General features: G+C 46.0%; 30 protein-coding genes and 1 pseudogene. 10 read left to right on the top strand and 21 right to left on the bottom strand.

Annotated features, from left to right (window positions below; all coding sequences use genetic code 11):
* Positions 1–155 precede the first annotated feature (155 nt).
* Both A3739_RS24675 and A3739_RS24670 read left to right on the top strand, forming a co-directional pair.
* Positions 156–497 (top strand): DUF2834 domain-containing protein, encoded by a 342-nt coding sequence (locus A3739_RS24675; protein ID WP_068476146.1) that lies wholly within the window; start codon positions 156–158, stop codon positions 495–497.
* 10 nt (positions 498–507) lie between these two features.
* Positions 508–816, top strand: coding sequence for a DUF2007 domain-containing protein (locus A3739_RS24670; RefSeq protein ID WP_068476180.1), 309 nt, complete (start codon positions 508–510; stop codon positions 814–816).
* Between the two features lie 30 nt (positions 817–846).
* On the opposite strand, the gene A3739_RS24665 is transcribed toward A3739_RS24670, so the two are convergent.
* The 8 genes from A3739_RS24665 to A3739_RS24630 all read right to left on the bottom strand — a co-directional run bounded on the left by A3739_RS24665 (position 847) and on the right by A3739_RS24630 (position 20,281).
* Positions 847–1,914 (bottom strand): glycine betaine ABC transporter substrate-binding protein, encoded by a 1,068-nt coding sequence (locus tag A3739_RS24665; protein WP_068476147.1) that lies wholly within the window; start codon positions 1,912–1,914, stop codon positions 847–849.
* Positions 1,915–1,916: 2 nt separating this feature from the next.
* The gene (locus tag A3739_RS24660; protein WP_068476148.1) at positions 1,917–2,675 is read right to left on the bottom strand and encodes an OmpA family protein; all 759 of its coding nucleotides are present in this window, start codon (positions 2,673–2,675) and stop codon (positions 1,917–1,919) included.
* Positions 2,672–3,988, bottom strand: a complete 1,317-nt coding sequence (locus A3739_RS24655; RefSeq protein ID WP_068476149.1) for a TolC family outer membrane protein — start codon at positions 3,986–3,988, stop codon at positions 2,672–2,674. Before A3739_RS24655 ends, A3739_RS24660 begins: the two co-directional genes overlap by 4 nt.
* The gene (locus A3739_RS24650; protein ID WP_068476150.1) at positions 3,985–5,325 is read right to left on the bottom strand and encodes an HlyD family type I secretion periplasmic adaptor subunit; all 1,341 of its coding nucleotides are present in this window, start codon (positions 5,323–5,325) and stop codon (positions 3,985–3,987) included. Before A3739_RS24650 ends, A3739_RS24655 begins: the two co-directional genes overlap by 4 nt.
* Positions 5,318–7,483 carry a type I secretion system permease/ATPase gene (locus tag A3739_RS24645; protein ID WP_068476151.1) on the bottom strand — a complete coding sequence of 722 codons (2,166 nt, stop codon included), beginning with the start codon at positions 7,481–7,483 and terminating at the stop codon, positions 5,318–5,320. The genes A3739_RS24650 and A3739_RS24645 overlap by 8 nt, the downstream gene beginning before the upstream one ends.
* Positions 7,484–7,494: 11 nt before the next feature.
* Positions 7,495–9,015, bottom strand: a complete 1,521-nt coding sequence (locus A3739_RS24640) for a hypothetical protein (protein WP_156502813.1) — start codon at positions 9,013–9,015, stop codon at positions 7,495–7,497.
* Between the two features lie 159 nt (positions 9,016–9,174).
* Positions 9,175–19,509, bottom strand: a complete 10,335-nt coding sequence (locus tag A3739_RS28980) for a VCBS domain-containing protein (RefSeq protein WP_068476153.1) — start codon at positions 19,507–19,509, stop codon at positions 9,175–9,177.
* 118 nt (positions 19,510–19,627) lie between these two features.
* Positions 19,628–20,281, bottom strand: a complete 654-nt coding sequence (locus A3739_RS24630; RefSeq protein WP_068476154.1) for a hypothetical protein — start codon at positions 20,279–20,281, stop codon at positions 19,628–19,630.
* 124 nt (positions 20,282–20,405) lie between these two features.
* Here A3739_RS24630 and A3739_RS24625 point away from each other — a divergent pair, with 124 nt between their 5' ends.
* A complete protein-coding gene (locus tag A3739_RS24625; protein ID WP_068476155.1) occupies positions 20,406–20,651 on the top strand; it encodes a DUF6868 family protein in 246 nt (81 codons plus the stop codon).
* A 23-nt stretch (positions 20,652–20,674) separates the two neighbouring features.
* Here the strand turns inward: A3739_RS24625 and cobB are convergent, their stop codons facing one another.
* Genes cobB through A3739_RS24595 form a run of 6 tightly spaced genes read right to left on the bottom strand, consistent with a single transcriptional unit; the run spans position 20,675 to position 24,579 of the window.
* The gene (cobB, locus tag A3739_RS24620; RefSeq protein WP_068476156.1) at positions 20,675–21,388 is read right to left on the bottom strand and encodes a Sir2 family NAD+-dependent deacetylase; all 714 of its coding nucleotides are present in this window, start codon (positions 21,386–21,388) and stop codon (positions 20,675–20,677) included.
* 56 nt (positions 21,389–21,444) lie between these two features.
* Complete coding sequence (locus tag A3739_RS24615; protein WP_068476157.1) at positions 21,445–21,960, bottom strand: DNA-deoxyinosine glycosylase; 516 nt, start codon at positions 21,958–21,960, stop codon at positions 21,445–21,447.
* Positions 21,961–21,975: 15 nt separating this feature from the next.
* A complete protein-coding gene (purT, locus tag A3739_RS24610; RefSeq protein WP_068476158.1) occupies positions 21,976–23,172 on the bottom strand; it encodes a formate-dependent phosphoribosylglycinamide formyltransferase in 1,197 nt (398 codons plus the stop codon).
* A gap of 28 nt (positions 23,173–23,200) precedes the next feature.
* Positions 23,201–23,386, bottom strand: coding sequence for a DUF1289 domain-containing protein (locus A3739_RS24605; protein ID WP_068476159.1), 186 nt, complete (start codon positions 23,384–23,386; stop codon positions 23,201–23,203).
* A gap of 55 nt (positions 23,387–23,441) precedes the next feature.
* On the bottom strand, positions 23,442–23,972 hold the full coding sequence (locus tag A3739_RS24600) for a gamma carbonic anhydrase family protein (RefSeq protein ID WP_068476160.1): 531 nt from the start codon (positions 23,970–23,972) through the stop codon (positions 23,442–23,444).
* Positions 23,950–24,579, bottom strand: coding sequence for a CoA pyrophosphatase (locus tag A3739_RS24595; protein ID WP_068476161.1), 630 nt, complete (start codon positions 24,577–24,579; stop codon positions 23,950–23,952). The genes A3739_RS24600 and A3739_RS24595 overlap by 23 nt, the downstream gene beginning before the upstream one ends.
* 119 nt (positions 24,580–24,698) lie before the next feature.
* Between A3739_RS24595 and A3739_RS24590 the strand changes: the two genes are divergently transcribed.
* Positions 24,699–25,280, top strand: coding sequence for an NUDIX hydrolase (locus tag A3739_RS24590; protein ID WP_068475428.1), 582 nt, complete (start codon positions 24,699–24,701; stop codon positions 25,278–25,280).
* On the opposite strand, the gene A3739_RS24585 is transcribed toward A3739_RS24590, so the two are convergent.
* Both A3739_RS24585 and purL read right to left on the bottom strand, forming a co-directional pair.
* Entirely contained in the window at positions 25,277–25,606 is a 330-nt protein-coding gene (locus tag A3739_RS24585) for an NGG1p interacting factor NIF3 (protein WP_068475423.1), read from the bottom strand. The genes A3739_RS24590 and A3739_RS24585 overlap by 4 nt on opposite strands.
* A gap of 479 nt (positions 25,607–26,085) precedes the next feature.
* Positions 26,086–29,988: a phosphoribosylformylglycinamidine synthase gene (gene purL, locus A3739_RS24580; protein WP_068476162.1), complete on the bottom strand. Its 3,903-nt coding sequence runs from the start codon at positions 29,986–29,988 to the stop codon at positions 26,086–26,088.
* Positions 29,989–30,156: 168 nt separating this feature from the next.
* Between purL and mltF the strand changes: the two genes are divergently transcribed.
* The gene (gene mltF, locus A3739_RS24575) at positions 30,157–31,578 is read left to right on the top strand and encodes a membrane-bound lytic murein transglycosylase MltF (RefSeq protein ID WP_068476163.1); all 1,422 of its coding nucleotides are present in this window, start codon (positions 30,157–30,159) and stop codon (positions 31,576–31,578) included.
* Positions 31,579–31,643: 65 nt separating this feature from the next.
* Here the strand turns inward: mltF and A3739_RS24570 are convergent, their stop codons facing one another.
* Entirely contained in the window at positions 31,644–34,799 is a 3,156-nt protein-coding gene (locus A3739_RS24570) for an efflux RND transporter permease subunit (protein WP_068476164.1), read from the bottom strand.
* Complete coding sequence (locus A3739_RS24565) at positions 34,799–35,977, bottom strand: efflux RND transporter periplasmic adaptor subunit (RefSeq protein ID WP_068475051.1); 1,179 nt, start codon at positions 35,975–35,977, stop codon at positions 34,799–34,801. Before A3739_RS24565 ends, A3739_RS24570 begins: the two co-directional genes overlap by 1 nt.
* Before the next feature lie 123 nt (positions 35,978–36,100).
* On the opposite strand from A3739_RS24565, the gene A3739_RS24560 reads away from it, so the two are divergent.
* Complete coding sequence (locus A3739_RS24560; protein WP_068476165.1) at positions 36,101–36,715, top strand: TetR/AcrR family transcriptional regulator; 615 nt, start codon at positions 36,101–36,103, stop codon at positions 36,713–36,715.
* A 24-nt stretch (positions 36,716–36,739) separates the two neighbouring features.
* Here A3739_RS24560 and A3739_RS24555 read toward each other — a convergent pair whose 3' ends face one another.
* The gene (locus A3739_RS24555; protein ID WP_068476166.1) at positions 36,740–37,339 is read right to left on the bottom strand and encodes a phosphoribosyltransferase; all 600 of its coding nucleotides are present in this window, start codon (positions 37,337–37,339) and stop codon (positions 36,740–36,742) included.
* A gap of 39 nt (positions 37,340–37,378) precedes the next feature.
* On the opposite strand from A3739_RS24555, the gene A3739_RS24550 reads away from it, so the two are divergent.
* The gene (locus A3739_RS24550; RefSeq protein ID WP_369819785.1) at positions 37,379–38,014 is read left to right on the top strand and encodes a phosphoribosyltransferase; all 636 of its coding nucleotides are present in this window, start codon (positions 37,379–37,381) and stop codon (positions 38,012–38,014) included.
* A gap of 1 nt (position 38,015) precedes the next feature.
* Here A3739_RS24550 and A3739_RS24545 read toward each other — a convergent pair whose 3' ends face one another.
* Positions 38,016–38,483, bottom strand: a complete 468-nt coding sequence (locus tag A3739_RS24545) for a regulatory protein RecX (RefSeq protein ID WP_068476167.1) — start codon at positions 38,481–38,483, stop codon at positions 38,016–38,018.
* A 179-nt stretch (positions 38,484–38,662) separates the two neighbouring features.
* On the opposite strand from A3739_RS24545, the gene A3739_RS24540 reads away from it, so the two are divergent.
* Entirely contained in the window at positions 38,663–41,530 is a 2,868-nt protein-coding gene (locus A3739_RS24540) for a DUF349 domain-containing protein (RefSeq protein ID WP_068476168.1), read from the top strand.
* Between the two features lie 10 nt (positions 41,531–41,540).
* Here the strand turns inward: A3739_RS24540 and A3739_RS24535 are convergent, their stop codons facing one another.
* A complete protein-coding gene (locus tag A3739_RS24535; protein ID WP_068476169.1) occupies positions 41,541–41,804 on the bottom strand; it encodes a late competence development ComFB family protein in 264 nt (87 codons plus the stop codon).
* A gap of 196 nt (positions 41,805–42,000) precedes the next feature.
* Here A3739_RS24535 and A3739_RS24530 point away from each other — a divergent pair, with 196 nt between their 5' ends.
* Complete coding sequence (locus tag A3739_RS24530; RefSeq protein WP_068476170.1) at positions 42,001–44,112, top strand: carboxy terminal-processing peptidase; 2,112 nt, start codon at positions 42,001–42,003, stop codon at positions 44,110–44,112.
* A 9-nt stretch (positions 44,113–44,121) separates the two neighbouring features.
* Positions 44,122–44,464: pseudogene (locus A3739_RS24525) on the top strand (hypothetical protein); the annotation flags it as partial.

The following is a 44,464-nucleotide window of genomic DNA, read 5'->3' as shown; positions in this document are numbered from 1 at the left end:
CCAAGGCGACAAACTGGTACTAAAAGGCTTTGATGTCGTCGAAATAGACAATAACGATCAAGTCGCTAGCGTAATAGGTTTCTTTGGCGACATCCCAAATTTATAAGCGCACATCAAATAAGAAATAGAAAGTAACAACACGGACTTCATTTCCCATGAACGAAAACACTTTCAAACTCAGTATCGGTATTTCAGCAGCAATCTTCCTCGCCGTGTTCGCACTTTATACCGCACCTGCCGCTTTGGTTGATGGCGATATAATCGGTGCTTTTACAGCAGGCTTCGTTAACCCTTTCGCGGCTGGTTATTCAACTGACGTGATTATGTGCTGGTTCATTATGAGCGCCTGGATCCTTTACGAACGCAAGCAATTCGGGTACAAATATGGCCCGCTATGTATGGCCTTAGGATTAGTACCGGGCGTGGCAGTCGGCTTCGCTTTGTATTTATATTTGAGAACCAAACAAGAAACATATCGTCTAAGTTCAGATGTCTGACGAGAAAACTATGATTCGAATATTTAGCCACGACAACTCTATGGTCGTGCATAACATCAAAAACATCCTTGAGAATAACGGTATCGGCTGTGAACTAAAAAATGTTTTTGGCGGCAGTGCTGCCGGCGAAGTACCGCCTATCGAGGTGTGGCCCGAGATATGGGTTGATGAACTCCAAACAGATAAAGCCGCTGAATTAATTGAAGAAGCGATGCACGGCGCCAACGATAAAACTCACTGGCGATGTCCTAATTGTACAGAAGAAAACCCGCCTGCTTTTGAAATTTGTTGGAGCTGTGAAGCAGAAAAACCAAACTAACCTAAAGCTTGGTTTTGCCCAAAAACACGCTTATGACTCATGGCAAATCGAGGTACCGCCTTGGTGGGCCAAGCTACTATCCTCATCTTCGCTATGATGACGATCATCAACACAAAGCAAAAACTCTTCACTGATGACTTCTAGCTCAACACCGTCTATTTCATAACGCTGCAAAAGGTAGCGCATCAATTCATTGCTCAAACTTCCTGATATGGCATTCAATGAACTAACTAGTGCCGGTTCTGCTTCCAGCAAATCTGTTCTAAGTACGGGCACCATGTTGTAAGGGGAGAAAAATAACTTGTCGTCCTCAAGCAAGCGCAAGTAGCCTAAATCCAGCTCTTGGTCGGTCTTATACACCAATCCCACGTCGACCATACCAAGCCTCAAGGCACGGTATAAATCTTCACGCTCGTAGATCTGCTTAATCTCGATGTTGGCGAGATTAAATCCATAAAACTTGGCGAGTGCTTCCCATCCGTCATGATCCCGATACTCGAGATAATCTGGTTCAATGCCAAACACCCACTTTCGGTTTGAGCTCGCGACCTCAGATAAGTCACGCACAGCGACAAAATCTTGAATATCTCTGCGCACAACAAAGGCATAATCATTATGCAAAGGAGAGTAATCTAGAAGAGAAAACTGGCTTTCGTTTTCTGCTAGAACAGATTTCACTCTCTCATAGACGAGTTTAGCGTCGTACGGTGGTGAGGTTTTGATATTGTAAGCACTCAAAAATGACGCTGTGTAACCCCAGTAAAGATCAATTTTGTCGTCACGCATCGCATTTACCGCGCCTGTGAAGTTCTCGAAATTCACGGCCTTTAAACGAATATGCTGAGTCTTTGTGTTTTTCGCCAACCATGCTTTGGTTAGTTCATAGATTAGATCTTGCTCGGCAAAATTAGATATTCCAATTCTGAGCTCTCGTTCCTGAGGCGCACTGACCAACTCTGTGTTCACAGAATCATCAGCAGATTGTTCCGATGCCTGCTCTTCATGCTGCGGTTCGTTGTTCACGTCATTACTAGCGCAAGCTGCTAGCAAACTTAAAAGCAATACAACGCCAATGCATCTCTTAATTGAAAAAGCCATAGTTATAGCGCCTCTTCGATATCAACAGTTTGAAAACGACGTTTATCTTCACTGTCGTTTTGATTCGAGCGTAATTCAACCGTCCATATGTTCCATTGCGTTTTCTGGAATCGGTCATGCTTTGCGAAATAAGTGATCATGCGGCGATTTTTTGCGCGACCGCGCTTGGTTGAATTATCAGCAATTGGATAATCGAACCCCTGCCCTGAAATCAGAATGTGTTCTTTGTTCACCGAAAACTTTTCAATCAACACCGTCGCGACCGCTCGAGCACGACGCAAAGATAGAGCATTGTTATATGCACGTGATCCGACGTTGTCGGTGTGTCCTTCAACGAGAATAAAGGGAGGATCATCGGTCGCTTGAACAAGGTCATGGTATTCATAAGCAACAGTGCCAATATTTTCGATATATTCCGGCTTCACTTTCGCCGAGTCAGTATCAAAATTGATTTGCAGAAAGCTTTGCTGAATATCGCTTAGCAACTGCGCACAACCTTTGTTGTCGACCACTCCGCCTCGCAATGTATCTGGACAATCATCTCGCTCATGGATGACACCATCGCGATCATGATCAATCAAATTTCCGGCTTTGATGTTTAAACGATCATACTCGTAACCGCGCCAATCACTCGTTTCAGCAGAGGCCAAACCAGAACCAAAAAGATCTTCTTTTGACTCTTCAGTAGGAGTACTTGAGCACCCCAAAATAAACAAGATCGCGGCAAACGCCATACAGGTTCTCACGACTAAACATTTCATCGCTCAACCTCCTCTTTGATCGTTTTCTCAATATTGATGCGCATACTCTCTAACAAAAATCCTTGAATATGCATCAGTCTGTACTGGTCTGTTAAAAGGCTATATTCAGTATCTAAGTAAGACTTACGCGCTTCAAACAATTCGTTGGAGCTATCAAGCAAATCAAGCAATGAGCGACGGTTGACCTGAAACTGGGAGTTATAAAGTGTTTCTGCCTGTTTGGCTGACACAACATACTCTCGGAGTACTTCGATATTGCGCTGATCGCGCAAATAGCCACCCCAGATCAAGTCGATACGCTCCATCACTTGGCGGCGCGCATTGTTCGAGATCATCTGCGCTTCTTCCACTTTGTAGTAGTAAGCTTTAGCTTCATTTACATCGCGCGTCCCGTTGAATAAATTCCAATTCAACTCGACAACGGCACTCGCATCCTCTTCTTCGCCATTAAACCCAGACACATTCTTTTTCTGTCCACCATCGATGACCAAATCGACTTGCGGGTAATAACCCGACTTGCGCGATTTGTACTGCGCTTGAGCTGCTTTCACATCGAAGGTTGATAACAAAATGGTCGGATTATTTGCCAATGCCACGCTCTGCGCTTGTGAGCGTGAGTCAGGAATATAAGACTTGTCAGCTTGAGGCTTGTTCATAGAGATGGACAAGCTCCCGACCAAAGAAATATATCGGCTGCGGGTGTCCATCAATTCATTTCGGGCATTGTTTAAGTTCGCTTCCGCACGACTAATACGCCCATTAATTTGTGCAATATCTGCTTTGTCACCGACACCTTGTTCGTGCCTGTCATCGACCTTTTGTTTGATGTTGTAATGCATATCGAGATTTTCCTGTGCGAGTAATACCAGCTCTTTGGCTTTAAGCACATTCAAATAGTTTTCAACGATCTCTAAACCGAAGTTTTCAGAGGCTTCTTTCACTCGATAGCTAGCCGACATAAAGGTCGCTCGAGTACGAGAGGATTCCGCCGCAGATTGTCCTCCTCGGTATAGAGGTTGGCGCAACTGCAAACGTGCCTGACGACGCGTCATATCAGTACTGCTGCGTTGGTCATTGTCTGTATATTCTCGGCCGTAATCGCCGCTTAAACGTAAGGTTGGCAAAAACCCTGCAATCGAGCTTTTATCTTGATAATACGCCGATTTTAGGGCGCTAAAGCTAAAGCGAACTTGAGGGTTCGTCGACAAACTTTCTTGCACAACAGCTTCTAAACTTCCTGTGATGCCTTTACTCGTATATAGGCACACGAAGATCATAAGTAAAGTGCGCCACAGAATTGAAAAATGACTCATGACTTAACCATCCGAAGAACGGGTTTAAAGAAATATTCCAACACCGACTTTTGCCCAACTTGAATATCAACCGCTGCCTGCATCCCGGGAATAATAGGCAACTCATTTCCAGCTACGTCGGTCAGCATATTGGCGACAGTAAGTTTCACCAGATAGTAGTTCGTGCCTGTCTTTTCATCCAATAAAGTATCTGCACTCACATTCGATACCACGCCTTCCAGCCCACCATAGGTTGCAAACTCATAGGCACTGACCTTAATTTTTCCAGGCAAACCTACTTTCACAAAGCCAATGTCTTTGGGCCTCACTTTGGTCTCAAAGATAATTTCATCATCGGCAGGGACAATTTCGATCATCGTCATCCCTGGCTGTACGACCTCACCCACCGTCGACACATGTACTTTTTTGATTACCCCAGTAATAGGCGCTGTCACTTGTGTTCGTCTTTGCTGGTCGGCGCGTCTGCTAATATCTGCATTGGCAATCTCAATGTTGGCGCGCACATCCGCTAACTCTTTTTGTGCTTCGCCACGAAACTCTTCGACAACCGCTCTTTTCTTCTGCTCAAGTCGCATCAGTTTGCTTTTGATCTGAGGGATGTCCGATTTGCTTCTACCTACTTCAAGATTTAGTTCAGAAATACGCTGATCGATATTCAACAACTCAATTGCCGGCACAGCTCCTTGTTTAACGAGCGGTGCATTAATTCGACGTTGCTCTTTGGATAAACGTAGTTGTTGTTGATAGCTGCGTAAGGCTTGATTAGCACTCGCGAGCTCTTGTTGCGCTTCTTCCATTTCCAGTTCAATAATGCGCAAATTACTGTTGTGCTCATTGAGTTGAATTTCGAGCAACTGGTTTTCAGCATCAATAAACTGCGGCGCTTTGTTATAGAGAGAATTGTGATAGACGGGGTCGGTAATATTCACGACAGCTTCGATTCGAGCCGCTTTGGCTAAGGCTGCTAGGTATTCCGTTTCAGATTGAATAAGATTCGCCGATGCCTGTGTATCATCTAAGACAAGCAATACCGCACCTTTTTCCACAAGTTGGCCATCGCGTACCATCACTTCTTCAAGAATGCCGCCCTCAAGGTTCTGAATCTTTTGAATGCTTGCCGATGGAATCGCCTTCGCTTCACCACGAATAATTTCATCCATATTGGTTAATGCAGCCCACACTAGTGCAATCACAAAAAATGCACTTAAGGCATACAGAATCCATGCACTGACTTTAGGTCGTTGGTGCAAACTCGCAAGAATAGCATCTGTGACATAGCCTCCGTCTTGCTTCTCGAGTGACTCAGCTTGATTGAGCTTATGATCGATATCAGACATGCTCACCTCCCGCATCCGATTGAGTGTTTGGCTGTTCGCCTAAACCTTTCAGTCGCGCCAATACCTCCTCTTTATCGCCCATCATTGCGACTCGCCCGCCATCAAGTACGAGCACTTTGTTTGCAAGCTTGAGCATTTCAAGATTGTGGGTCAGAAAAATCATAGTCTTCCCTTCCCCTACGACGGCTAATTGATCGATCAGTTTTTTCTCAGACGACTTGTCTAGGTTTGAACTCGGCTCATCAAAAATGAGGATGGGCGGATCAGGCAGCAAAGCACGCGCGATGGCAAGGGTTTGACGTTGTCCGAGCGAGAGAAATCGTCCTTGCTCACCAATATCTCTATCAAGCCCTTCGGGATCTTGATTCACAAAGTGACCAACGCCTGATCGCTCAACAGCCTTTAAGATATCTTCGTCAGTAGCGCTAGGAAGCGCCGCAACAATGCTATCGCGAATAGTGCCTGATAGGAGCTGCGGGATTTGCGTGACTACACCAATGTTTCTGCGCAAGTCAGCAGGGTCGATTTGTCTTAGATCAATCCCATCGATCAATACGCTGCCTGCTGAGGGTTCATAAAGACCAGTCAAAAGATTCATTAATGTTGTCTTGCCAGAACCAATACGACCAATCACCGCGAGTTTATCACCTGCTTCTATTTCAATAGATAAATCGTTAATAAATGCATGCTCTTTCTCAGGAAAAGCAAAACTCAGATTCTCGCAACGGAAAGCACCGGTAAAGGACTCTCGTGCCAAGTAATACTTTCCTGACGGACGTTCAACCGGCATTTGCATGATGTTATCGAGGCCTTCGTAAGCCACCTTCGCATTATGAAAACGCAAAATAAGACTAGATAGCTGCGCCATAGGTGCCATTGCTCGACCTGAAAGAATGACGGTCGCAATCAGACCACCCATGCTCAGAGCATTGTCGTAGATTAAGAACACCCCAAAAAACACTACGATAATGGTATTCAATTGCGTGGCATAACTAACGAAATAACCCGTTGCTTGCGTTAGGTAGCGTGACTTTTCTGACCATGTCGCAATATCCGCGGTAGCCTGTTCCCAGCGGCGTTGCTGCTTACCCTCTTGGCGGAATAGCTTGATCGATTCAATCGCGTTGAGGGCCTCAATTAATAAGCCATTTTTTTGCGCGCTTGCGGCATAGCTTCGCGTAATGGCCGCTTTGATTTTGATGCTCATCAGAAGGCTTACAAGCAAGATGACAAGCATGATAATCAGTGGAGATAAGAACAAAGGCCCTGCAATGACTGCAATCGTTAAAAGGAAAACGAGAAGAAAAGGTAAATCAATTAAGCTACTGATCGACGCCGAGGTGACGAACTCTCGCACTGATTCAAAGTCTGCTAAGTTCTTAGCGAACGATCCTGTTGATCTCGGCTTATGGCTTTCTTTGATTTTTAGTACTTGCTCGAAAATCGTGGACGACAAAATGACATCCGCTTTTTTACCCGCGATGTCTAAAAAGTAACTGCGCAATAACTTAAAAATAAAATCAAAACTGAAAACAATAAACGCCGCAATTACGAGCGTCCAAAGTGTATCTATCGCATTATTCGGTACAACGCGATCATAAACATTCATAACGAATAAGGGGCTCATTAGCGCGAAGAGATTGATCATGACTGTTGCTATCAGCACATCGCGATAAATCGATTTCGACACCCACAAGCTGCGCCAAAACCAATGCTGACGCTTGTGTTGATAATCTGTCTCAGCACGATCTATCTCGTATATCGTTTTCACAAGAAAACACTGGCCCGAATAGGCAGCGCTCAACTCATCAAGACTGATTTCTAGCTTACCCTTGTCAGGCACAAACACTGAAGCCATGCCGTTTTGTATGGCTAAGAGTACCGCCCCATGCTCGTCAGGCTGCTCGCCCAACACAACAATACATGGCAGTGTCGCAGGATCGAGCGCCGAAATATCGCGCTCTGTAAGATCTATCTCTAGGCCTGCGTTCTGTGCAGCGCGTGGTAGTAATGATGACGAGAGGCGTTCTTCACTTATCGGAACACCAGAAAGCAACGATGCAGCGCTTTGCGCTCGACCCAACAAACGACTAAGCTCTATGAGGCATTCGAGAAATGAACGCTTACTTTTTGGTGCTAGACTCGAACCATTCACCATACGGGGCTCACTCAAAGCTCAACATGCGAAAGAATAAACCAATCATTTAAGCTGTCTCTGATGCACATGAAGGGTCGACTAAAGCTTGCTCCCCAATTGCATAAGCCATTTTGCGAACACGGAGACACAGGGTTTCGAACAACATAAGTATTGTTTTCTACATTGGTCCAATATTCGTCTTGAATGCCTGCTTTTAAGTCAACGCTTGGAAGGTTATTGAGGATGTAGATGAAGTCGCGGAGCTCATTAATTCGCGGCAAATGCCAATCACCGAGGTTATTAACTGTCGTGCCGCCACATGTGGAATTTGCTCCTGACCACGCCTTTTGATTTATGGGGGTTACGTCGTACCACATGCGCTGGTCGTTGATGTCATGCAGATACACGTTTTCGTCAACGACTGCCGATGCATCCGTCAAACCAACGACTTTGTCATAAATGATATTGACCTGATATTGATAGTAGCGACTCGAACCATCCACCAGCACATTATCGATATTAACGGTGTAAATCGTGTCGCAGGCGTAGTTGAAATACCAAGTGATTTGTTTCGCGGAACTGTTTACGAATACGTTATCTCCGCGCAGTGTTCCGTTATCCGTTTTGTAGCTATCTGAGGCGACCTTATCGATGAGGGTTTGAGCAACGTTGTTTGGATCTTTAAGGGTGACGGTGGCAGATGAATAATCGACCGTAGTGGCATTCACTGGTCGAAAGCTCCATACGGTCTTTGCGCCACTCAATAAAAACGAGGGATAGCCTTGATAAGGCATGGCGACAAAATCGATATTGCTGCTATCTGCTTGGCCACTCAAGCCTGTAAAGCCGAATACTTTAAGTGCTGTATATTGCGGCCCTTGCCCGTAGGTCATGTATTTTTCTTTCTCGTCTAAGACGTAACGGCGATGACCTGGGTCGTAGTTTCCATCGAAACTTGAGTTATTCCAGTTATGGTTCCAGCCAATGATCTGCTGTGCAGGATCAACATTGTCACCACCCTGCCCAATATTACTGCTTGCGCCCCCATCACTGCCGGTTTGGATAAAGCAAGCGCTTGCAGCCGTGGCACCATGCACACTCGGCGTTGGCCCAGTCATGATCGCCATCTGTTGAACTTGTTGTTCAAACAGATCGGCATCAACGTCATTGCCAGCTTTCCATCCCACCGGTTTTAATCGATGTAAAGCGCGAATAGCATTCATAACGTCTAAGGAGCGATCTTTAGCCAGTTGGCTTAAGTTACCCTGCGCACAAACACCAGCGTTATCGTCTGGCATTGTGGTGTAGGCTTGAAGGTCAACGAATCCACCAAGTTCATTTTTTAAATCACGCCAAATAGCGAGGTCCTGTGCCGTTACATTCACTAACAACACGGAGGCGTCATTCAAATATACCGGGCCGCCAAGATTCAATCGAGTTGTATCTGTTAAATCTGAAGTAGACGAAGAGCTTCTGCTTGCACCCAACATTAATGTCATTGCGCATAATGAAATGAGTATGAGCTGTTTATGAAGTGCGTAAAAACTAGGCAATTTAACGACCTCTCTAGTTTGAGATGCTTGCTAAACACTAGTCGAGATTAGTGCCGTAAATGTAAAGATTTGTTCGTTTTTTAGACCACATAAACGACTTGAAAAGGCTCAAACTAAGGCCTTTTCACCCTCTGAATAATCTGAAAACGAAAGCATTCATCACTCAAAATCATCCTTGGATCGGTTATCGGGCAACAGGCTATCTAAATTTACGGAATGCCCAACATCCCATGCTCCCGCCTTCCTGTTGCTTTCCTGCTCATTTGTTTGAGCGGTATCAGCATTACCCGCAGAGTCTTTATCATTCGAAGATTCTGGCAGCCCAGATAACAAGTCACTCACAGACTCTTTTGGCTCAAGTTCGGGCGCCAAGTCAACTAAGCTTTCTTGAATGAACGATGAACGAGTCGCTTCAGACTTACCACTCGGCGCGGTGACTTGATCAAGAAGTAACAAGGGGTCTGAGTCATACGATACCGCCGGCACATCAGCAGAAACCGGTGCTAGGGGTGGCGGAGGTGGTGCGATCACTTGCTGTGCAGCATCGGTATGGACATCCATGCTCCCAGTAGCAGTAACGCCAGATTGATCCTGAGCCTCATACTGCAAAGATTCTGTTACGGTTTGCAAATTTGAATTGCCCGTTTTCGCTTGTGCTTCAAAGCTTCCATTGGCCTTGAACTGAACAAGCGCATGCCCTGTATCAAATACCTGAGACCAACCACTTACGGGATCGAACTGCAGACTCTGTCCGTTAATTCCAGTGAGTGTTAAGGACGTGTCAGCCTGGTCATTCGCAAAGACATTCCCAGTATCGATACCACCAGCATTCAAGTGACTATTATCGATCACGGCAACAGGCGCATTACCCTGCCCATCAATTTCAATGGCAATGGTTTGCGTTGCCGTACCACCCAGACCATCATCGACTTCGACAATAATACTCTCTTTGAGCGTCTGCCCCGTCAGCAATTTCTGCACATCAGGATGCGCTGTATTGAGTCGATATTCCCAAGCTCCCGTTTGGGCATTCAAGGAGAACTGTCCGTACTGGCTAGTATTCACTGATCGCCATGCATGCTGATCACTGACATCAGGATCGATCACTTGAAGCGTTCCAGATATCGGCGTTGTCGCATTCTCGGCCACCGACTGCTGCACAACAGGAGCAACACTCGGTAAATCATTACTGCCCACAACCTCGACTCGGATTTGAGCGACAGAACGCTCTCCGTGTTGATCAAGCACCTCGACCTGAAATGTTTCTTGAGCCGTTTCGCCTTTAGCCAACGATTCAGCTTTTGCAGGATCAAGCTGATATACCCATTTGCCACTGGCATCGAGGCTTATCACCCCATATTGACCCTGCTGACTGCCTAAGATGTTCCAAGTGTGCATGTCGCTTGCATCCACATCACCATCTAAAAGCTGACCAGATGCCTGTAATGTGCCACCATCTTGAACTGTTCCGCTTAACACACCACTGATATTCGGCGCGTCATTCGTACCTGTAATCGTGAGGGTGACTTGCTGAGTCACGATACTCCCGTGACCATCATCTACTTGAATGATCGCGGTATCTGTTTTTAATTCGCCATCAGCAAGCTGATCAATATCAGCATGATTCGGCTGATGAAGCACATAAGACCAATTGCCATTGGCATCAATTGTCAGCGTGCCATATTGAGCAGGCGTTGCGACGGACCAGGTATGTTGATCAAGCGCGTCAGGGTCAACAGCCGTCCAAGAACCTGCGGCTGCAATACTAGAACCTTCAATAGCCCTTCCTGTATCAGTGCCGGTAATTTGAGGAACATCATTTGCACCATCGACATGCACATTTACGGTCTGCACCGAGCGCTCACCATGTTGATCTTGCACTTCAATCTGAAAAGTTTCGGTGGCTGTTTGCCCATCTGATAAGGCTTGTGCTTTGTTCTGATCGAGCACATAAGTCCACTTACCTAGCGCATCGACAGTCATCACTCCGAAGGCCCCTAAGCCGCCAGCCAATACTTTCCACGTGTGTGTGTCGTTGGCATCCACGTCACCATGCTGCAATTGACCCTCCGCTCTGAGGGTGCCGTTTTCTTGAACATTCCCGATACTGACACCAGAAATCTGAGGTGCGTCATTCGTACCATTAATCACAACCTTAACGGTTTGGGTGTCACTTGCGTTGTGTTGATCAGCCACTTTAATTTGAAACGCAAGTTCGTGCGTTTCGCCATCGCCCAAGCGTTGCGCCTTGTTTTGATTTAAGACAAAGGTCCATTTGCCGTTCGCATCAACCTGCATGCTCCCCCATGGTGATTGACCTCCTCCCACCAAAGACCAGGTGTGGGTATCCCCTTGATCTGGGTCGCCATGCTGAAGTTGACCTGTGACAGCATTTAATTGATCCTCAACCGCTAGACCTTGAACAACACCTTGAATATTGGGCTGTGAATTGGCGCCGTTAATCGTGACATCGATAACTTGCGTACTTACGCCTGAGCTCGCATCTCGCACTTCAACAGTAATGTGATCAATCATCGATTGACCACTCGCTAAACCTTGAACCGCAGGGTTGCTCACGTCTAAGGTGTACGTCCACTTGCCATTTGCATCCACGACCAATGTACCGTAGCTGCCGCCCGACTTAACGCTCCAAGTATGTGAATCACCAATATCGGGATCAACAGCGATCAGTTGACCAGTTGAGGTGCTCTGCGTTTCAGACATCGATTGCGTGGTCGTACCACTGATTTGAGGGACATCATTGGTACCTTCAACCGTGACAGTAATCACCTGAGATACAGTTGCACCGTGATTATCTTTACCCTGAATTAAGAAGGTCTCTGTGCGCGTTTGACCTTCTCTCAATGCATCAACATTGCTTGCATTCTCATTAATCTGATATTGCCAGTTGCCTTGCTGATCAATGGTAAATTGACCAAACAAACCATTCTGTGTTTTTGGAATGATCTCAACCGTATCACCCGTATTTGGATCGGTGATATTGGCTTTCGCGGTATGCAGACCTTTTACATCTTCTTTGACATCACCTGCTGTAACACCCGAAATAACAGGCGCTTTGTTCTCTCCCGTCACGTTTAGCGTTATGGCTTTCGTGCTGCTATCACCATGCTGATCCGTTACTGTAACCATAAAAGTTTCAGTGAGGCTTTGCCCTTTACCCAAGGCCAGTACGTCAGGATGATTCTTGTTTAAGGTATATTCCCACTTTCCGCTTGATGCATTTAGTTGCATCGAGCCATAGCTACCATTATTTCCGTTAAGAGACCAAGTATGCGTATCGCCTTGATCTGGGTCGCCACTTTGCAATTGCCCCTCTACCGAGCTTTCTGCATTTTTCATTGAGCCGTTTAGACGCCCCTGAATATCTGGAGCGTCATTAGTACCGGTGACGTCTATTTCAATCAAGACTGTGACTGCTTGCCCATTGCTGTCGACCATTGTCTTACCGAATTGATCGACAGGAATCACCATGAAGCTTTCTTTCGTTGTTAAACCTTCCGGCATACTATTTGCGACCTGACCATTTAAGGTATAAGTCCATTTGCCTGTAGTCTTATCGAAATTCATTGAGCCAAGCTGCCCTTGCCCACTGACAAGCGTCCACGTCACTAGCGTGCCATTAAATGTGTTTGGCAAAGAGCCTTGGTCTGTTACTTTGTTGTCTTCAATGGCTGCACCGGTATCAACGATCTGGCCGCTACTTACCACTTGGTTTTGCGCCGTCCCATCAATACTCATCACAATTTGTTTGGTCGCGGTATCGCCATTCGCGTCGGTGACTTGCACTGTAAAGACATCTTGAACTGTCACACCGGGTTGAAGCGCCTGTACTGCAGGACTATTACTGTCGAGTTTGTACTCCCATTGTCCGGTATTAGGGTTCAAGGTCAGTGTGCCGAAGTTGCCTTGCCCACCGCCATTCAAAGACCATGTATGGGTATCCCCTGCATCTGGATCAAGCGCAGCAAGTGAGCCACTCGATTGGGTTAATGAGCCCTCAACCAATCGTCCCGAGTCTTGCCCAATAATGGTTGGCGCATCGTTGGTACCTTGAATGTCGACGTTAACGGTCTGCTCATGCCGATGACCGTTGGCATCGATCATGACAATCTTCCACGTTTCAGTAACTTGTTGACCTTCAGCGAGCGCTTCGGTTTGCGGAGAATTATTGAGCGTATAGGTCCATTTTCCAGTGTTGGCAGCAACGGTCAGGGCACCATATGCACCGCCTACAACAGGATGCGCAGAGACAGATTGATAGCTTCCAACGGTTGAAGGAATTGGCGAACCAGACTGAACATTGCTATCTGTATAGGTGCCATTTGCAAAACTAAAAAATTCGATGTTCTTAACGGTATCTGTGCCGTCACGCCCAGGTATGGTATCGATAACTCGAAACTGACCATTGCCCAAATCGACAATACGATACTCACTTCGACTTCCAGTAAACTCAGCGGTATCGCCTTTATTAGCCGATCCGCCATCTAACAGATCATTTCCGCTACCACCTCTTAAAACGTCATCTCCTTTTCCTCCCTTCAATTGGTCGTTGCCATCACCTCCGTGAATTCGATCATCCTTATCGCCTCCGTCTATCCGGTCGTTACCTCCGCGTCCGTCGATAAAACCTTGCTTGTTAGTACCCTTAATGTGATTGTCTGCATTATTGCCAACACGAGTAGGACTAGAATTTTCATCAGGTGCTTTAAACTCTGGGTCTTTTAAGGCAGTACCCGGTGCGCCAGAAAATGAGCCACTATCTTTGGGTTTGGTATTCTCAATAACATTCGCGACAATCGTAGGGTGCGTCGTGGTTACGCCACTCGGAGGAGTGCCTCCGCCCCCTGGAGCTCTATTTTGCGTTCCGATGACATCGACATTAATCGAGAAGGGTTGAGAAGTGCCGCCGCTTAAATCAACCGCGACAACTTGAAACGCCTCTTGACCCGTTTGACCTGCCTTCAAGGCTTTTGTATCTGCGTCATTGTTATCGAGGGTATATATCCACTTGCCATTTTGGTCGATAGAAAGCGAGCCATAAGTGCCGTTGGGGTTGAGTACGCGCCATTGGGTAATTTTGTCGCCTGTGTCTACGTCCGTTGCTTGCAAGAAGCCAACTGCATTCAATTGAAGATTTTCAACAGTCGTGCCCGTCGCGATTCCATTGACAGTTGGTACGTCATTGGTACCAACTAAATTCATGGAAATCACTTTTGATACCGACGCACCGGACTGATCGGTCGCCACGACGGCAAAGCTCTCGGTTGCGATTTGCCCCTGCGCTAAGGCTTGCGTTGCATTTGCACCTTTATCGAGGGTATATGTCCAATTACCGTTGGCATCAATCGTGAAAGTGCCATAGGTGCCTTTGAAAGTGCCTGGAGTAAACGTCGCAGTATCGCCCTTATCGACATCGCTCGTGCTCAGCGTTCCAGATAACTGAGTTTGCGCTCCGTCTTCCAGTAGGGTCATCTGACTTGGAGGCGGCGCGATGATAAGCGGCGCATCATTGGTGCCTGTCACAGTCACCGTGACAAAAGATGTTGCTTTGGCACCTTGTGAATCTTCCGTTTCAACAGGAAAACTCAGCGTTTTAATCTCTCCGTCTTTCAAGGTCTGAACGTCTTGCGAACGGTTATCGATTAAAAAGCTCCATTGCCCATTCGCTTGTAGCGTGAATGTACCGAAGCTATTGGTAATGCTCTGGCCGCCTCCGCCAACGGTCCAAGTATGGGTATCCCCGCGATCTGGGTCGCCCGCTTGCAGTCGGCCACCGACCGGGTTTTGCGCGTCTTCAACCGTACTCGCAGCCTGAACTCCTCCAATGTTTGGCACATCGTTCGTACCTTCCAAATTCACAGTCACTGTTTGCTGAGAGCTATGGCCATAACTGTCGGTGACCATGATCGTGAAGGTTTCTGTTTTTGCCTGTCCCTCTCGGAGTTGATCTATGCGCCCATCAACTTTGTAAGTCCATTGTCCGTCTGGACCCAAAGATAAGGAACCATAACTTCCTTTTGCTGTACCTACGAGACTCCAAGTGTGTGTATCACCTATATCAGGATCGCCATGTGTCAGCTTGCCCGAAACCTGAGTTTGCACATCCTCTTTCAAGAAACCTGAGCTTACACCACCAATATTTGGCGCGGTATTATTCCCTATTATCTCGACAGTAATGATCTGTTGCGCTTTACCGCCATGTCCATCGTCTACCTCGACGATAAACGACTCAGTCGTTTTCTGCCCATGCCCCAGAGCTTTTGTATCAGGAGAATTATGGTCCAGAACAAACGTCCATTTTCCACTGTTTGGGTCTATCGTCAGCCCACCAAAACGGCCTTGCTGCGAACCAACAACCTTCCATGTATGCGTATCTAAGGCATCAACATCTACTGCAGTGAGCGAACCTGAGGTTTGACCGATCAAATCTTCGGTAACTGAACCGGTGTTCTGTCCACGAATGGTAGGTAGATCGTTCGTTCCCTCAACATCAATAACAACTTGTTTAATGGTTCGCTCACCATGCTGATCTCTCACCTCGACACGAAATGTCTGCTGAATGACTTGGCCTTCAGACAAAGCCTTCACAGACGCGGAGTTAGGATGCAGAGAGAATGTCCATTTCCCTTGCCCATCTATCGATAAACTTCCGTATGAGGCGTTGGGATTTAACACTCGCCAGCTATGTGTGTCGTTTTTGTCAGCATCGTCTGGCGTCAGCTGACCGCTAATCGTCGGCGTAACGTCTTCTTTTGCCGTACCACTAAATTGGCCCGCCATCAGCGGCTTATCATTCGTACCGTTAATAACGACAGATACCACTTTTGTGGATGCTGCGCCTTGAGAATCAATGACTCTCACCGTGTGTTGGACGGTGACAGATTCCCCGTCACCAAGCCCTTGCGTATCAGGGCTTGTACGATCCAAGGTATAACGCCAGCGTCCGTTTTGATCTACCGTCAATTGCCCATATTGATCGGCACCACCGCCATCAATTGACCAAGTATGCGTGTCGCCACGATCAGGGTCGCCATCGCGTAGTCTTCCGCTCACCGTTTCGACTTGGTCTTCTATCACACTGCCAGTTGCTCGCCCTCTAATGGCAGGAGAATCATTTGTACCCTCAACAATAATAGAAACGCTTTGCGTGACGATCCCACCGTGCCCATCATCGACTTGTATTTGAAAGGTCTCAGTACGCGTTTCACCCTCTCGCAAGCCGTTCACTGCTTTTGAACGTGAGCCATCAAACATGTCATATGTCCACTGCCCATTCGGCCCAAGCTGAAGAACACCATAGGTTCCACGACCTGTTCCAACAAGCGACCATACGTGAGTATCAGACGCGTCAGCATCAGTCACCGTCAACTGTCCTGATGTGTGCTTGGTCGTATCCTCTTTTGTTTGACCAGTAATTTGACCTGCAATAACGGGGTTATCGTTCGTACCATTGATCGTGATGCCTATCGATTGCGAGTCTGTCGCGCCTAACTGATCTGCAACATTGGCGATAACTGAATCTGTAAGTGACTCACCAGCGGCTAGTTTCTGTACATCAGGATGAGAATTATCAAGTTGGTAACGCCAAACGCCATTACTCGCAATCGTGAAGGTGCCGTATTGACCCTGAAAACTTGTTTGACCACTACCCAAACTCCATGTGTGTGTATCACCTGCATCCACATCGCCATGACGAAGCATGCCTCCTGCACTAGGTTTTCCGTCTTCAGATACAAAACCTGTACTTGTTCCACCGATATTAGGACGATCATTGGTACCCGTTACGTCAACAGTAATGCGTTGCGTTGCAGTGCCACCATGCCCATCATCAACCTGAACGATAAATGTTTCAGATGCGATTTGCCCTGCAGAAAGCGCTTGCGTTGCAAGCCGGCCGTTATCGAGCTGATATTGCCATGTTCCAGTTTGCGGATTGATGCTGATAGACCCGTATGTTCCTTGCCCATTTCCTTGAAGCGCCCAGGAATGCGTATCTAATCGATCGGGATCAACCGCTTGCAGATTTCCCTTCGCAGAATTAACTAAATCCTCCGTCACTATTCCTGAGAACTGCCCAATGATCTGAGGTACATCATTAGTACCAATAATGGTGACGGTAATAGCTTGATCGGTTGTAGCGCCATGTTGATCAGTCACTTTCATCATGACTGTCTCGGTGACCACTTCGCCTGCTGAAAGCGTATTGACCAAAGAATTATGGAAATTTGCGCCCCAAGTTCCTGTGGTCTCGTCAATAATGTAATTGCCCCATTTTCCTAACACGAGGCCGGTGCCATTACTAGAACTGTGTTGATTCTCCCAACTAAAACTCAAGGTGTCACCAGTATCTACATCCTGAACAATGGGCGTCTTACCACGTATGGTCGGGTATTGTCCTTCGGTAAAGGTCGCTGTTAAGTCACCTCCGATCACGGCGGGCGCATCATTGGTGCCCGTTACATTTACCGTTATGAGCTGTGTCGCCGTTCCGCCTTGGCCATCGCTCACTTCAACTGTAAAACTCTCAGTCTTCACATCGTCCTTGGCGATTGACTGTGTTGCCGTCAGATTATTATCAAGCGTATAGGTCCATCGGCCAGTATTAGGGTCAATGCTGAGTTGACCATAACTACCCTGCCCAGAGCCATTTAGTGTCCATGCATGAACATCATTTTTATCGACGTCTTGAACCTGTAATTGTCCAGATGTGATATTGATTGATGCATCTTCAATAACACCGCCAGTGCTAGTGCCCGAAATGCTAGGAGTGTCATTGGTACCATTAACCTGAACGCTAATAGCTTGAGTCCTTGTACCACCTTGCCCGTCATCCACTTTCACATAAAAGGTTTCAGTTGCAATTTGTCCTTGAGACAATGCTTGGGTGGCAGGATTTGAATGATCGAGTTTATATTCCCATTTGCCTGTTTGCGCATTGACGCTAATGCTACCAAATGCTCCTTGGCCGCTACCTTGGATACTCCAGGCATGCACATCATTTGCATCAAGGTCATGGACACGAAGTTGACCTGATGTCGTGCCAACTTGGTCTTCGGTTACAGCGCCACTCGCTGTACCAGAAATAGTTGGGCGATCGTTGCTTCCGACCACATCGACAAGCACTCTCTGAGTAGTGATGCCTCCATTGCCATCATCAACGCTTACATAAAATACTTCTTTGACGATTTGCCCTTGGCTGAGCGCTTGGGTTGCTAAATTTGAGTTATCAAGCGTGTATGTCCATTGACCGTTCTTTGCATCAATATTAAAGCTGCCATAGCTACCTGTTCCCGAGCTATTCATCAACCAAATGTGAGTATCTCCAGCATCCACATCGCGGACGTTTAAACGTCCGCTTTTGGTCAGCAGAGCGTCTTCGGTTACAGTGCCTTGAGTTGTTCCACTTATGATCGGAGTATCGTTCGTTCCATCGATTGTGATAGTGACTGATTGCGGCACAACGCCGCCTTTCCCGTCATCGACATTGACGATAAATGACTCGGTGACCGTTTGGCCGAAAGCCAAAGACTGTGTTGCTTGGCTTGTTTTATCTAGGGTGTATATCCATTTTCCAGTCTGCGTATCAATCGACAGCGAACCATAATTGCCCTGCCCTGTTCCAGAGACAGACCAGGTGTGTGAATCCAGTGTATCCACGTCCGAAACGTTTAACTGCCCCGATACGTTCTTCAGCACATCTTCAACAACGGATCCTGTTGAAGCTCCACTGATTTGAGGTAAATCATTCGTGCCTTGGACTTGTATGTTGATCGGAACAAATTGTGTACGCCCGTATGCATCAACGAGCTCAACTTGAAAAGTCTTCGTTAAACTCTCGCCTTGCGCGAGTGACTGCACACTCATAGAGTTATTAGCGAGTTGGTAAGTCCACCCTCCTTTGCCATCGAGCACTAGCTCACCGTATTGATCCTTGGCCTGTCCAACGATTTGAAAACTAACGAAGCTGGCTGAATTCTGGAATTGTCCAGTCACCGATAGCAACTGATCTTCAATCACTGTATTGGACGTGTTGGTTGCCGACTGAATCAACCCAGGCTTTTCAATTTCATTTTGTTGCTCAGAATTACCCAAGCCTCTCGCAGATGTGACGTATCCCGCCTCAGTGTCGGTTAGATCCGCTTGATAGTCATGAATTGCGACCTGAGAACCACCATCGCTCAGCGTGACATCTTCTGAAGGCTTTTCCACTTCAAGCTCTGTTTCAACCAGATCAAGAATTGATTCATCAATCTCACTATTAAATACGAGACTGTCTGTCAGCGATATCTTCTCTGCTTGATCTAGCTTTGCTTGCTGACCATCTGAATGAGTAATAAGAACTGCTTGTCGTGCATGTATGAAATCGCCTGGGGACAAGACAACACTTCCATCCTCCTGAACGCGCCCAGTGGTAGAGATGTGTTCGAGATTAGAGGGTATAACAACAACTTGAGTTTCTTGCTGATCAGACATTACTTGCTCCGCAGACAAACTACGCCGGAGTATAGTCAGAGTTCGCTAAAGCGCTAATAAATCTGGCAGTTTTACCACCAAATAGTATTAGAAATAGAAGGTCTATGCTCTATAGCTATTAGCTTGCACAATAAGCAATTGCCTTATCATATGATTCGAGAAACAACTGTTTGATTCTGAATCGCGTATAGGTTTCGTCTTGATAAATACGTTGATAGCCCGCCACGATGGCTTCTACAGCATCGACGGCTAAGCGAAATTGTTCATACTGAAATGTCCAGTCGGGTAGGTCAGTTTGAACTTCCGTCGGTTCAGAAGTGCAGCTTTCGAGTAATTCTTGATAACCAGGAATCGCATCATTAACGCTTACTGGATTGATCGCACCAAGTGCCGCGCGGAAGCGATCAATTTTAGATGCTAACTGATTTTTACCTTCCTTCGGATTGCCCTCAACTTGGTTATAGGTTTCTGAGGCGACCAATAAAAATTGGCCGACTTCAGAATCATCCGGCTGACTGAGAAAGGTATTAATATCGATTAAAGGCTCACAGTACTCATTATCTGCGCCCATTTGAATTAACAGTTGCCGTTCGTATAGAAAAGGCGGCTGATCAAGCACACTGAGCTCCAAAAGGTTTTTTGCTTGCTCCAAACGAAGACCATTTTGGAAAGAGCACTGATATTCCGCATGAGCCGTCAGACTCACGCAAAGCATTACAAACAAGCAGATAAATCGATTACACATTAGAAGTTTTCCAAAACGACCAGTCATGGCTAACAAGGCTAGTCGATTTTTTTAATGCAGACGCAGAAAACAGAGCAATGTTGATCTTAAACAAGATCAGATAGTAAAGATAAGCTAGATTTAAATTATCACTTATTAAGGAGGGATTTCGATGAACTTAGATGATGCGGTGACATTTTTTGGCTGGGTTAGTACGATCAACCTCGCTTACCTAGGTTTAGCGACTTTCGCCGTTGTCGTATTCAAAGCGCAAATGCTTGCGATACACAATCGCTTGTTTGGACTAAATGCAACGGCATTGAGCACCAGTTATTTTAAGTTCCTTGCGAATTACAAAATCATGACCTTAATCTTCTGTGTCGCTCCATACTTAGCACTTAGATTTATGAATAGTTAAATTCATAAATAGCTAAAAGCACGCTACGCCAACAGATCTTTAACGAAGCTCGGTAACACTTCACCAGCCTTGCCTTGAATGGAGCGAGAGAAACTCGAGTGCACGGCAGAGGGCTTTAGGTTGATCTCAATACTATCTGCACCTGCATGATTAGCGACTTCAACAAATCCCGCCGCAGGATATACATGACCTGAGGTACCGATCGATATAAAGGCATCGCATTGTTCAATCGCTTGATAAATCTCATCCATATATAAAGGCATTTCACCAAACCAAACGACATGCGGACGCATTTGAACCATTGCACCACAGTTTTCACATACTGAATTTGGTGTCGTATCGACGCGTGACTCCTGTACAAATTCACAAGACTGACAACGCTCCTTAAGCAACTCTCCGTGCATATGTAATACATTTTGAGAGCCTGCACGTTCATGCAGATCATCAATATTCTGCGTCACGAGTATAAATGAATGGCCTGCTAACTGCATCGCACGTTCAAGATCTACTAATGCCCTGTGGGCTAGATTGGGCTGAATATTTGGCGAAAGTAAAAACTGACGACGCTGATTGTAGAACGATTGAACAAGTTCAGGATTGCGTGCAAAACCCTCTGGAGAGGCAACGTCTTCAATACGGTGTTCCTCCCACAAACCGTCACTCGCTCTAAAAGTTTGGATACCAGATTCTGCTGAGATACCAGCTCCCGTCAGTACAACGACAGATTTATACTTCATTCCAACTCCTTTCGTTTAAATAGGCGTTTGCTGAAATTAAGTTCTTTATCATGTGCCTAGCGCTTTAATGACGCTAGCCATACTCTTTTTTTCTCACTGAGTGACATTGCCACATAGGCAGGACTCGTCGAAGGCATGACACCGCTATCAATGCCCTTATCGTTAAGATATTGCTTTCCCATGTGCTTAAAAAAAGTTTTTGCTGATGCTTGTCCGTTAAACAACACCAACGATAAGTCTGGGTGTCGTGCGATAAATGCATCAAAGTCATTAACGATGACCGTATCAGGCGCGATATCAGAATCCATACTTCCGGGACGATGACAGCTAGCAATCGTGTCCCATACGCTTATACCTAGAGCAGTCAAAGCGCTAACTCGCTCAGAATAAGCGGAATCATAAGGAACGCCTGAAAACTCTGCCATAATCTTCCAAAAGGCGTTTTGCGGATGACCATAATATTGCTGTAAGGAAAGGGATTTTTGACTCGGCATACTGCCTAAAATCAAGACCCGTGTGCTAGCGCTTTCAATCGGAGAAAACGCATGATCAAGCAAACGGGAAGTAGGCATAGAGGTTTAAGAAAACTAGTTGAGCTTTGCTACAACCGAGCTAGAGGCGCGCTTCGCTTTTTCTAAGGCGCTTTCAAGTTCATCAGCTCGTGCTAACGCTACCCCCATTCTCCGTTTGCCTGACACTTCAGGCTTTCCAAATAATCGAAGCTCAGTAAGCGGCTCAGATAAGGCTTGTTGAATACCAGTAAACACCACGTTTTGGCTTTCACCTTCAACTAACACCACAGAAGACGCAGAAGGCCCTAGTTGAGAAATACGCGGAATCGGCAAACCTAAAAACGCACGTGTATGCAATGCAAATTCTGACAGGTCTTGCGAAATGAGCGTCACCAAGCCCGTATCATGCGGACGAGGAGATACTTCACTAAAGAATACCTCATCGCCTTTGATAAATAATTCCACACCAAACAGCCCACAGCCACCCAAACTACTCGTTACTTTATCTGCGATGACCTCAGAACGCTCTAGTGCCAAATCAGACATTACTTGCGGCTGCCATGACTGCTGATAGTCACCATCTTTTTGCACGTGGCCAATAGGCGCGCAGAAACTTGTCGTGAGATCATCTCCGTCTTTGTGGCGAATAGTTAGCAAGGTGATTTCGTAGTCAAAATCAACACTGCCTTCAATTATGACTTTGCCCTTTCCAGCGCGACCACCGGATTGTGCGTATTCCCAAGCTGATTCAATCTGATCCGCTTCGCTTAAACGACTCTGCCCTTTGCCAGAAGAGCTCATAATAGGTTTGACGAAACAAGGGAAGCCGATGCGCTCAATGGCGGCTTTAAAATCATCAATGTTATCAGCGAACTCATAGGTAGAGGTTGGCAAACCCAACTCTTGGGCAGCTAAGGTGCGAATGCCCTCTCGGTTCATCGTCAAGTTCACTGCGCGAGCCGAAGGCACGATATGCACGCCCTCTTCTTCGAGTTTAAGCAGTTCAGCCGTCGCAATCGCTTCAATTTCAGGAACAACAAAATCTGGTTTTTCTTTTTCAATGACCGCACGCAATGCGACTGGGTCAAGCATATCAACAACATAAGAACGATGAGCCACGTGCATGCCGGGCGCATTTTCGTAGCGATCAACTGCAATAACTTCAACACCCAAGCGCTGAAGTTCAATCACCACTTCTTTACCAAGCTCACCCGCACCACAAAAAAGTACTTTTGTTGCGTGACTAGTCAGCGCCGTTCCTAATGTTGTCATTGTTGTTTTCCTTGTTGTCGCTCACGACCTATATGTAAGAGCCTTTTTCGCGCTCGCGAACGCGTTCCATAATCTCAGCTTTTTCAGGTTCTGATTTCATTCCCCAACCTGCTATTTCTTGGCCGGTACGGTGACATCCAACGCACACGTCATTTTCGTCTAGGGCGCAAATACTCACGCAAGGAGAGGCAATCGGTTTACTTTCTATACTCATTCTTTACTTCTAACACAGAGAGGAAATCTTAAAAATCACCCCATAGTTTTACTAACTATGCATCTTCTAGCTGTTTCAAATGCTTTTGATAGCGCTGAGAATTCGACACATAATGCGCTGCACTTAGCTCCAGCATTTTCATTTGCTGGTCGCTGAGAGTGCGTTTAATTTTGGCGGGGCTTCCTACCACCATTGAACCGTCAGGGATTTCCATATTTTCTGTGATTAATGCATTCGCACCAATCAAACAATGCTTCCCAATTTTGGCGCCATTTAACACTACCGCGTTGATGCCTATCAAGCTGTAATCACCGATCGTACAGCCATGCAACATGACATTGTGACCGATAGTGACGCCCTTGCCTATATTAAGAGGAAATCCGGGATCGATGTGCAATACCGACCCGTCCTGAATATTGCTTTGCGGGCCAACAACGACTTTGTCATTATCTGCACGGATTACAACGTTGAACCAAACGCTCGCGTCCTCATGCAATTCAATATCACCAATCAAGCTCGCATTAGGCGCGATAAAGCCTGGAGCACCATGTTGAACAGGTTGCTTATCGTTTAGGCTGAATTTCATCTCTATCCTTCAGGTAGTCATCAAATATTGTTATTCTTGCATCCATTGCGACATTCAAAAACTCAACCAGCACAATCGCTGTGAGCCCCCAAATTTCATAACGGATACCCTGATAGTCATACTCATACGATGGAACTGCAAGAGAGGTTCCTTTGTAGGTCATTTTATCTCGACGAATAGGTTGTGCATCTAAAAAGAAGTCCAATGGAACGCGAAAGACACTTTCAATTTCATAGGGGCTGGGTACCACTGAAATATCATGGTCAACAAGTCCAACAAAAGGGTTTACCTGTATACCATGAAGAGAAACGACCTGACTCAGGCCACCAATGACTTCGACCGAACTCGGCGCAATACCTAGTTCTTCATGCGTTTCGCGCAATGCAGTATTAATGAGAGTTTCGTCGGTGTGATCGAACTTACCCCCTGGGAAGGCAACTTGACCACTGTGCGTAGAGAGACGCGACGAACGACGCGTCAAAATAACCTCAGGTCTAGCAGTATTGCGGGTAATTGGCATTAACACGCCAGCTTTGGGAAGCTCAGCACCTAATTGTCTAGGTTGATAATCACTAAGACGACTTTCGAACTGCTGTATAAGACTCATGAGGTAGTTCAATAAATTTGAGATTGGGCACCTTAGCATAGGGTTTAGGGATTGTTAATTGAGTCTGTGTGCTAGAGAATGTCGCGCTAGCCAAAAATAGAGAATGGGCACATTTTGATATGAACTTTTGCAGTAATTGCGGCCATGCCGTTCAACAGAAAATTCCAGCCGACGATAGTCGACTTCGATACGTATGCCCTCAATGCGAGACCATTCACTATCAAAATCCAAACATTGTCGCGGGCACACTTCCCGTATTCGAAGATAAAGTACTTCTTTGCAAGCGAGCCATTGAACCGCGCTATGGCTATTGGACACTGCCTGCAGGATTTATGGAAAACCAAGAAACGACCATGGAAGCAGCAGCACGAGAAACATGGGAAGAAGCCGAAGCAAAAGTAACGCTGCACTCCCTGTTAACCGTTATCAACGTTCCTCAAATCAATCAAGTCCATATGTACTTCTTGGCCACACTCATTGATGGCGAGTTCGGCGTTGGAACGGAAAGCCTTGAGTGCGCATTGTATACAGAAGAAGAAATCCCGTGGGATGAGCTAGCCTTCCCTACCGTTAAACGTACTTTGAAGCGTTATTTTGCGGATAGGAAAGAAGGGAAATTTCCCACGCACGTGTCTGATACATTCCGAGAACCGAGAGAGATCGATTTTGCAGCAACGCTGGGTGAAGACTGGGTGCGCTAAAACTGCGTCTCGAGTTTTATCACATGGTAAGCGGGTTCTTCATAAGGATGCGCATTCTTTAATGCTTGCACTGCGTCCGCGATATGTTTTGCACTACACACCATATCGACTTTAGCCTCCTCGACTTCGCTTAATTGATCTACTTCGCCGATGGTAGGATTTGCCAAACCGATTGGCTTAAACTGGCCAATGCCTCGCGTTTCAAACGAGCAATGTTCATAGTTACCTATCCTTCCCGCACCAGCTGCAAACACAGACTTCTTTACGAAATCACAATCCGTTACAGGCACGTAAAAGCTCAAAAAATAATCTGGTTTTATCGACATATTCTTACTCACAAGATCTGTGGATAACTCTGGGGATACTTAGTCTTAACTTGCGTCAAAACCGCATAAAATAAGCTTTTGAAACAGCTTGCGGGCTTTTTGATCAAAAAATAAATAAATCAATAAAATCAATAATTTAGATTTGTCAATGTGTCAAAATACTTTTTTTATGCACAAGTCGCCATACACCTTGCCGTAAACAGCCAAGTTTGTGCATAAGAATTCCAACGCACCAAAAAAATGCATTGACAGAGTGAAGATTAGATGAAATAGAGACTGCGTATTTCTTATCATAAATGCTGCGAAAAAGTACTTTCAGGCCGCAACGGGATTTCAGTATGGCACAAAACTTTACATTTGCATGTTTATTTTTAGACAAGTTTTTTAGAAAACAGGACAAATTAAAAGCACTAAGTTATATAGGCAAAAAAAATGGGGTCAGAGCAAAGCTCTAACCCCATTTAAATTAAAAGCATTCGTTATTTAAAGAATTCTCGAGCGTTCTGGAATAAGCGCAACCATGGAGCATTTTCACCCCAACCTTGCGGATGCCATGAGTTCTGAAGTGTTCGATAAACACGCTCAGGATGCGGCATCATAATCGTCACACGACCATCAGAAGAACTTAAACCCGTTATCCCCTCAGGAGATCCGTTAGGGTTAAACGGATAAGCTTCCGTCGCAGAACCATAGTTATCAACATAACGCAATGCAACTTGAGACTGTGCCTGTAAGCTAGCTAGTGCATTGTCATTACTAAACTCAGCGCGCCCTTCTCCGTGCGCCACAGCGACCGGTATACGCGTTCCCGCCATTCCTTGCAACATGATTGAATTTGATTCTAACAACTCAATCATCACTGCACGCGCTTCAAATTGCTCTGAGCGATTACGCACAAAATGCGGCCATAAATCTGCACCAGGAATAAGCTCACGCAAGTTCGACAACATCTGACAGCCGTTACACACGCCCAAGACTAGGGTCTGATCACGATCAAAGAATGTTTGGAACTGATTCTTAACTTGCTCATTGAACAAAATCGATTTTGCCCAACCTTCACCTGCACCAAGTACGTCGCCATAAGAGAAGCCACCACATGCAACAAGCGCATTAAAATCAGCTAGATCTACGCGTTGAGCGCCGAGGTCACTCATGTGCACATCTTGTGCTTCAAATCCTGCTCGCGTGAATGCTGCAGCCATTTCTGTTTGACCATTTACGCCTTGCTCACGCAATACAGCAATACGAGGTTTGGCCCCTGTATTAATATAAGGCGCAGCAACATCTTCATTGAGATCAAAGCTCAATTCAGCATGTAGACCAGGATTGTTGGCATCAGCTAAAGCATCAAACTCTTGCTGTGCACATTCTGAATTATCACGCAGGCTTTGCATTTTATAGCTGGTTGTAGACCACAGTTGCCACAAGCTAGAACGAGAACGCTCAATGACCGCTTTACCGTCAAAGCTACAACGCACCATGTCGTCATCATTCAATGTGCCGATCACTAGCGTGTGTTCACCTAATCCTGCAGCAGTAAACTGCTGAAGCACTTCCTCGGTATCGGCAGCATTGACTTGAATCACCGCACCAAGCTCTTCATTAAACAATTCACGGGCAAAGTGTGAATCATCTTCAGCAAGCTGATCGAGTTTGATGTCAACACCCACATGGCCTGCGAAGGACATCTCTGCCAAAGTCGCGAATAAACCGCCATCTGAACGGTCATGATAAGCCAATAGCTTACCGTGTTTGTTTAAGCCCTGAATCACAGCAAAGAAGGCTTTTAAGTCTTCAGAGTCATTAAGATCTGGCGCGATCGCACCAACCTGAGAATATACTTGAGCCAAAGCCGAACCGCCCAAACGGTTTTGACCGTTTGCAAGGTCAATCAAAATCAGATCAGTTGCTTGATCAGATACTTGCAGCTGAGGCGTTAGGGTCTGACGAACATCTACAACCGGTGCGAACCCTGAGATGATCAAAGACATTGGCGACACAACTGACTTATCTGCGCCGTCTTCTTTCCAAACTGTCTTCATAGACATCGAGTCTTTACCGACTGGTATCGAAATGCCTAGCTCCGGACACAATTCGATACCCACAGCTTCGACAGCTTTATATAAGTTGTCATCTTCACCTGCGTGGCCTGCCGCAGCCATCCAGTTAGCAGACATTCGAATATCCCCTAACTGATCAATCGATGCTGCAGCCAAATTTGTTACTGCCTCTCCAACCGCCATTCGGGCGGAAGCTGCTGCATCGATCACGGCGATCGGAGTACGCTCACCCATCGCCATAGCTTCACCAGCGTACCCATCAAGATCAGAACTCGTTACCGCGACATCTGCCACAGGTACCTGCCAAGGCCCAACCATCTGATCACGGGCAACCATTCCTGTGATACTGCGGTCGCCGATTGTAATCAGGAAGTTTTTACTCGCTACACTCGGCAAACTTAAAACACGATCTACCGCTTCGTTAATATCAATACCGGTAGAATCGAAAACTTCTTTCGTGAACTTGCCCGACTCCACACTTCTGTGCATTTTAGGCGGTTTGCCGAACAATACCGACATCGGCAAATCAACAGGCTTATTCTCAAAATGCGGATCATCAAGCGTCAGCTCATGCTCTTCTAACGCTTCACCAACAATGGCATAAGGACAACGCTCGCGAGCGCAAAGCTCTTCAAACTTAGCTAGGTCTTTATCCTCAACAGCCAACACATAACGCTCTTGGGATTCATTACACCAAATCTCATGCGGCGCCATACCCGGCTCATCGTTTGGCACTTTGCGCAAATCAAAGCGACCACCACGACCACCATCTTTCACCAATTCAGGAAAGGCATTAGATAAACCGCCAGCGCCCACATCGTGAATGAAAGCAATCGGGTTTTGATCACCAAGTTGCCAGCAGCGGTCAATCACCTCTTGGCAACGACGTTCCATTTCAGGGTTTTCACGTTGCACAGATGCAAAGTCTAAATCTGCGTGACTTGAGCCAGAGTCCATTGACGAGGCAGCGCCACCGCCTAGGCCAATCAGCATTGCTGGGCCACCCAGTACAATTAGTTTGGCACCTACTTTGATCTCGCCTTTTTCAACGTGCTCGCCACGAATATTTCCAAGACCACCAGCGATCATAATCGGCTTGTGGTAGCCTTTGACTTCACGTCCTAGTGGACTTGCCACTTCTTGTTCAAACGTACGGAAATATCCCGTTAGGTTCGGACGACCGAATTCATTATTGAACGCAGCACCACCAATCGGCCCATCCAACATAATATCTAATGCGGAACAAATGCGGTCGGGCTTACCAAAATCTTGCTCCCACGGCTGTTTGAAGCCCGGAATATTCAAGTTAGAAACCGTAAAACCAGTCAAACCCGCTTTAGGTTTAGAGCCTTTACCCGTCGCACCTTCGTCACGAATTTCACCACCAGAACCCGTCGATGCACCACTAAAAGGTGAAATCGCCGTTGGGTGGTTGTGAGTCTCTACTTTCATCAGGATATGAATATCTTCTTCATTTCCTTCGTAGACCTTCGTTTCTGGATTAGGAAAGAATCGCTTGCCCTTCGAGCCTACAATCACTGATGCGTTATCTTTATACGCAGATAAAACCCCTTCTCCGCTCAGTTGATTTGTATTCTTGATCATCGCAAACAACGATTTATCTTGAGCTTCCCCATCAATATCCCAAGACGCGTTGAATATCTTATGACGACAATGCTCAGAGTTCGCTTGCGCAAACATCATCAGTTCTACATCGCTAGGGTTACGCCCAAGATCGATAAATGCTTTGGTCAGATATTCAATTTCATCTTCCGCGAGCGCTAAGCCAATTCGCTTGTTGGCTTCAGTCAAGGCATCTTGCCCATAGGCAATCACATCGACCGTACTTAGCGCTGCTGGCTCTGACTGTTTGAACAGAAGTTCTGCACCCGCAAACTCATGGAATACAGTCTGTGTCATGCGATCGTGAAGCACGTCAGACAATGCACCGACAGTATTTGCATCAAGATTCCCATCAACACGCACATAGTAAGCAATACCACGTTCGATTCGTTTGATCTGATCAAGCCCACAACCTAAGGCGATATCTGTTGCCTTACTCGACCATGGGGAAATCGTTCCGACACGAGGCACAACTAAGAACAATTTGCCTTCTGTCGCTTCCAATTGGCTCTTCGGGCCATATGTTAATAAGCGATTCAATACACTGAGTTCTTGTTCACCAATGGTATCTACTGCGTCTACGAAATGCATAAACTCGGCATATACCGATTCGACTGCATTATTTATTTCTCGTAATTGGGCAAGTAGAGACTGTTGCTTAAAGGGGGATAAAGCAGGTGCACCGCGGAGTTCCATCATAATTCGGACCAAGCCTCATTGGGTGAGATGTAGAAAGGCGCGTATGATACTTCAAACGCATTTCACTGTTAACAATTTAACGTGCATAGATCAATGCTCGCTCAAATGTTCATCATTCTCTATACTGATTAAGCTATAAATTTAATAATTACTGTCTGAAGTATTCTTTTGAATCAATCTCTTAGCAAATCATTATCGCAAGCAAACTATCTGTTTTGCTGCCTTATTCTTGCGCTTAGCTTAGTCGGCTGCGAACAACCCAGCCAACTCGAGCAAATCAAAGAACGTAAGACTCTGCACGTGATTAGCAGAAACGCACCGGGCATTTATTATGAGGGGCGCGATACGAGTGAAGGATTTGAGTATGAGTTCGCTTCACTCTTTGCCAAAAATCTTGGGCTAGATCTCGACGTCAAAGTTGCCGGCACACGCGCTCAGATACGCTCCGCACTCGACAACAACTACACCAACATGGCCGCTTCAATGATGGTACTCAGTGAAGCCAATACCTCAAAGTATAAACACAGCGAGCCCTTTCTAGAAACAACTCCTTTGATTGTGTATCGATATGGCTCAAAACGCCCACGTTCTATCGCGGATCTATCCGGAAAAACGATTGCTGTTGTGAGCGACAGTGACTTGGTCACTGAACTTGAATCGCTGATATTCAATCATCCCGATCTAAAATGGGAAACCGTAAACAGCGACACCGAAGAATTGATACGCATGGTTCAAGACAAAGAGGTTGATCTTGCCCTCGTTTACTCACTAGAACTGAAACTTCACCGCGCTTTTTATCCTCGCGTCCGCCAAGCCTTTGAATTTGGCTCAAGCAAAGGCATTGCTTGGTTTTTCCCAAACAACAGTGACAATACTCTGATTAACGCAGCCAATGCATTTATCCATCAATCCAATGAAGATGGCACATTGATGCAGTTAGAAGAACGCTATTATGGCCATCTAGCGCAAGTGAACTATGTGGGCGCGCGCACCTTCATTCGCCACACAAAACAACGCCTACCAAAGTATGAGGATACCTATAAAAAGTACGCGACCGAATACGAAACCGACTGGCGTTTGATGGCCGCAATGGGTTACCAAGAATCTCACTGGCGACCTAATGCCGTCTCACCAACGGGAGTTCGAGGTTTGATGATGCTCACTTTGGTCACCGCTAAAGAAATGGGCATTAAAAATCGTCTTGATCCGATTCAAAGCATCAAAGGCGGCTCTAAATACTTCTCTAAAATACACAAACGTATTTCCGAAGACGTCCAGGAACCCGATCGGACATGGTTTGCGCTGGCTTCTTATAATGTTGGTCTCGGACATCTTGAAGATGCCCGCATGCTGACCGAGAAAGGTGGCAAGGACCCAAACAAGTGGGCGGATGTGAAAGATTTCCTACCTCTTCTTCAACAGAAGAAATACTACTCACAAACAAAATACGGTTATGCGCGCGGTAAAGAGCCAGTGATCTACGTGCAAAACATTCGTCGTTACTATGACGTATTGCGTTGGCTAGATGAGAGTAAACGCAGAGAGCGCCCCAAAAACACCATAAACTTCGACGAAAACCTAGTGCGATAGTCGTAGAGAAACTCCCCTACCTGTTATCGCACATGTATTCGCACCACACTTACCTTTAGTCTTTTCTATTCGGCTGAGATTGGCTCTCGATATCTCGTAGCATGTCCAGGATTTAGACGCGCTGCGGCACCCGATCGACCAATCCACCATACGTAAATACTTGGCGTAAACCATAACGACAAGATAATCGAGAAGCCAATTCCGCCTGCAATCACTACCGCTAATGGCGGCCAGAATTGCCCACCAACAAGCAGAATCAACGGTATGAATCCAGCAATCGTAGTGAGCGTTGTACTCAAAATATGTCGCGTACAAGACATCACCGCATTGATAATCTCTTGATGATCTCCGGCTTTAGCCTTCTCATTGGCTTCCATTGCAGCGATCACGACAATGGAGCCATTAATCGCCACACCGATCAGACCAGTGATACCAATCAAAGGATTAAAGCCCAATGCATATCCACTAATCCAAAGCGATAAAAAGCCAAAGCCCGCAGCAAGTAATGCGACCATGCCAATGATTGTTGCCAACCTAAAACTGCGAAATGCTAAAACCAAGCAAGTCACCATCAATAAAACCAAAACAGGTAGGTTGGCCGCTAGTGATGCATTTGCTCGCTTACTCTCTTCCGCATCACCGCCCACAGACCAGCGATACCCCTCAGGTAGCACCCAACCACCTGACTCAAGTCGTTCAACAACGGCATTGGTAATATCTATCGGGGTCACGTGCTGTGAAAGATAACCGTGAATAATATTTACTCGCTCACCATTACGACGAGTAATTGAGGCCGCGTCGGGCGTTAGATTGAATTCTCCAAAGGCACTAGCTGGCACCCATCGGCCATCTGGTTGAACAATCGGGAACGCGCGCAACTGTTCGATACTTGCACGCTGACTATTCTCATAGCTCACAGTTACCGGTAACTGCGTAATGTCTTCTAACATGCTGCCTGCTTGAACGCCTTCGTAGGCAGCTTGCAGCTGAGCAGCTACCGAGTCGAGCTGAAGCCCCATTTCGCCGAGAGCAGTTTCATTCGCATCAAACTCAATCTTCGGAGCGCCCGGTTTTACTGATGCTTGGGTATGCAACACACCAGATTGCTGAGAAATAATTGCTCGTAGCTCTTCACCTAAAGTTCTTAACACATCCGTTTCAGGGCCAAACACCCGAAACTCAATTGGCGCTTCGACAGGCGGTCCTTGAGAGAAAGGCTTGGCAACAATTTGAACTTGAGTAAAGCTCTCGCTTAACTCAACTTGAAGCTCATCTATTAGGCTTGATGATGCCTCGACATCCTCAGCAGTCACCACCACTTCGGCGTAGTAGTTCTGGTTGCGATTATTCATCAATTGGTTGTAGTAAAACGCCGGAACACTATCCCCAATAGACCAAACCGTTTGTTTTACCTCTGCTTTATTACGAATCAACGCGTCTATTTCCTGCACTAGGGCATCTGCAGCAGGAACACTCGTATTTGATTCAAACCAAACGCGTAACTCGAACATGTCGCGATCAGCGGTCGGAAAGAATACTTTTGGCAAAGAGCCAACAGAAAGCACACCAAAAATACTCAAACCAAGTGCAGTCACAACCGCTAACCATGGCTTACGCAAACTGTGCGCGAGAAAACGCTGATAGCCTTCTGATTTTTCTTTTGAGCTAACACCAACCTGCCACCAGCGAGACTCATTTGGCTTGGCGAGCTTGTTCTCAAGCAAGGCACAGATAGCAGGAATCACAGTCATGGACAAACAGAATGAAGCGATCAAAGCCAATATCACGCTCACTGATATCGTACCAATGAAGTCTCCGGCATTACCCTCAATCAAGAGGATTGGCATGAACGCAAGAATAGTAGTGAGCGTTGATGCTAGTAGAGGCATAAACAGATGATCAAAAGCTTGTCGGATCGCTTCCGAGGACGCGAAACCCTGCTTTATTCTAGTGCTGACTTCATCCGTCATCACAATAGCGTTGTCGATCAACAGACCAATCGCGACAATCATGCCAAACATCGACATCTGCTGAACTTGGAGATTCAACACATTTAAAGCAAACAAGACACAAGCCGCTGCGAGCGGCAGCGAGCACGCCACGATTAACCCAGAGCGCCAGCCCATAAACAGCCACACAACGAGTAATACGGCAATCATGCCCGCCATCAAGTTTTGACCAAGGCTCTGCAAACGATCTTTGGTATAGCTCGCCTGCTCAAACACCTCATCCAAGGAGACAACCCCACCGGTCTCTGCCTCAACTGACCTCAGCACATTTTTAACCGACGCAGTCCAAGGATTAATCTGACTTGAAACTTCGATACGCGCTGCGACCAATATGACGCGATCACCATCAACACGCATGATGTTATCTTCTGGTTTAGAGTAACTTTTTTCGACAGTAGCTATATCACGCAACAATACGTCACCACTGGTGCTTTTCACTGGCAACTGTCGAATACGATCAAGCGAGTCAAACTCGCCACGCACTTCTATAGCGCTAAATACTTTGTCGCTCAACAGACGACCCGCAACTTCTTTGGAGTCGGATGCTTCAACAATCGCCGCTAACTCTTGAACCGTCATCCCTAGTTCGGCTAATTCATAGGGTTCTACATATATTTGCACTGTCTCATCTGGCGCGCCATGTAAACTGACATACTCAGTACCTGGAACCGCTTCAATGCGATCTTTCAATATTTGCGAAATGCGATTCATAATATCGAGCTGAGGCGCACCTTCGCCCTGCCACTTCACAGCTGTAATCAAGGTATATGCATATGCGATGTTCTCTTCTTCGATAATCTTTGGAACAGAAGCTTGTGGCGGGAGCTTACGGCTCGCATCTTTAATGCGATCTCTCACGCGAGAAATCAGCTGTTGGTTGGTTTGAGAGGTAACTCTATCTTCGAGTTCCACAGCTAGAACCGAAACATTACTACGAGACGTTGAATTAATCGTTTTGATCTCAGAAATGCTCGCTAACTCAGACTCAAGCACTTCAGTAATTGAAGATTCAACCAGCCTTGCCGATGCACCCGGAAACTCTGTCACAACAGAAATAAAGCGTTGTGTAATACGAGGATCTTCGATCTTAGGTAGCGCAAACCAAGCAGATAAACCTGCGGCGCAAATCACAATCAAGGTCATCAACAAAAGATGGGGATTTTCATAAAACGCAGCACTGACAGAGCTTAAGCGTGATCCAGATTTCTGCATTACTGGGCTCCTACGATCACGGCGTTTTGATCGGCATATCGGACTTTTTGATTCGCCACAATTCTATGCGTAGCTCTGAGCACAACGTTCGGCAAATCATCTTTCGCGAGTCCGCCTCTTACCAAAACGTAGTCGCCTGCAAAGCGATCGATCATCACCGTTTTTCGAGAGATTACAGCGGTTGCATCACCTACAGAATTCGCTTCACCTTCCACTGCAAGCGGCTCAGCAAGATACACTGACCATAAACCGCGACCGTATTCACTCAGTGCCTCTATCGGCAGCCATAAACCAGAGCGCTGACGATCACTACGTAATTGCAGACTCAAGATTTCACCGGGAACTAAACCTCGTTCATCTATATCGGCAACGTGCAGAAACACGTCTGACGCTCGATTGCCCGAAAGACTAAACTTGATGCGATCAACCTTGGCTTCAAACACTCCAGCAGAATGTTCAAGACGAACCGCCTGCCCTTCAGCCAGTTTCTGGGCGACTCGCAAAGGCAAGCTTGCTCGAATCTCTGCCATAGCGCTTTGCTCGACCAAGAGAACTGGCAAGCCAACACTCATTGTTCTGCCGACGTCGCTCAGACGCTCAATCACCACCCCATCAAAAGGCGCCTTGAGTACAGATTTCTGCAATTCCAACTTAATCGATGACAATTGTGCATTCGCGAACGCTAGGTCAGCCTCTGCTGCTTGTCGTTGTCGGATGGCTTCATCTAAAGCCTGAGCAGAAACATTACTATTTGTGCGCAGCCCTTTTGTTCGCTTGAGAGATGACTTAGCAAGATCTAATGAAGCAACCGCCCTATCACGCGTCGCACGCAACTCGGTTTGTCTTGCTTGCAAGCGAGCAGTATCAAGCTGTGCGAGAATCTCCCCGGCAACAAAGGCCTCACCTTCTTTCTTTGAAATAGAGACAAGCCGGCTTGCGATATCAAAGCCTAACTCTACGCGCTGTGCAGCCTCAACGCGCGCAACAAACTGCTCATATTCTGGCACGAAAATCTCGCCACCATCACCAAGCGTCTCAACCAAAACGGCTGACGCAGCAATGTCATTGCTCGTTGAAGAATGTGTTATTCGACTAACGCCAAGTGCTGCCGAGAGGAAAACAAAAAACACCGAAACAAGAAAAATGGGTGAATTGGTCAACCTTTGAATGGATGGCATTTATTCCTCACTTAATTGGATTTCTAAAAAAACTACCGGAACTACGAACGAGTCCACACTTTCGGATTTATTTTTTACACTGTAAATTTTACACTGTCAATTTTTTAACTTATCGTATGACTCATGGGAAGAAGAAAACTAGACGAACAAGAAGTGGCAGAGTTCAGAGCAAAGCTTATGGACCAAGCACTCATACTATTTGCGAAACACGGATACCGTGACGTATCAATTAGAGCTATTGCCCTGGCGACTGGTTGCAGCGCCATGACGCCATATCGCTATTTTGAAAACAAAGAAGCGATTTTTGATGCTTGTCGCGCTCGCGCCTTCGAGCGATTCGCCGAGTTTCACGAACAGATTGTTGAAGCCCATCCCCACCCTGTTGAACGAATCAACGCACTCGGCCAAGGGTATGCAGACTACGCAGCCGCACATACCGATGCATTTCGTTTAATGTTTGAATTAGACCAACCGAGCGAGCCTAGCAACCATCTTACGCTAATGGGGAATCGCGCTTTCGACACTCTGCGAAACTCAGTAAGAGACGCTGTACAACAAGGTTATTTAAAAGGCGAACCAGAAAAACTAGCTCATTTATTTTGGGCGACAATACATGGCATCGTCGTACTAGACCTAACGAACAAACTCACTTACGGAATCGACAAGCATGCCTTGCTCGAATCTTTCTTTGAAGGCGAGTTCACTTCAGCGAGAAACACTCCCGAAGACAGCAAATGAGCTCTCACACTAACGATCTCGATACTACAGGTCCGGGCGTAAGAAAGGCTTCACCCAAGGTTTGTTTTGTTCAATCTCTTCGAGGGTTAGACCGGTTAACTCATACGGCAACACCAACCAGTCTTGCGTTTTATGGAGAAAGTAGTCTGGCTTCCGGCCAGTCTCAGATAAGCCCTCTTTGAAATATGGCATCGCAATACGTGTATCGTCAGGCATGTTGCGTTTAGCTTTACTTGATAAACGCTGAATGACCGCATCGATATGGCGCCCAGTACTGAACACATCATCGACAATCAACAGTTTGTCGTCGTAATTCATATTCTCAAGCAGATATTGAATACCATGAACACGAATACCCTGATTGCCCTCTAACTCTTCAAAGTATTGTTCCATGCCGCGGTATGACGTTCGAATAGCGATATGATCTGTTTCTACCCCCAGCGTTTGTAGACACTCTTGCACATAAATACCTACTGTCGACCCGCCACGCCAAATACCGACAATAAAGTCTGGACGAAAACCACTTTCATATATTTTGACCGCCAAACGATAGCTATCTTCCACCAACGACTGCTCTTCGACATATCGTTTTTTCGCTTGCTTCTGCTGTTCTAGCCCGGCCATTTTACCCATCCTATTTATACTCGATATACGATACTCAGCTTGCAAAATGTTTTTGAAAAAGTAAATAATCAAGCCACTTATACTGAGCATACTGGGATTCAATCGGTGACTCTTAAAACCTACATTGGCGCACAACAATTACTAGAAGATTCGTTCCGTTTAGGCACGCAAATTCTAGACTCAGGCTTCAAACCAAGCATTATTATTGCACTATGGCGAGGCGGAACACCGATTGGGACAGCAGTACAAGAGCTGCTTGAGTATCACGGAATTGAAACAGATCATATCGCCATTCGAACCTCTTCCTACGCAGCTGCCATTGATGGTCGCTCAAATGAGATTCGCATTCACGGCATGAGCTATCTCATCAAACACGTGAAACATACGGACCGCTTATTAATCGTCGATGACGTATTTGATACAGGGCATACCATTAAAGCGGTAATTGAACATCTTGAAACTCACGCCAGAAGAAATACGCCGCAAGAAATAAAAGTGGCCGTACCGTATTACAAGCCTACACGTAATCAAACTGATATTGTGCCAGATTACTTTTTACATAAAACCGAAGAATGGCTTAAATATCCGCACTCGCTTGAAGGTTTGAGTCATGAAGAAATAGCCGAAAACAGGCCAGAGCTATACGAGATAATTAAGCCTCACCTCAAAAAGTAATTCACTCATCTAGCTCAAAGGCATAATTGACCTGATCACTGCTGAAACCGCGACTATATAAGTAGCGTTGCTGCTTCGCTTTTTGCTTTAAGTCAAAAGCGCGATCCCAATCACCAAACTTACGCTGTCGCGTATGCTTGGCGAGTTCAAACCAATCTGTATCATCACGTTCAAACGCAAGCATCACAGCTTCAGAATCGACTTTTTGCACTGCGAGCTCTTGCCTCACCCGCGCCGCACCGTAGCCCTTTATAACACGTGATCGCAGCAACATATCCGCATAACGTTGCTCACATAAGTAGCCTGCTTCGATCATTTGCTCGATCACATCATCAACGAGGACTTGTTCGTCCTCATCTAAATTCCGTAAGAGCTTATCTCTCAACTCGTGAATTGCATATTCACGCCTCGCTAACAAATCAACGGCTTTGTTTTTTAGTTTTTGCAGCAGCTCAGCTTGCTCACTCATACACACTCATCACACTTTATGCATCACCTAACAACAAGCGTCGAATAAACACTTCTTTGCTAGCAATTTCAAGGTTAAACTACTCCGATTACTTTTTGCTCAACAAGAACAAAAATATCATCTAACAACAAAGACTACCGTGGCAGGCAACTGCTACGTTCCAAGAATACAGGCACGACATGGCTAATTTCTTATCCAAGCTTTTTAAACCAAAATGGCAAAACAAATCTGCCGAAGTTCGATTAGAAGCTCTGCAGCAACTTGATCCAAATAACAATGAGCAACGTGAGATTATCGAATCTCTGCTCTTAAATGATGAAAACCCTTCTGTAAGACAAGCAGCACTGAGTAAAACAAGCGATCCAGCGCGCGTTATTGTACTCTACGCGAAGTTAAACAATGCGGACAAACCCGCTGCGGTTGAACATTTAACAAAGCTCAGTGAATCTTTAGGCCTTAGCCTATTTGACCTCATCGAAGACAAAACCTTTTTGGCGCAAATTATAATCGCCACTGAATCTCCAGATGAATTCCTAAATAGCCTTGCACGCATTCAAGATGAGGAGGCGCTCATCCTCATCGCACAACAAGCGAAGCTAAGTCGACTAAGACAAGCTGCCACCGAGCTAATCGAATCTGAAGAATGCCTTGATAAAGTTATTGAAACAGCGCGATCAAAAGACAAAAAAGTCTTTCAAATTGCAAAGAGTAAATTAAGCCATATTCGTGAACACAAAAAACAAGTCGAACAACAAAAGCTTCAACTCTCTGGTTTACTCGCGAATCTCAAAGAACTCGCAAACACAGACGACACTAACCTCTACTCCGCAAAGTTAGACAGTTTGAAACAACGCTGTAACGCGCTTATTGAAGTCGCAAGCAATGATCAGGTTAGTAGTTACCAATCACTGGTTATCGACTGCGAAAAACGCCTGCAAGCAATTCAAGTTGAAGAGGCAAAAATTGCCTCTGTTAGCGCAGAAACAAAGCAACCAGAAGATCAAGAAAGCCCCTCCTCCGACATCAGCTTGGAGCAGCAAGATTCAGAACTTATCGCAACAATTAACACCTTGGAAGATACATTGAGTCAGTTATCTGAGAGAGCCGCAGCTCCTCAGGATACCTCAGCGATCGATGCCATTATCAAAACGCAAGAAACGCGCTGGATTGAAAGCGCCAAAGAAGAAGCTGTCGATAAAGAAACTGAAAAGTCTTACAAACAAAAAATGTCGGCGCTTCGACAATACTTGAGCGCCTTGCAAAAATTATCGCAACAACAAGCGCGCATTGAATCGCTGACACAGCAGTCATCATACGAGGCATATAAAGAACTTAAGAGCATTCTCGACAAAGTAAGCTGGCCCGACAATTTCGCCCTCCCCGCACTACTGATCACGGCGTCAGAGGTGATGGCAAAATCTGAAGAGCACGAGCAAGCAAAAGAGCAAGAACAATCGAAGATTGAAGCTGAGCTAAACCAATCGCTCACCGCACTCGACAAGCTTCTTGACGAAAAGCAGCTCAACGCATCCAAACAAAAGATTCAACAAGTACGAAAACTGCATAAAAAGCTGACTAAGAAAAGACAAAATCACTACACATCTGCCCTAAAACTACGTAGTGATCAACTGAATGAATTGAGAGATTGGCAAGGCTTTGCTGCATCGCCAGAGCAAGAAAGATTATGTGAATCGATGGAAGCTCTGATTGATAAGCATATAGATCCTCAAGAAAAGTCAGCCCAAATAAAGCAACTTCAAGAACGCTGGAAAAGTCTTGGCGGCGCGCAAGACCCTGCCCTATGGCAACGCTTTTCAAATGCGGCTGAGGCAGCATTTGCACCATGCGCTGAATATTATTCTGAGCAAGGCGAGCTGAAAAAAGCCAATCTCGAAAAACGTAAAAAGCTTGCCGCTGAACTTGCTGAATTTGTCGAGCAAATCAACTGGGAAACAGTGGATTGGAAAGCAGTAGAAAAAATAAATCGTCAAGCTCGCAACGAATGGCGCGAAGCTCATCCAGTTGATCGCAGACACGGGCGTGACCTGCAAGAGCAATTCAATCAAACGCTAGCAAAATTGAGCGATAAAATTGACGCTGAACGAGGGCAAAACTTAGCAATCAAACAAGATATCGTATCTCGTGCTCAGGCTTTTGCAGAAAGCGAAGAGCTCTCAACAGCCATGCAAGGCGCCAAAGACCTTCAAAGCGAATGGCAAAAAGTGGGTATTACCGAACACAAGAAAGACAGGGTTCTCTGGAAAGAATTCCGCGCTGCTTGCGACAAAATTTTTGCCCAACGAGATGCTCAACGTAACAAAGCAAAACAGGAAAATGACGAGAAGCTAGCTCAGACCGAAGAGATCGTAAACGAAGCTGAACAAACAGTGAAGCAAACGTTCTCTTCAGTAAAAGACGCCGAGACAAGCCTAGCAAGTTTGCGCTCCAATCTAAAACAAGTGACTAACGTTAATGGGAAAAAACGAACAGAGCTTCTTGATCGCTACAACGCTTGTATTGAAGCTTTGAAGCATCAAATTAAACAGTTGGATTTCGAACGCATTCTGGCTCAATGGAACGAAGCACAACGTAAAGCCGACATTCTCGCGATTGCCGCCGAAAATAAAGAGGAAATCGATGCAAACTTTGCGAGTACCGTTGAATTAAGTAAGCGCCTAGAAGAACGTTTCCAAGCGCGGGCCAAAGCATCAAAAGCGCAAAAACTGACTATCAGCGATGACGATCTCGCACAAGAGTTATGTATTCGTTGTGAGATTGCTGCGGGGCTTGAATCTCCGGCGTCAGCGCAAGAGCGACGTATGCAACTGCAAGTGACTCGTCTGTCAGAAGGTTTGAGTGGCGCAGCCAGCTTATCGAGAGAAGAACAGTTAGAACAATTGCTCATTGCATGGTTTGCTGAAAATGTATTCGATACAAAAACGCGTGAGATCTATACAAATCGTATTGATGCTTGTATCAAACAAGTATTTGGCGCAGCGCAGTTAGCGAGCCAAAAGCTAGCAAGCGAAACCGCTGAACCCGCATAAATATCAAAAACTAGTGCTTTGCTGAGGCGATGTAAGCAATTGCCTCAGCAACAGCCTTTTCAATTTTTGCCGCGATTTCCATCCTTTCTACATCGCTCGTGTAAAACGCCCGATCCACGCTATGTTTGATGTATTTGGCGGGCACTTTATTCAAAGCAAGACACGCAATATCACTCAATTGCGCTTCGCTAAACGTATGCTTTTTAAGCTGTTTAGACATTTCATCTACCACCAAGCGCTCATGGTAATTAAAAATACTGTCTAGTACCGACATAAGTTGATTCCCTTTTAAGCATCCAATCAGTCATCCAACAGAATGATAAATTAAGTAATAAGTGTGCAGCTTACAAACTGTGCCACCACAAAGTGTGATCGAAACACAGTTACTCATAAACTTTGGCAAGGTTAGTGGCAGGGCTAAGAGTGATAACATACAATCTTTCAGACCAACGAGTGAAAAGAGTAAAGCAATGAAACTTACCCACGTATTGGTCGCCGTCATCGCAATGATGTCGTTCGGCTTGACCCACGCGGCACAGCAAAGCCTTGAAGAACTGCTAGCACAAGCAGAACAGGCACCAGAATTAGTTCCAGAAAAATCACAGCGTGAAGCAAGTGTTCATATCGCACGCTCTCTCCTTCTGAGCCACTATCGTAAACAAGATATCGATCGCGAATTGTCGAAACGTGTCTTTGAGCACTACTTAGATTCTCTTGATGGACAGCGCCTGTACTTCCTTCAATCAGATATCGAAGAATTTGAACCTTACCGCAACCGTCTCCATGGTGCCTTGAAAACTGGCCAACTAGAACCAGGATTCAAGATTTTTAATCGCTATCAAGAGCGCGTTATTCAGCGTCTCGTTTATAAAATTTCTCTTCTAGAGAATGACTTAAAAGACATGCGTTTCGATGATGACGAATTCATTCTGTCTGATCGCTCTGAGCAAGCGTGGCCAACAACAGAAGCTGAACTAGAAGATATTTGGCGTCGACGCGTTAAAAGTGGTGCACTCTCTTTAAAATTGTCTGGCGAGTCACTTAAAGAAGCTGCGGACACTTTGCGTACCCGCTACCAGTCGCAACTAAAGCGTGCGCTTCAGATTCGTAACGAAGACGCTTTCCAAGCCTACATGAATGCGTTTACAACGCTTTATGATCCACATACGACTTACTTCTCACCTCGCTCTTCAGAAAACTTTAACATCAACATGAGTTTGTCGCTTGAAGGAATCGGCGCGGTTCTACAAGCCGACAATGAGTTTACAAAAGTTGTTCGCTTGATTGCAGGTGGTCCTGCGCAACAACAAGGCCAGCTTGGCCCTGCTGACCGAATTGTCGGCGTTGCTCAAGGCGACGAGAAAATGGTTAACGTTGTAGGTTGGAGATTAGACGAAGTTGTACAATTGATTCGTGGTCCAAAAAAATCAACGGTGCGCCTCGAAGTTATTCCATCCGAAGCAAAAGTCGACACAGACACGCGCGTGATCGCGATTGTTCGTGACAAAGTAAAACTTGAAGATCAAGCAGCGAAAAGTTCTGTCATCGAGACTGAACGCGACGGTCAAACTAAGCGCGTTGGTGTTATCGAGATTCCAACCTTCTATGCTGACTTCCAAGCCATGCAAAACGGCGATCCAAACTACAAGAGCACAACACGCGACACATTGCTTTTGTTGAATGAAATGCGTGCCGAAAAAGAACTAGATGGTCTGGTCATTGATCTACGCGGCAATGGCGGCGGCTCATTAGACGAAGCAAACAAGCTTACCGGCCTGTTCATTGATGAAGGCCCTACCGTTCAAATACGCAGCGCGAACAACCGCGTCGAAGTGCTAACTGACCCAGATCCAAAGCTAGTATATAACGGCCCTTTACTCGTTCTCGTTGACCGTTTGAGTGCTTCTGCATCAGAAATCTTTGCAGGCGCCATTCAGGACTACGATCGCGGTATCGTGATGGGCTCTCAAACCTTTGGTAAAGGTACCGTTCAATCTGTTCGTCCTTTAAACCACGGCCAGCTTAAAATCACTCAAGCTAAGTTTTATCGCATCTCGGGTGCCAGCACACAGCATAAAGGCGTTGTACCAGACATTCTGATCCCTGATACGGTCGATACGACTAAAGTAGGTGAAGATTCTCTTGAAAACGCTCTTCCTTGGGATGCTATTGCAGCGGCCGATTTTAAACAACTCGCTAGCAACGACGGTGTTGAAACAGTATTGAATCAACGCCATAAAGAGCGCTTTGCGAAAAACGAAGAATACCAAGTCTTACTTGAAGAGATTGCATTGCTCGATAAGCAACGCACAAAAGATCGCGTATCTCTCAATAAAGAAGTTCGCCAAAAAGAAATCAAGACAGCTGAAAAAGAGCAACTCGACTTAGAAAACAAACGTCGTAGCTTTGATGGCAAAGAACCTTACGCTGATTTCAAGGCATGGGAAGATGACGTCGAAGCTCAAGCAAGCAAGACGCAGAGCGACGAACTCGAAATAGACTTTATCGTTGACGAGAGCGTCGAGGTATTGCTTGATTTCATTGAAGCAACTGCAAAAGCTTCGATCGCAAAAGCCTCATAGTCAGCAGTAATGACCAGCGACGATAAGCCTTCCTCAAGACACTTGCCCGACGAAAAGGTCGGGCAAGACATTGATTCAAAACCTACAGATCTTGATGCATCACCAGAAAGCCAAAATCAAGATACGCCCTCTAGCTCAGAAAAACACTCAAACAAATCAAATGATCAACATACACCAGTTGAGCCATGGGTTAGTGAAGAAACCATTGCAGGGCTATTTGATCGTGTTGGATCTGCTGCTGGCCAGGCTTTTAGGATAGCTAAACGCACAACAGATACCTCCTACAAAGTTGGTAAGGCACTCATTCAATCTCAAGATCAGTTGAAGTTGATGGTAGCCGCAGGTGAGAGTT

Source organism: Oleiphilus sp. HI0067, from assembly GCF_001635735.1.
Note: the sequence above shows the minus strand (reverse complement) of the source record. Positions and strands in the feature narration are given on the sequence as shown.

Bases quoted from the DNA above. Each gene is read 5' to 3' on its own strand.
- A3739_RS24675 (WP_068476146.1), top strand. From the start codon at position 156: ATGAACGAAAACACTTTCAAACTCAGTATCGGTATTTCAGCAGCAATC.
- A3739_RS24670 (WP_068476180.1), top strand. From the start codon at position 508: ATGATTCGAATATTTAGCCACGACAACTCTATGGTCGTGCATAACATC.
- A3739_RS24665 (WP_068476147.1), bottom strand. From the start codon at position 1,914: ATGGCTTTTTCAATTAAGAGATGCATTGGCGTTGTATTGCTTTTAAGT.
- A3739_RS24660 (WP_068476148.1), bottom strand. From the start codon at position 2,675: ATGAAATGTTTAGTCGTGAGAACCTGTATGGCGTTTGCCGCGATCTTG.
- A3739_RS24655 (WP_068476149.1), bottom strand. From the start codon at position 3,988: ATGAGTCATTTTTCAATTCTGTGGCGCACTTTACTTATGATCTTCGTG.
- A3739_RS24650 (WP_068476150.1), bottom strand. From the start codon at position 5,325: ATGTCTGATATCGATCATAAGCTCAATCAAGCTGAGTCACTCGAGAAG.
- A3739_RS24645 (WP_068476151.1), bottom strand. From the start codon at position 7,483: ATGGTGAATGGTTCGAGTCTAGCACCAAAAAGTAAGCGTTCATTTCTC.
- A3739_RS28980 (WP_068476153.1), bottom strand. From the start codon at position 19,509: ATGTCTGATCAGCAAGAAACTCAAGTTGTTGTTATACCCTCTAATCTC.
- A3739_RS24630 (WP_068476154.1), bottom strand. From the start codon at position 20,281: ATGACTGGTCGTTTTGGAAAACTTCTAATGTGTAATCGATTTATCTGC.
- A3739_RS24625 (WP_068476155.1), top strand. From the start codon at position 20,406: ATGAACTTAGATGATGCGGTGACATTTTTTGGCTGGGTTAGTACGATC.
- cobB (WP_068476156.1), bottom strand. From the start codon at position 21,388: ATGAAGTATAAATCTGTCGTTGTACTGACGGGAGCTGGTATCTCAGCA.
- A3739_RS24615 (WP_068476157.1), bottom strand. From the start codon at position 21,960: ATGCCTACTTCCCGTTTGCTTGATCATGCGTTTTCTCCGATTGAAAGC.
- purT (WP_068476158.1), bottom strand. From the start codon at position 23,172: ATGACAACATTAGGAACGGCGCTGACTAGTCACGCAACAAAAGTACTT.
- A3739_RS24605 (WP_068476159.1), bottom strand. From the start codon at position 23,386: ATGAGTATAGAAAGTAAACCGATTGCCTCTCCTTGCGTGAGTATTTGC.
- A3739_RS24600 (WP_068476160.1), bottom strand. From the start codon at position 23,972: ATGAAATTCAGCCTAAACGATAAGCAACCTGTTCAACATGGTGCTCCA.
- A3739_RS24595 (WP_068476161.1), bottom strand. From the start codon at position 24,579: ATGAGTCTTATACAGCAGTTCGAAAGTCGTCTTAGTGATTATCAACCT.
- A3739_RS24590 (WP_068475428.1), top strand. From the start codon at position 24,699: ATGAACTTTTGCAGTAATTGCGGCCATGCCGTTCAACAGAAAATTCCA.
- A3739_RS24585 (WP_068475423.1), bottom strand. From the start codon at position 25,606: ATGTCGATAAAACCAGATTATTTTTTGAGCTTTTACGTGCCTGTAACG.
- purL (WP_068476162.1), bottom strand. From the start codon at position 29,988: ATGATGGAACTCCGCGGTGCACCTGCTTTATCCCCCTTTAAGCAACAG.
- A3739_RS24570 (WP_068476164.1), bottom strand. From the start codon at position 34,799: ATGCAGAAATCTGGATCACGCTTAAGCTCTGTCAGTGCTGCGTTTTAT.
- A3739_RS24565 (WP_068475051.1), bottom strand. From the start codon at position 35,977: ATGCCATCCATTCAAAGGTTGACCAATTCACCCATTTTTCTTGTTTCG.
- A3739_RS24560 (WP_068476165.1), top strand. From the start codon at position 36,101: ATGGGAAGAAGAAAACTAGACGAACAAGAAGTGGCAGAGTTCAGAGCA.
- A3739_RS24555 (WP_068476166.1), bottom strand. From the start codon at position 37,339: ATGGCCGGGCTAGAACAGCAGAAGCAAGCGAAAAAACGATATGTCGAA.
- A3739_RS24545 (WP_068476167.1), bottom strand. From the start codon at position 38,483: ATGAGTGAGCAAGCTGAGCTGCTGCAAAAACTAAAAAACAAAGCCGTT.
- A3739_RS24540 (WP_068476168.1), top strand. From the start codon at position 38,663: ATGGCTAATTTCTTATCCAAGCTTTTTAAACCAAAATGGCAAAACAAA.
- A3739_RS24535 (WP_068476169.1), bottom strand. From the start codon at position 41,804: ATGTCGGTACTAGACAGTATTTTTAATTACCATGAGCGCTTGGTGGTA.
- A3739_RS24530 (WP_068476170.1), top strand. From the start codon at position 42,001: ATGAAACTTACCCACGTATTGGTCGCCGTCATCGCAATGATGTCGTTC.